This window comes from Butyrivibrio sp. WCD3002, assembly GCF_000424265.1.
In the GTDB taxonomy this organism is placed as follows: Bacteria; Bacillota; Clostridia; order Lachnospirales; family Lachnospiraceae; genus Butyrivibrio.
This window is the reverse complement of the sequence record NZ_AUJO01000005.1, coordinates 57,672-115,342: the sequence shown is the minus strand read 5'-3', so window position 1 is coordinate 115,342 and position 57,671 is coordinate 57,672. Positions and strand designations below refer to the sequence as shown.

The 57,671-nt window shown below is 41.8% G+C and carries 52 protein-coding genes (2 of these 52 cut by a window edge); 41 read left to right on the top strand and 11 right to left on the bottom strand.

The window, feature by feature from the left end; all coding sequences use genetic code 11:
* The 5 genes from G608_RS0108060 to G608_RS0108040 form a co-directional block, all read left to right on the top strand.
* Positions 1–294 carry the 3' portion of a pyridoxamine 5'-phosphate oxidase family protein gene (locus tag G608_RS0108060; RefSeq protein ID WP_026495604.1) on the top strand. It extends 99 nt beyond the left edge of the window, so the window shows 294 of its 393 coding nt (coding positions 100–393); the start codon falls outside the window, past its left edge; it ends in the stop codon at positions 292–294.
* Between the two features lie 201 nt (positions 295–495).
* Entirely contained in the window at positions 496–1,782 is a 1,287-nt protein-coding gene (locus G608_RS0108055; protein WP_026495603.1) for an ABC transporter substrate-binding protein, read from the top strand.
* Between the two features lie 88 nt (positions 1,783–1,870).
* On the top strand, positions 1,871–4,693 hold the full coding sequence (locus tag G608_RS20445) for an ATP-binding protein (RefSeq protein ID WP_051209020.1): 2,823 nt from the start codon (positions 1,871–1,873) through the stop codon (positions 4,691–4,693).
* Positions 4,694–5,464 carry a response regulator gene (locus tag G608_RS0108045; protein ID WP_026495602.1) on the top strand — a complete coding sequence of 257 codons (771 nt, stop codon included), beginning with the start codon at positions 4,694–4,696 and terminating at the stop codon, positions 5,462–5,464. It abuts the gene before it with no gap.
* Positions 5,465–5,501: 37 nt separating this feature from the next.
* Positions 5,502–6,512, top strand: coding sequence for an HD-GYP domain-containing protein (locus tag G608_RS0108040; RefSeq protein ID WP_026495601.1), 1,011 nt, complete (start codon positions 5,502–5,504; stop codon positions 6,510–6,512).
* A 40-nt stretch (positions 6,513–6,552) separates the two neighbouring features.
* On the opposite strand, the gene G608_RS0108035 is transcribed toward G608_RS0108040, so the two are convergent.
* Positions 6,553–7,869 (bottom strand): MATE family efflux transporter, encoded by a 1,317-nt coding sequence (locus G608_RS0108035; protein ID WP_026495600.1) that lies wholly within the window; start codon positions 7,867–7,869, stop codon positions 6,553–6,555.
* Positions 7,870–8,048: 179 nt separating this feature from the next.
* On the opposite strand from G608_RS0108035, the gene G608_RS20440 reads away from it, so the two are divergent.
* The 8 genes from G608_RS20440 (at position 8,049) to G608_RS0107995 (ending at position 15,988) form a co-directional block, all read left to right on the top strand.
* Positions 8,049–8,792 (top strand): DUF4886 domain-containing protein, encoded by a 744-nt coding sequence (locus G608_RS20440; protein ID WP_051209019.1) that lies wholly within the window; start codon positions 8,049–8,051, stop codon positions 8,790–8,792.
* A gap of 197 nt (positions 8,793–8,989) precedes the next feature.
* Entirely contained in the window at positions 8,990–10,633 is a 1,644-nt protein-coding gene (locus G608_RS0108025) for a fibronectin type III domain-containing protein (protein WP_026495599.1), read from the top strand.
* Positions 10,634–10,816: 183 nt separating this feature from the next.
* Positions 10,817–11,179, top strand: a complete 363-nt coding sequence (locus G608_RS0108020; RefSeq protein WP_026495598.1) for a GntR family transcriptional regulator — start codon at positions 10,817–10,819, stop codon at positions 11,177–11,179.
* A gap of 4 nt (positions 11,180–11,183) precedes the next feature.
* On the top strand, positions 11,184–11,882 hold the full coding sequence (locus G608_RS0108015; RefSeq protein WP_026495597.1) for an ABC transporter ATP-binding protein: 699 nt from the start codon (positions 11,184–11,186) through the stop codon (positions 11,880–11,882).
* A complete protein-coding gene (locus tag G608_RS0108010; RefSeq protein ID WP_026495596.1) occupies positions 11,876–12,700 on the top strand; it encodes a hypothetical protein in 825 nt (274 codons plus the stop codon). The genes G608_RS0108015 and G608_RS0108010 overlap by 7 nt, the downstream gene beginning before the upstream one ends.
* A 179-nt stretch (positions 12,701–12,879) precedes the next feature.
* Positions 12,880–13,956 carry a mannonate dehydratase gene (gene uxuA / locus G608_RS0108005; protein WP_026495595.1) on the top strand — a complete coding sequence of 359 codons (1,077 nt, stop codon included), beginning with the start codon at positions 12,880–12,882 and terminating at the stop codon, positions 13,954–13,956.
* A 2-nt stretch (positions 13,957–13,958) separates the two neighbouring features.
* Positions 13,959–15,458: a mannitol dehydrogenase family protein gene (locus tag G608_RS0108000; RefSeq protein WP_026495594.1), complete on the top strand. Its 1,500-nt coding sequence runs from the start codon at positions 13,959–13,961 to the stop codon at positions 15,456–15,458.
* Positions 15,459–15,565: 107 nt separating this feature from the next.
* Complete coding sequence (locus G608_RS0107995; protein ID WP_026495593.1) at positions 15,566–15,988, top strand: hypothetical protein; 423 nt, start codon at positions 15,566–15,568, stop codon at positions 15,986–15,988.
* Positions 15,989–16,105: 117 nt separating this feature from the next.
* On the opposite strand, the gene G608_RS0107990 is transcribed toward G608_RS0107995, so the two are convergent.
* Together G608_RS0107990 and G608_RS0107985 are read right to left on the bottom strand one after the other, a co-directional pair.
* On the bottom strand, positions 16,106–17,821 hold the full coding sequence (locus G608_RS0107990) for a leucine-rich repeat protein (RefSeq protein WP_026495592.1): 1,716 nt from the start codon (positions 17,819–17,821) through the stop codon (positions 16,106–16,108).
* A gap of 237 nt (positions 17,822–18,058) precedes the next feature.
* Positions 18,059–19,489, bottom strand: coding sequence for an APC family permease (locus G608_RS0107985; protein WP_026495591.1), 1,431 nt, complete (start codon positions 19,487–19,489; stop codon positions 18,059–18,061).
* Positions 19,490–19,810: 321 nt separating this feature from the next.
* Between G608_RS0107985 and G608_RS0107980 the strand changes: the two genes are divergently transcribed.
* The 8 genes from G608_RS0107980 (at position 19,811) to G608_RS0107940 (ending at position 29,575) form a co-directional block, all read left to right on the top strand.
* Positions 19,811–20,767 carry a glycoside hydrolase family 43 protein gene (locus G608_RS0107980; protein ID WP_026495590.1) on the top strand — a complete coding sequence of 319 codons (957 nt, stop codon included), beginning with the start codon at positions 19,811–19,813 and terminating at the stop codon, positions 20,765–20,767.
* 12 nt (positions 20,768–20,779) lie between these two features.
* Complete coding sequence (locus G608_RS20435) at positions 20,780–22,507, top strand: glycoside hydrolase family 43 protein (protein WP_051209017.1); 1,728 nt, start codon at positions 20,780–20,782, stop codon at positions 22,505–22,507.
* Between the two features lie 253 nt (positions 22,508–22,760).
* Positions 22,761–24,290, top strand: a complete 1,530-nt coding sequence (locus G608_RS0107970) for an ABC transporter substrate-binding protein (protein WP_026495589.1) — start codon at positions 22,761–22,763, stop codon at positions 24,288–24,290.
* A 95-nt stretch (positions 24,291–24,385) separates the two neighbouring features.
* The gene (locus G608_RS0107965) at positions 24,386–25,303 is read left to right on the top strand and encodes a carbohydrate ABC transporter permease (RefSeq protein ID WP_026495588.1); all 918 of its coding nucleotides are present in this window, start codon (positions 24,386–24,388) and stop codon (positions 25,301–25,303) included.
* Between the two features lie 13 nt (positions 25,304–25,316).
* Entirely contained in the window at positions 25,317–26,231 is a 915-nt protein-coding gene (locus G608_RS0107960) for a carbohydrate ABC transporter permease (RefSeq protein ID WP_196810159.1), read from the top strand.
* Positions 26,232–26,488: 257 nt separating this feature from the next.
* On the top strand, positions 26,489–27,193 hold the full coding sequence (locus tag G608_RS0107955) for a hypothetical protein (RefSeq protein WP_026495586.1): 705 nt from the start codon (positions 26,489–26,491) through the stop codon (positions 27,191–27,193).
* A gap of 359 nt (positions 27,194–27,552) precedes the next feature.
* Positions 27,553–27,756: a hypothetical protein gene (locus G608_RS0107945; protein WP_026495585.1), complete on the top strand. Its 204-nt coding sequence runs from the start codon at positions 27,553–27,555 to the stop codon at positions 27,754–27,756.
* Between the two features lie 82 nt (positions 27,757–27,838).
* On the top strand, positions 27,839–29,575 hold the full coding sequence (locus tag G608_RS0107940; RefSeq protein WP_026495584.1) for a sensor domain-containing diguanylate cyclase: 1,737 nt from the start codon (positions 27,839–27,841) through the stop codon (positions 29,573–29,575).
* A gap of 29 nt (positions 29,576–29,604) precedes the next feature.
* On the opposite strand, the gene G608_RS0107935 is transcribed toward G608_RS0107940, so the two are convergent.
* Positions 29,605–30,528, bottom strand: a complete 924-nt coding sequence (locus tag G608_RS0107935; RefSeq protein WP_026495583.1) for an ArsR/SmtB family transcription factor — start codon at positions 30,526–30,528, stop codon at positions 29,605–29,607.
* Between the two features lie 189 nt (positions 30,529–30,717).
* Between G608_RS0107935 and G608_RS0107930 the strand changes: the two genes are divergently transcribed.
* From G608_RS0107930 to G608_RS0107915, 4 genes are all read left to right on the top strand, one after another.
* Positions 30,718–32,130: a sensor domain-containing diguanylate cyclase gene (locus G608_RS0107930; RefSeq protein ID WP_026495582.1), complete on the top strand. Its 1,413-nt coding sequence runs from the start codon at positions 30,718–30,720 to the stop codon at positions 32,128–32,130.
* A 223-nt stretch (positions 32,131–32,353) separates the two neighbouring features.
* Positions 32,354–32,521: a hypothetical protein gene (locus G608_RS23200; protein WP_155833245.1), complete on the top strand. Its 168-nt coding sequence runs from the start codon at positions 32,354–32,356 to the stop codon at positions 32,519–32,521.
* Between the two features lie 20 nt (positions 32,522–32,541).
* A complete protein-coding gene (locus G608_RS0107920) occupies positions 32,542–34,440 on the top strand; it encodes a family 43 glycosylhydrolase (protein WP_026495581.1) in 1,899 nt (632 codons plus the stop codon).
* 141 nt (positions 34,441–34,581) lie between these two features.
* Positions 34,582–35,766, top strand: coding sequence for a hypothetical protein (locus G608_RS0107915; protein ID WP_155833244.1), 1,185 nt, complete (start codon positions 34,582–34,584; stop codon positions 35,764–35,766).
* Between the two features lie 5 nt (positions 35,767–35,771).
* On the opposite strand, the gene G608_RS23870 is transcribed toward G608_RS0107915, so the two are convergent.
* Positions 35,772–36,158, bottom strand: coding sequence for a hypothetical protein (locus G608_RS23870; RefSeq protein ID WP_242829361.1), 387 nt, complete (start codon positions 36,156–36,158; stop codon positions 35,772–35,774).
* On the opposite strand from G608_RS23870, the gene G608_RS24420 reads away from it, so the two are divergent.
* From G608_RS24420 to G608_RS0107880, 5 genes are all read left to right on the top strand, one after another.
* On the top strand, positions 36,068–36,289 hold the full coding sequence (locus tag G608_RS24420) for a helix-turn-helix domain-containing protein (RefSeq protein WP_334291403.1): 222 nt from the start codon (positions 36,068–36,070) through the stop codon (positions 36,287–36,289). The genes G608_RS23870 and G608_RS24420 overlap by 91 nt on opposite strands.
* A 283-nt stretch (positions 36,290–36,572) precedes the next feature.
* A complete protein-coding gene (locus G608_RS0107905) occupies positions 36,573–37,019 on the top strand; it encodes an Hsp20/alpha crystallin family protein (RefSeq protein ID WP_026495578.1) in 447 nt (148 codons plus the stop codon).
* A gap of 247 nt (positions 37,020–37,266) precedes the next feature.
* The gene (locus G608_RS0107900) at positions 37,267–38,691 is read left to right on the top strand and encodes an ATP-binding protein (RefSeq protein ID WP_026495577.1); all 1,425 of its coding nucleotides are present in this window, start codon (positions 37,267–37,269) and stop codon (positions 38,689–38,691) included.
* A 28-nt stretch (positions 38,692–38,719) separates the two neighbouring features.
* The gene (locus G608_RS22840; protein ID WP_242829357.1) at positions 38,720–38,875 is read left to right on the top strand and encodes a hypothetical protein; all 156 of its coding nucleotides are present in this window, start codon (positions 38,720–38,722) and stop codon (positions 38,873–38,875) included.
* Between the two features lie 773 nt (positions 38,876–39,648).
* Entirely contained in the window at positions 39,649–40,773 is a 1,125-nt protein-coding gene (locus G608_RS0107880) for an SLC13 family permease (protein WP_026495576.1), read from the top strand.
* A gap of 81 nt (positions 40,774–40,854) precedes the next feature.
* On the opposite strand, the gene G608_RS0107875 is transcribed toward G608_RS0107880, so the two are convergent.
* Complete coding sequence (locus G608_RS0107875; RefSeq protein WP_026495575.1) at positions 40,855–41,211, bottom strand: hypothetical protein; 357 nt, start codon at positions 41,209–41,211, stop codon at positions 40,855–40,857.
* Between the two features lie 30 nt (positions 41,212–41,241).
* Positions 41,242–45,015, bottom strand: a complete 3,774-nt coding sequence (locus G608_RS22375; RefSeq protein WP_081677353.1) for a chemotaxis protein CheB — start codon at positions 45,013–45,015, stop codon at positions 41,242–41,244.
* A 94-nt stretch (positions 45,016–45,109) separates the two neighbouring features.
* Here G608_RS22375 and G608_RS0107865 point away from each other — a divergent pair, with 94 nt between their 5' ends.
* From G608_RS0107865 to G608_RS0107840, 6 genes are all read left to right on the top strand, one after another.
* Complete coding sequence (locus G608_RS0107865; RefSeq protein ID WP_026495574.1) at positions 45,110–46,294, top strand: response regulator; 1,185 nt, start codon at positions 45,110–45,112, stop codon at positions 46,292–46,294.
* A 291-nt stretch (positions 46,295–46,585) separates the two neighbouring features.
* A complete protein-coding gene (locus G608_RS20420; RefSeq protein WP_051209010.1) occupies positions 46,586–47,362 on the top strand; it encodes an ABC transporter ATP-binding protein in 777 nt (258 codons plus the stop codon).
* 56 nt (positions 47,363–47,418) lie between these two features.
* Positions 47,419–47,823, top strand: a complete 405-nt coding sequence (locus G608_RS0107855; protein WP_026495573.1) for a helix-turn-helix domain-containing protein — start codon at positions 47,419–47,421, stop codon at positions 47,821–47,823.
* Between the two features lie 3 nt (positions 47,824–47,826).
* Positions 47,827–49,014 (top strand): hypothetical protein, encoded by a 1,188-nt coding sequence (locus G608_RS0107850; protein WP_026495572.1) that lies wholly within the window; start codon positions 47,827–47,829, stop codon positions 49,012–49,014.
* The gene (locus tag G608_RS0107845; protein ID WP_026495571.1) at positions 49,005–49,565 is read left to right on the top strand and encodes a hypothetical protein; all 561 of its coding nucleotides are present in this window, start codon (positions 49,005–49,007) and stop codon (positions 49,563–49,565) included. The genes G608_RS0107850 and G608_RS0107845 overlap by 10 nt, the downstream gene beginning before the upstream one ends.
* Positions 49,566–49,599: 34 nt before the next feature.
* Positions 49,600–49,869: a hypothetical protein gene (locus G608_RS0107840; RefSeq protein ID WP_026495570.1), complete on the top strand. Its 270-nt coding sequence runs from the start codon at positions 49,600–49,602 to the stop codon at positions 49,867–49,869.
* Between the two features lie 104 nt (positions 49,870–49,973).
* Here G608_RS0107840 and G608_RS0107835 read toward each other — a convergent pair whose 3' ends face one another.
* From G608_RS0107835 to G608_RS0107820, 4 genes are all read right to left on the bottom strand, one after another.
* On the bottom strand, positions 49,974–50,204 hold the full coding sequence (locus G608_RS0107835; protein WP_026495569.1) for a hypothetical protein: 231 nt from the start codon (positions 50,202–50,204) through the stop codon (positions 49,974–49,976).
* A gap of 204 nt (positions 50,205–50,408) precedes the next feature.
* The gene (locus tag G608_RS0107830) at positions 50,409–52,037 is read right to left on the bottom strand and encodes an IS1182 family transposase (protein WP_026495568.1); all 1,629 of its coding nucleotides are present in this window, start codon (positions 52,035–52,037) and stop codon (positions 50,409–50,411) included.
* Positions 52,038–52,152: 115 nt separating this feature from the next.
* The gene (locus G608_RS22370) at positions 52,153–53,067 is read right to left on the bottom strand and encodes an Ig-like domain-containing protein (RefSeq protein ID WP_026495567.1); all 915 of its coding nucleotides are present in this window, start codon (positions 53,065–53,067) and stop codon (positions 52,153–52,155) included.
* A 461-nt stretch (positions 53,068–53,528) separates the two neighbouring features.
* The gene (locus tag G608_RS0107820; protein WP_026495566.1) at positions 53,529–54,401 is read right to left on the bottom strand and encodes an aldose 1-epimerase family protein; all 873 of its coding nucleotides are present in this window, start codon (positions 54,399–54,401) and stop codon (positions 53,529–53,531) included.
* Positions 54,402–54,589: 188 nt separating this feature from the next.
* On the opposite strand from G608_RS0107820, the gene G608_RS0107815 reads away from it, so the two are divergent.
* The 5 genes from G608_RS0107815 to G608_RS20410 all read left to right on the top strand — a co-directional run.
* Positions 54,590–54,850, top strand: coding sequence for a hypothetical protein (locus G608_RS0107815; RefSeq protein WP_026495565.1), 261 nt, complete (start codon positions 54,590–54,592; stop codon positions 54,848–54,850).
* Between the two features lie 6 nt (positions 54,851–54,856).
* Complete coding sequence (locus tag G608_RS0107810) at positions 54,857–55,402, top strand: prolyl-tRNA synthetase associated domain-containing protein (protein WP_026495564.1); 546 nt, start codon at positions 54,857–54,859, stop codon at positions 55,400–55,402.
* A gap of 135 nt (positions 55,403–55,537) precedes the next feature.
* Entirely contained in the window at positions 55,538–56,095 is a 558-nt protein-coding gene (locus G608_RS0107805; RefSeq protein WP_026495563.1) for a hypothetical protein, read from the top strand.
* The gene (locus tag G608_RS0107800) at positions 56,095–56,778 is read left to right on the top strand and encodes a response regulator transcription factor (RefSeq protein WP_026495562.1); all 684 of its coding nucleotides are present in this window, start codon (positions 56,095–56,097) and stop codon (positions 56,776–56,778) included. The genes G608_RS0107805 and G608_RS0107800 overlap by 1 nt, the downstream gene beginning before the upstream one ends.
* Positions 56,775–57,671, top strand: the 5' portion of a protein-coding gene (locus tag G608_RS20410) for a sensor histidine kinase (RefSeq protein ID WP_035795022.1). 339 nt of this gene lie beyond the right edge of the window; the window shows 897 of its 1,236 coding nt (coding positions 1–897); it begins with the start codon at positions 56,775–56,777; the stop codon falls past the right edge of the window. The genes G608_RS0107800 and G608_RS20410 overlap by 4 nt, the downstream gene beginning before the upstream one ends.

Genomic DNA, 57,671 nt, shown 5'->3' with positions numbered 1-57,671 from the left:
ATTTTCGAGGATAAGCTTTATATCCAGACCGGTAAGGTTAAGGATGTTTCCAAGCAGATTCAGAAGAATCCCAAGGTTGAGATTTGCGGATTTGCTGAAGGTAAGTGGGTCAGAGTTGCAGGCGAGCTTGTTCGCGATGACAGAGTAGAAGCTAAAAAGCACATGCTTGACGCTTATCCGTCACTTCAGGGCATGTATTCAGCAGAGGATGACAATACAGAGGTTCTGTATTTCAAGAATGCTGTTGCAACCTTCGCATCATTTGGCGGAGAGCCCAAAGTAGTTAAATTTTAATAAAGTTTCTAAAGATTCGGCGCGGTTTATAGACAAACCGCGCCGTTTTTTTAGGTATTTACTGCTTTTGCGCGTCCCTTGCAGGCAAAGTGCCCATTGTTGATGAACAAGCGTTATTTTCATATAATTAATGAATAAAATATCGGGAATTACTACGTTGAGACATAAAAGAGATATGCAGAAATGAGGGGGCTATAAAGCATGAGAAAAATTGTCTGCAGTTTTTTAGTTTTAAGCGTTGTTCTATCGTTGTCAGCCTGCAGCAAAGAAGCAGAAGAAGCGAAGGGGGAATTCAGTCCGTCGCTTGATACAAATACTGAGTGCAGTCTAACTGTGGCCGGAAGTTATGATAATTTCGAGGCCTTAGAGGCCGAATTTGACAGATTTAACGAGATATATCCAAATGTTCAGCTTAGCTATGTGAAGCTTGATGACTATAACAATGTATTGGACACAGCGCTGGAAGGCGATGATAAGCCCAATATTTTCTTTACCTTTGCCTCGATGGTGGACGACGAAAAATACAGTCACATTTTTACTCATACTGAGGATTTGTCGGACTCCGCTCTTGGCCTTAATCTTGGCTGCATTCGCGAAGGCCTTATTTACCATGATGATGAAAACCATGTAATGATGGTGCCGGTTTTTTCAAGAAGCTATGGCATGCTGGTGAACAACGACCTTTTTGAAAAAGAAGGACTGAGCGTTCCAACCACATGGAATGAGCTCTTAGATGTGTGTGAAAAATTCAAAAGCAAGGGCTATTCAAACCCTATGATGGGTTACAGCGCAGGTTCTTCCAGCTGTTTCATGTACACGGTTGCATATCCTATGTTTGTAGCTAATCTCGTTGAAAAAAAAGACGCGCTTACACTTGCCAATAATCTCGATCCCGCAGCAGGAGAATACATGCGCCCTGCCTTGGAAGCGGTTGAAAAGCTGGTTCAAAGCGGATGTATCGATCTTGATGAATGCGAAAAAATCGAGGATAACTATACAGAGGTAATTCTGCGCTTTTTTGAAGGCGATGTACCGATGATGATCTGCAGTGGGGATACCGTGTCCGGAACCAGGAAACGTGAAACCCAGTCTGAAGCTTTTTCCAAAAACCCCTTTAATTACACATTTTCACCGATCCCTTTGACTGATAAGGGCGGATATTTTATCGATAGTCCTTCTGTGGAATTTTCCGTTAACAAGGATAGCGACAATCTGGATATGACAAACGAGTTTATGCGTTTCCTTATCACAAATAAGGAGCTGGATCAGATGGCATCGGTGAAGCGTCTTGTGACTCCCACATCGGATCTGTCCTTTGATGCTGTTTATGCACCTTTTGCACAGGTGAGCGCAGATCGTATTATTTCGCCTGAAGTTATAGGTATCACAGATCCGCTTACGATACAGATAAAAGTGGCAGCTTATCAGGTTGGAAAAGGTGAGATCAGCATTGATGATGCTGTTGCAATGTATGGTACCTTTGAGTGACAGGGGTGTAAATGCATGGAATAACAGGTGATTTTGATACAATTGTTTTGCAGGGTTCTGATAAATGAGAGACCTCGGAGGATATCGCGTGAAGAAAGCGATGGTCATTATTCCCAATCTTCTCATAATTGGATTCATATTGGTTTTTATCGTTCGATATGCGAATTCCAAGGTAGAAGAGAGCAATCAAAACGTCATAGATGAATATGAGAAGATGACTGTCACAGTTAATCAGATCATAACGAACTATCTTGAAGATGAGCAGCATCTGTGCGACATTTGGTCAAATTATGTCAACCGGTCGGCAGAGGCAGGTACTCCCATGACTCCTGAGGAAATCGTGTCTTATATCAAAAAGGCCAAGGTACTTCCGGAGATATCAGGACATCTGATTTTCATGGATGATCCGGAGCGGTCCGGTATTTCAACTGCGGAAAATCCGTCAGGGTCCGGTGATTATGCGGTTTCTTACAAGAATATATCTATATTCGACAATCTTGACAGTGTGAGCGACGTTAACGGTGTGGTCAATATCACAAGGTCTTATACCAATCCTCAGAACGGAATACAGTCGATTGCCTTTATGAATTATGTGCAGATTCTTGATCCGGATACAAAGGAAATAAAAACCGGTCTTTTAATGAGGGTGGTCCCTTTAAACCATCTTGAGCAAAAGCTGGTTTTTCTAAAGGGAGAATATGATAGTGTTGAGATAAGCCTTGTAGATAAAGAAGGTAACTATATTTTTCATGGAAAATCCCTCAAAAACACCAATTTCTTTGAATATTTCAAGTCCTACAACAATGTGCCCATCGAGGAATTCCAGCGAATAAAACAGGAGGTAATCGGAGGTGTCGGCTCAATAACAATGAAAAACTCAAAGGGTGAGGATTGTATGATATCCCACACCCCTCTTGAAGCTATGGAGGTGTGGTATCTGCTTGCATACATTCCCAAAAAGGACCTGGCGGTAAGCCGCGTGGTTGACTGGATTTTGCTTGGTACCGTATCTGTTAGCCTTATAATTTTGCTGGTATATAATTTCCTGATTCTTATGAATTTTAACCATAAACTGGCGGACGCTGCAGAGCAGGCCAATCAGGCCAATGCGGCCAAGTCCTACTTCCTTTCCACCATGTCACACGACATACGTACTCCTATGAACGCCATTCTGGGACTCAACGAAATGGTACTAAGAGACTGTAAGGATGAAAATATCATCAGTTATTCCGAGAGTATAAGGACCGCAGGAAATACTCTTTTGGGAATCATAAACGACATTCTGGACTTCTCGAAGATAGAAGCCGGCAGAATGGACATAATAAATGTGGATTACAGCTTTGTATCCCTTTTGAACGACCTTGTAAACATGGTTCAGAAGAAAGCAGCTGACAAGGGGCTTGCTTTTAAGCTTGATATTGACAGAGAAATTCCCACCATCCTTAACGGTGATGAGATAAGGATAAAGCAGGTCATTACAAACATCCTTTCAAATGCGGTCAAATACACTAAAGAAGGCTCTATAACCCTTACTGTGGGCTTTGAAAAGCCGCTGTACAAAAACGATTCTATCATTTTGAAGATAAAGGTTGCAGATACAGGAATAGGCATAAAGCCAGAGGATATGGATCGCCTGTTTAAGGCCTTTGAACGAATCGAGGAAAAAAGAAACCGCAATATCGAGGGTACAGGCCTTGGTATGACCATAGCCCAGAGCTTCCTTGCCATGATGGGCAGTCAGCTTCAGGTTGAAAGTAAATACGGAGAGGGCTCAGTTTTTTCCTTTAATCTGGAACAGAAGGTGGTTAAGTGGGATCCAATCGGTAATTTCGAAGAAGCCTTCAAGCGCTCTATCAACGAAAGACGCGGCTACCATCAGAAGTTCACAGCTCCGGATGCAGCAGTGCTGGTGGTTGACGATACGTTGGTTAACCTTAAGGTATTTGCTAACCTGTTAAGCCGCACGAAAATGCATATCGATACCGCAGAGAGTGGAGATGAGGCCATTTCGCTGTACAAGGAAAGACATTATGATGTTATTTTCCTTGATCATATGATGCCCAAAAAGGACGGAATCGAGACCCTTACAGAAATGCATGGTATTGCGGACTCACCAAATGGCGATACGCCCATCATCTGTCTTACAGCAAATGCCATATCGGGCATGCGTGAGATGTACATTAAGGCAGGCTTTGATGACTATATGACTAAGCCGATAAATCCGGAGAGCCTTGAAAACCTGTTACTTGAGTACATTCCAAAAGAAAAGATTGAAGCTCCGGATGAGGCCAATGATGAAGATAATACCGAAATTCCGAAGTTTATCTATAATATCCCGGAGCTGAATGTCAATTCCGGCATAAGCCATTGCGGCTCCAAGCATTCATATATGTCGACGCTTAAGCTGTATATTGATGCTGCAGCCAAGAATGCGGAGGAGCTGGAGAAGCTATGGAATGAGGAAGATTTAAAGAACCTGACCATTCGTGTCCATTCACTAAAGAGCACATCACGAATGATCGGCGCACTTTCTCTTGGAGATCATGCCGCAGCGCTGGAAAAAGCCGGAGACGCGAAGGATACAGAGAAGCTGGCGAAGGAATTACCGGATCTTATTAAAGAATACAGAAAGCTGGCATCCGCTCTTAAATCACTTAATGAAAAGGACGAGGACAGTTCTAAGGAAGATACCAGACCGCTTATAACTGATGAATCGCTAAAAGAAGCATACACTACACTTTCAGAATTCTGTGCGTCCTACGATTTTGACTCTGTGGCGCAGGTGATAAAGAAGCTTGGTACCTACAGAATGCCTGAAAGTGAAGCTGAAAGATATGATAAGCTGGTGAAAGCAGTGGATAACTATGATTATGATCTTATTCCGGGAATACTAGATGGGGGGAAGCAGTAAATGGCAACCAGGATAATGATAATTAGCCGTGGCGCAGGTTTTATGATTTATGCACTTGAATCCAATCTTATGGAAAATGGCTTTGAAACCGTCCACGCAGAGCCTATAGTTAAGAGTATAGAGATGGTAAAAGAGGATATTGATATCGTCTTGTTACTGGCGGATGAATATATATATGAGTCCGCGGATGCTCTTGTTTATCTAAAGGACCTGTGTGAGGACAAGGAGCTTCCTGTCTGTCTTATAGGCTATGAAATTGAGATGGAAGAGGTCAAGCGCTACATTCCGGAAAAATGCATAATTAAGGAGTTTACCCGTCCCTTCGATGCTAAAAATGTTTCAGAAGAGCTCAAGGATGTTTCCCAGATTGCTGAAGAGAAAAAACGTGGAAAACACATTCTTCTGGTGGATGACGATCCTACATCTCTTAGAATGTTTCAGGGGTGGCTTTCTGAAAAATACAGGGTAACCGCGGTAAAATCAGGAATGCAGGCCATTACATACATTGCCCATCACCTGCCGGATCTGATACTGCTTGATTATGATATGCCCATTACTCCCGGGCCCCAGGTTATGGAGATGATACGAAGCGAGGTCAGCGCCGCTCAGATTCCCATAATCTTCCTTACGGGAAAATCCGACAGGGAGAGCATAATGAATGTTATGAGGTTAAAGCCCCAGGGTTACCTTCTTAAGACCATGTCCAGAAAAGACATAATCGCATCTATTGATGAATTTTTCGAAAACAGAAAATGGAACAACAGGTTGTAATACTGATCTAAACTGATTTGAGGGTGGAGGATCATGGATGAACGAACGCGTAGTGGTTGTTGACGATGACACCGTGATTTTAAAAAATTCAGAGGCTATCTTGTCCAAATGCGGGTACAGAGTTACCTGCTTAAAGAGCGGAAAGCTACTTCTCGGATACCTTGAAGCCAATGCTGCAGACATCATTTTGATGGATATTCGTATGCCTGAAATGGACGGATATGAAACCATGAAGCTCCTTAGGGAATGGGAAAAAAAGACAGGGGCTGAGGAAATACCCGTAGTTTTCATGACGGCCAATGATGATGATGTTTCCGAGACAATGGGCTTATCCCTTGGAGCTATGGATTACATCAGAAAGCCTTTTCATGCTGAGGTTCTAAGGCTAAGGGTTACCCATCTGCTTGAGCTTATAGCTTTTCAGAAGGATCTTCACGGCCAGGTTGTGCTTAAGACAAGGCAGCTTGAGAGCATGTCTCTCCATATCGTTGAGACGCTGGCTGATGCCATAGATGCCAAGGATAATTACACAAACGGCCATTCAAGAAGAGTTGCAGCTTATTCCAAGGAAATCGCGAAGAGATACGGCTTTTCACTTGATCGTCAGGAAGAGATATACATGATCGGACTGCTCCATGATGTAGGTAAGATCGGAGTGCCGGATTCTGTAATAAATAAGCCCGGAAGACTCAATGATGAGGAATTTGACAAGATAAAAAATCACCCTGTTATGGGTGCCAAGATACTGAGTAATATTGCAGAAATGCCTAACCTAATAAAAGGCGCCAGATGGCATCATGAGAGGTACGATGGCACAGGTTACCCGGACGGCCTAAAGGGCGAGGATATTCCCGAGGAAGCAAGAATTATAGCCGTTGCGGATGCCTATGATGCTATGACAAGCCGCAGAAGCTATCGAAACATAATTCCTCAGGATCATGTGATAAGTGAGATAAAAAACGGAATGGGTACTCAGTTTGATGAAAGATTCGCCCGGATTATGCTCGATATGATCGCGGAGGACACTGAATATACCATGCATGAGTAAATATTGACAGTATATCGGCCCGGAAAATCCGGGCCGTTTTTTAGACTGTTTTAATCCATTTTCCCTTGAAGTAATAAATTACAAAAATCACTGTGCTGACAGACCAGGTCAGAGGATAAGCCCAGAAAATCACGTTAACTACCGGGATTAGCCTTACGATTATTGTTATGTAGGTTATTCTAAGAAGACACCAGCTGGACAGCATAACAATCATAGGTACGGTGGTCTTTCCGGCGCCTCTGTATATTCCGGCAAGACAATGGCTTAGTGCCAACAGGAAGAAGAAAAGACTCTCAGTTCTGGCCTGAGTAGTACCGATTGCAAGAACGGCAGGCTCGCTTGAAAAGATCCTCAGGAAAAGCGGTGCAAAGGCAAAAATAGCCACGCCTATAAGCTCTGCGCATCCAACTCCGATAGCACAACCAATAACCGAACCCTTTTTGACTCTTTTAATCTCACCTGCGCCGAGGTTCTGACTGACGAAGGTTGTCAAAGCCATGCAGATACAGGTAATCGGCAGAAAAACAAAGCCTTCAAGCTTGGAATAACTACCGCAGCCCGCCATAGCTGCTGAGCCGAAGGCGTTTATATTTGACTGAACAACGACATTTCCTATTGCGATTACGCTATTCTGTATTCCTGTCGGAATTCCAATTTTCAGCTCTTTCCACAGAAGATTCATATCCATCTTAAGCTTATTTATGAAAATTCTATGGGGACCATCCACTTTTAGTAGCTTTACGAAAGCCAGAACAGCACTGATAAATTGTGCGATTATGGTGGCAAGCGCTGCCCCTGCGATTCCAAAGCCAAAGTATTTAACAAATGCAATATCAAGAATAGTGTTTACCACGGTGCTGACAACAAGGTAATACAGCGGCCTTTTGGAATCTCCCACGGCCTGAAATACTCCGCAGCAGGCACTATACAGAATATTGCCAAGGCCTCCGAGGAAATATATCTTGAAGTACAACACGGAGTTATCCATTACATCAGATGGTGTTCCCATCCACCTAAGAAGCACCGGTGTGAAAAAATAGCCCCACACAGTCATTACAATTCCCATGAGAATTGCAAATGCAATACCCGTATGGGTTGCCTTAGAAACCTCTTTGTAGTCCTTAGCGCCGTAGCTTTTTCCTATAATAACACTGTTCCCCATGAACAGGCCGTTGATAAAGCCCACCATCAAAAAGATAAGACTTCCCGTGGTGCTGACAGCGGCCAGAGCTTCCTTACCCAGAACATTTCCCACGACAACTGAGTCGACAATGCTGTATAACTGCTGAAGAAGCTGTCCGAGAAAAAGCGGAACAGCGAACATTATTAAATTTTTTGTAATAGAACCTTTAGTCATGAAAAATTAACCATCCTTAACTGCACCCGATTTAGGGGCACAGTATTTCTTTCTATCACTTTTTTCTATTTTGTGCAATCTTTTTGCGAAAAATGGCGGATATTTATTGACACGAAGCTGTCAGCCAATTATGCTTACAAAAAAACAATTTTCAGAAAGCGATATGGGAGAGAATAAATATGACTAATATTTTGGCGATCGGTAACAGTTTTTCCAGAGATGCCACAGCATACCTGCATGATATTTGTGAAAACATGGGGCTTTCTGTGCATGTGGTGAATCTTTATATCGGAGGATGCTCTTTAGAGCGCCATTGGAGCAACATTGAGAGGGATGAAAGGGCATATCAGTATCAGGAAAACGGAGTCATTACAGACAGATATGTGAGCATTTCAGAGGTCCTGCATAGCAGATCCTGGGACTACATTGTAACCCAGCAGTCCAGCCATGACAGCGGATGGTTTGATACCTATGAGCCGTTTACGGGACTTATGTTTGATTATCTTAAAAAGGAAGTTCCCGGCGCAAAGCTCTGCATGCAGCAGACATGGGCATACGAGATAGACAGCGACCACGGATGTTTCATCAGATATAACCGCGACCAGCAGGAAATGTACAATCGTTCCAGGGCTAATTATCATGCGATCGCCGATAAATATAATATTCAGCTGATCCCATGCGGTGACGTGATACAGAATATCAGAAAACACCCTGAATTTGACGTAGCAAAGGGCGGAAAATCCATATGCAGGGACGGCTTCCACATGCATTATCTCTATGGACGATATGCTCTCGCATGCACCTGGGCGAAAAATCTTCTGAATGCACAGATTAGCGATTGCACCTATATACCGCAGTGCTTCGATACTGATGAAGTTGTGGACCAGGAACGTCTTTCAATAGTAAAGAGTGAGATAATCTAAACAATTCTTTAGCAAAAACAGAATCTAAATTATCAGAAATGTCAAGTACGAATTATGAATGAGTATGTTCATAATTCGTACTTTTGTCTTGTTATGCGCATTTTATAATAATAGTGGAGTAAAAGGCTCCTTATGGGGGTTAAAGTAAATTATTCAGTAAATGGTTAATGAAAGAAACGAGAGAGGAGGGAGTTACTTTGAAGGAGAATGCAAAAAATTTAGTAAGGTATTTTTTAATGATGGCCATGGTGCTTGTGATGTTTGTAGGGGTTAAGACGACGGCACTGGCACATTATGAAACACTCGAAATTGATGATGAGACAGTAACTGAAGATGTAGAGAGAAATACTTGGTCTTATGATGCTTCCACAAGAACGCTTACCCTTAATGGATTTAATATCAAAACCTCTCGTTTTGGAATTAAATTCAGATCTGATGATACGAATGCGGTATTTAATATTATTCTGAAAGGAGATAATGTTATTGAAGCGGATAATTATGGAATAACTATCGACAGTGATACAAATGGAGCTTGTAGCTTGAACATCAGAGGAACAGGAAAGCTAACCGTGTCTTCTAAAAAAATAAACGGGATTTATTGCAATGGGAATATAAACATAGATGGTTGTACTATTGTTTCAACTACAAGTACCTCTTATGGTTATGCTGCTATTGAAGCGGAGAAAAGTATTACGATCAAAAACAAGGCAGATGTTACCGCAAGAGCTACGAATAGCGCCGGTTCTACTACATATGGAATATATGCGATGATGAAAGATTATAAAGAAGAAAATTATGGTATTTCCATCATTGATTCTAAAGTAGTTGCATCTACAGCAACTCGCAATGGTGCGATTCAATCCGATCAAGGAGATATAGAAATAGGCAGAAATGCAGATGTTACCGCTGAGGGTGGGAAAGCTGGCTTTTATATTTTTAATTATAAAAAAACTATCACCATTGCCGCAGATGTAAAATCATTAGTGGCAATAGGTGGTGAAAACGCCATTTATGCAAATAGAGTAATAAATGCCCTTGATGGTACGGGATGGGAAATTGAAGATGATGAAGTCATGTCTGTGGATCTAATTTACGATGGTTCTGAAGCCAAAAGCATGTTTAATTATCAGAAGCTTGTTTTCCCTAAAGCCATACCATCTTTAGACGTAGTTCCTATGGCAAAGGATCTTACATATACGGGAGAATTACAGGAGCTTGTAACAGCAGGAAAATCAGTTGAAGGACGTGTAGAATATGCACTTGGAGCAAGTGATAAGGCGGTTCCACGTAGTGATTCTTTTGATTATGATATACCCAGAAAAATAAACGTCGGTACATATTATGTCTGGTACAGAACTGTCGGTAGTCCTGCTTATGACGTTTCAGAAGCTAAATGTATCACGGTTAAAATAAAGTCAGCAGATGATGACACTGGTAAAAAAGAAAATGAAGTAAAACCCAATAAACCTGCAACTGAAGTTAGAACCACACAAGTAAGCGAAAGCGTTCAGGCACCTGCTGATACAGAGAATATCGATAACACTCAGAAAAACACCACGCTTTCAAAGCCCAAGGCAGACAAGAAATCCATCACCCTGACCTGGAAGAAAGTAACCGCAAAGGGCATCAAGGGCTACGAGATCCAGTACAGCACAGATAAGGCCTTCAGCAAGGATAAGACCAAGAAGGTTACCATCAAGAATGTGAAGACCACGAAAACAAAAATAAAGAAGCTTAAGTCCAAGACAAAGTATTACATCAGAATCCGTACATTTTCTAATAAGAACGGAGAGAAAGTATACTCCAACTGGAGCAAGGCAAAGAACGTGAAGGTTAAATAAATCGAATATTCTGTATTATTACCCGGGAAGCTGTAATTAAACGGCTTCCCGGTTTTTTTGTGGCTGGATTTAGCATAATAAAGCTCTTTCGTAAAAATTTACGAAATATAGTTGACAATGAAATAAGCCTGTATTATTGTATTAAATAGTTAATACAATAATACATCGAAAGGAGCAAATGCCATGTCGTGGAATCTTGACTCAGATCGCCCGATCTTTATACAGATTGTGGAGCATCTGCAATACGATATTGTTTCAGGCTACTATCAGCCGGGGCAGAGATTGCCCAGTGTTCGCGATCTTGCCGCAGAAGCGGCGGTTAATCCCAATACGATGCAGCGGGCACTCAGTGAACTTGAGAGAAGCGGATATATGCATTCAGAACGTACCAGTGGTCGATTTATTACGGAGGATAAAGGCATGATAGATGAACTGAAGAGACAGCTGGCGACAGCGCAGATTGAAGTTTTTTTACAGACTATGAAGAGACTTGGACTCAGTAATGAGGAGATTCAGGTACTTGTGAAAGAAAGCATGAAGGAGTGAGCGTATGAGCAAATTAGTTGATATCAAGGGGTTGACGAAGAACTATGAATCCATAACTGCTCTGTACAATGTAAATCTGGAGCTTGAGAGCGGACATATCGTGGGACTTCTCGGACCTAACGGAAGTGGTAAGACCACACTTATCAAGATTCTGTGCGGACTTTTACATCCCACATCAGGATCTGTACAGGTAGATGGACATGACATCGGTGTTGAGACCAAAAGCGTAATTTCCTATCTGCCGGACCAGACTTATCTTGACGGCAATATGACAATTCGCGATATTTTCGCGCTGTTCGTTGATTTTTACAGAGATTTTGATATAAACCGTGCATTTAATATGCTGAATATCCTTAAAATCAATCCCGATGCAAAATTGAAGACACTTTCTAAGGGTAATAAGGAAAAGGTTCAGCTGATTCTGGTAATGAGTCGCCGCGCTAAGCTTTATATCCTGGATGAGCCCATTGCAGGCGTAGATCCCGCTGCCAGAGACTTTATCCTTAACACAATTATTTCCAATTATGATCCCAGTGCTACGATCCTGATTTCCACTCATCTTATTTCAGATGTTGAGAGCGTGCTTGATGATGTTATTTTCCTGCAGTATGGACAGATTGCACTGCACGCTTCTGTAGATGAGATTCGAAGCAGAGAAGGCAAGTCGGTAGATGCATTGTTTAGGGAGGTATACAGATGTTAGGAAAACTTTTAAAACACGAATTTAAGGCTACATGGAAGTACTTTTTAGCCATAGATGCCATCACCATAGTGCTAGGTATAATTGCAGGCATTGTGGGATACGCAGTTGCAGGTAAAATTGACGATTTTCCGCCTACCTTGATAATTCTTCTTACACTTGGACTTGTGGGTTATATATTTGCATTGGTGTCTGCCTCAGTCCTTACTACGGTTTTCAATGTGGTGCACTATTATCGCAGCCTTTACACGGCAGAGGGCTATCTGACCTTTACCCTTCCTGCCACCACCACAGAGATCCTGTCAGCAAAAATGCTTGTAGCGGTAATCTGGCAGGTTATTATGGCACTTAGCCTTGCTACAAGTGTATTCTTCCTGGCCGGAAGCTTCTTTTTATACGGTACCGTTCATGGAGCTATTGATATTCAGGAGTTCTTCGGTGATTTCTGGTATGGCATTATGGAAATGCTGGGAATAGCAGGTGTTTTTGGTACACTTCGATATATTGTAAGTGTAATTATGTCTATTGTATTCAATATGCTGATATTCTTCTTTTCAATCAGCATCGGACAGCTGTGGCAGAAACACAAGATTCTTGGCTCCATTATCGCATTTTTCGTTACCCGCTTCGTAATGGGAATATTCTCATTCGTAGTTAATATGATGTCCGGAGCTTTTGGTATGCTATTACAAAATGACACAGATCCGGGCAGATATTTCTCACATACGACTGTAGTAAGTCTGCTTATCAGTGTTGTGGCATCAGTGGTAATGTACGTTGCCAGCATCTGGATTACAGATAAGAAGCTGAATCTTGACTAATTACATTTATTGCAGACATCCATACCGGCTCCGGATGTCATAAATAACAAGATTTGCAAGGTTGATAACAAGGCTTTCAATTGGAAAAAAAGTACCAAAGACGTAGTATATTTGCAGAAGACAAACTCATCACGAGATTTGATATTTTTCAGATATACGAAGTTGGAGGTACTTTTTTTATGGAAATGACACTTAGATGGTACGGAAAAGAGTTCGACACCGTAACTCTCGAGCAGATTCGCCAGATTCCCGGCGTAAAGGGCGTTATCACTACTTTATATGACACCAAGCCCGGTGAAGTATGGTCAAGAGAGCGAATCAAGGCCATGAAGGACGAGGTAGAGGCTGCAGGACTTAAGGTTGCAGGTATTGAGAGCGTTAATGTTCACGAGGACATCAAGCTTGGTAAGCCCTCAAGAGATCAGCTGATCGATAACTACATCGAGACTCTTAAGAACCTTGGTGAAGAAGACATTCACATGGTTTGCTACAACTTCATGCCTGTATTTGACTGGACAAGAACAGAGCTTGCAAGAAAAAGAGCAGATGGTTCAACAGTTCTTGCATACACACAGGAAGCTGTTGATGCTCTGGTTCCCGAGGAGATGTTTAACTCAATTTCATCTGATACAAACGGAAGTATCATGCCCGGCTGGGAACCCGACAGACTTGCTCATGTAAAGGAGCTTTTCGAGGAATACAAGGACATTACAGACGAGGATCTTTTCGAGAATCTTAAGTACTTCCTTGAGAGAATCATGCCTGTTTGCGATAAATACGACATCAACATGGCAATTCACCCGGATGATCCCGCATGGCCTGTATTCGGACTTCCAAGAATCATCATCAACAAGGAAAACATCCACCGTATGATGAAGATGGTTGATAACCCGCACAACGGCGTAACCTTCTGCTCAGGCTCATACGGCACAAACCTTGAAAATGACCTTCCTGACATGATAAGAAGCCTTAAGGGACGCATTCATTTTGCACACGTAAGAAACCTTAAGTTCAACTCACCTACAGATTTTGAGGAAGCTGCACATCTTTCATCAGACGGAAGCTTTGATATGTACGAGATTGTTAAGGCTCTCTACGATATCGGCTTTACAGGACCCATCAGACCTGACCACGGCCGCATGATCTGGGGCGAAAAGGCAATGCCCGGCTACGGCTTATATGACAGAGCCCTTGGTGCTGCATATATTAACGGTCTCTGGGAAGCAATCGAGAAAAGTCACGAGAGAGGTGTATGAAGATGTTAAAGCTCACAAATGAAGGAATAAAGGATACAAAAGCGTGGGAAGAGAAGGGCTACAAGCTTCCTTCCTACGACAGAGAGAAGATGATAGAGAACACCAGGAAAAATCCCACATGGATTCACTTCGGTGCCGGCAATATTTTCAGAGCTTTTCAGGCAAATGTATGTGAAAAGCTGCTGGATGAGGGCGTTATAGATACAGGCCTTATAGTTGCTGAAGGTTACGACTACGAGATTATTGAAAAATATAACAGACCTTCAGATGATCTCAGCATTCTTGCTACACTTAAGGCAGACGGCACGGTTGAGAAGAAGGTAATCGGCTCTATCGCAGAATCCTGCATTTTAGATGAGGAAAATGAGAAGGAAATCGAGAGACTTCGTGAGATTTTCAGAGCTCCTTCTTTGCAGATAGTAAGCTTTACAATCACAGAGAAGGGCTATAAGACAAGAGCTTACATGGATAAGGTGGTAGGCCTTCTCCTTGAGAGATATAAGGCAGGAAAGCTACCCATTTCCGTTGTCAGCATGGATAACTGCTCACACAACGGCGATAAGCTTAAGGAGGCTGTTCTTGAGATAGCAGGAGAGTGGGCTGCTGCAGGAAAATGCGATGCTGATTTTTCAGCATATCTTCAGGATGCTGCCCTGGTGGCATTTCCGCTTACTATGATCGATAAGATCACACCTCGTCCGGATGATACGGTTAAGGAGATGCTTAAGGCAGACGGGCTGGAGAACGCAGAGCCCATCGTAACCTCAAAGCACACCTACGTAGCTCCCTTTGTAAATGCCGAGGAGACCGAGTACCTTGTAATTGAGGACAAATTCCCCAACGGCAGAGCTGCTTACGAGAAGGGCGGATTTATTTTCACAGAAAGAGAAACCGTAGACAAGACAGAGAGAATGAAGGTTTGCACATGCCTTAATCCTCTTCATACAGCCCTTGCTATCTTTGGCTGCATGCTTGGTTATAAGACGATCCACGACGAAATGGATGATGCGGACCTTAAGAAGCTTGTTACCACCCTTGGAAAAGACGAAGGAATGAAGGTTGTGGTTGATCCCAAGGTGCTTTCACCTCAGGAATTCCTTGATGCAGTCCTTACAAAGAGACTTCCGAATCCCTTCATGCCCGATACACCGCAAAGAATCGCCTGTGACACTTCACAGAAGCTTCCGATCCGTTTTGGCGAGACCATCAAGGCCTACAGAAAGGATCCTTCACTTAACACAGCAGATCTCAAGGTAGTTCCTGTTGTTATCGCAGGATATCTCAGATATCTTGAGGGTATCGATGATGAGGGCAATGCCTTCGAGCAGAGTCCCGATCCGCTTCTTGATGAGCTCAAGACCCTCTCTCCCGAGGAAGTCCTTAAGAGAGAAGACGTATTCGGCGTAAACCTCTACGAAGACGGCCTTGCAGAAAGAGCTTTGGAGCTTTACAAGCAGATGCAGGGTGTAGGAAATATTAGGAAAGTGATCAGTAATCTGTAATGATAGAATTGCGTGTATGACAATAGTCATGAAGCAGTTCAAATGATGAATAATAGTTAATAATGACCAGCCTTTAGGGTGTTAAAAATACCAGGGGCTGGTTTTTTATGGGTATAAATGTGTTAGAATTAAATAACACAGATAAAGCAACACCTGAAGATATAGACAACAACCTTGTGTACTGGGCTGAGCTCTTCAAAGCGGATACTTGGGAAAAATTCAGGGAGCTTGCCAAAGACAATCCGGATATAGAGGAGGTGGGAAACTTGATTATGGAAGTAAATGCTGATACTCAGGCGAAGGAGATACTCGAAGGGCAACGCAGATACAGAGAGATGATGGCTTCCCAATATACCGCAGGATACACGGATGCTGAGGATAAGTATGCTGGTATCATTGCGGACAAAGATGCAACTATCGCAGATAAAGATGCCACCATTGCGGATAAAGACGCGACTATCGCGGATATGAATGCAACTATCGAGAAGCTAAAAAAGGATATAGCTGATTTAAAAACAAAGAAAAACTAGTTATTCAGAAAGCGGCGCCATAGAAATGGCACATATACGATTCTTATTGTTGAAAATAGGCGAAGAATAAAGGGAGACTGTATCTTGTTATACAGCCTCCCTTTAATTATGTCATATTTATGCTGTTCTCATCTTGAATGCTGAATACTTTCCGCCGGCCTTCTGGATCTTTTTAACCAGCTTTTTGTACTTTGACTTGCTGGTAGATCTAAGCAGGAACATTGTTCCGTTATCGGCAGATTTGAATGCATTTTTGCCAAGCTTCGTGATCTTGTTGCCAAGAGTTTCAACGTATACAAGCTTGGTCTTGCCGGAGAAGGCATCAGCGCCGATCTCTTTTACATAGCAACCGATAGTTACGGATTCGAGCTTTTTGCACTTCTTGAATGCATTCTTTTCAATTTTAGTTACGTTGTAAACCTTGCCGTTAATAGTAACTGTTGAAGGAATAACAGCATTCTTTATGTTTGTTTTGTTGCACTTAACCAGTGTAGCTGTGTTTTCGCCTGTAACCTTATAGGTGAAGTTCTGGGTATCTGTCGGAACATCGTTGAGAGCAACGTTGTAAGTAACGGTTGTCTCATCAAGATCTGTACTCTTTTTATATACAATAGAGATGTTCAGGTTTCTGTTTGTTCCGGCGCCATTCTTGGTGATGGTAAAGTACGGAGTGCTCGGTGACCACTCGGTCCATGTGAATGCGCTGTTTGCATCGGGAGCTATGGTTGCTGACTTAAGTATACCGCTCAGATTCTTGAGCTCGTTGTTGTACCTAAGTACAGGAACAATATTAACTGCCTGCTCATTCTGAGTCAGAGTGGTACGTGTAACTGTGTTATCTGCGTTAAGGACTGCAACGCCGAGGTTTGCTGTGTTACCAAGCACACTGTGGTTATATTTCTTAAGCTTTGTGCGGGTATCCTTCGCTTTTCCGGAAGATGTGGGGAATTCTGTGCAGTAATCAACGCGGCTTAATCCGTCACTTTTCATCTCCTTTGTGGAGATATTGAATCTGGAACCTGCGAGGTTGATTTTGGTCTTATCGCAGTTAATTAGATCGGTTTCGTATCTTGTGCTGCCGATTTTTACCTGATTCCAGCATCTTGATGCGTTGAACAGGATGTTGTTGTCGATATCGGCCTCCTTCAAAAGAAGAGCGAATGCAGCAGCAAAGCCCTGTGAAGATGCTTTATGCCAAACGAGCGCACCGTAAGCGGTGTTTCTAAGGTCATAGTTGTCGATTTTGATAGCTGAATAAGTTACGTTGTTTAAGATATAGTTGGCAATCTTTACTTCAGCATCGAACTCGGAATCATCATCGTCAAAGGTCTTTTTGATTCTTTTAATGGTATCCTTCAATCTCTTGCGCTGATAAGAATACTCGTCCTCATCTGTTCTCTGAAGGTATGCAAAACAGCTATACTTGTCAGATTTATTCTTAACATAAAGGAATTTGATCTGAGCCATAGCGCCATCGAGCTCTAAAGGATTAGCGTAAACATAGGCACGTCTTGCATATCTAAGGTCTTCTGTAGAGTACTTCTTTTTCTCATCCAGACCTGAATACATGGTAAAGAAATTTGAAGTACCGTAATCTTTCATGTTAGAAGCGGTGATTTCTGAACCAAATCCCATGATCTTGGAATCAAGGTAAACATAGGCATCATAAATTTTCTGCTCGTTTTCATTGAGCTTGCTTCTGACATTGTCTTCTGCGGCATCCGCAGTGATGATATTTGTGCTGACTACTGCTGCAGGCAGAATCGTCACAAATAATGCGATCGCAAGAATAAATGAACTTATTCTGCGAAAGGTGTTACAAAACTTCTTCATGACTAACCTCCATATTTATAAAAAATGTAACTATATTTTACTATTAGCCGAGAATAATTTCTATCGGGATTTCGATAAAAAAGAGGATTTTCGAGATTTATGCAAATCCAGACGAAAAGGAGGGGTCGTAAGCTTTGGGCATAAAAAGACGGCATCTTTTCAGATGCCGTCTTTGATCATACGAGAAAAACTCTATATGAAATTATATGTGCATTAAAAGCACTCATTTATAAGGCTTTAGGCAGCCTTTGAGCCCTTTTCCTTCTTTGCAATGATAGGAAGAATAACGCCAAGTCCTGTAAGAACAAGAGGTGTTATTACGTTAAGTGCAAAGGTGAAGGGATCAGTGTCATACATACCAAGTATGCAGCTTGCTGCTGTTACAAGGAAGCACCAGCCACCGAAGAACAGAGCAAGACCCTGGCTCTTAACAAAACGGTACTCAGGCTGGAACTTCTCGCCTGCCTTACGAAGAGCCATGTAAGCAAAGAATACCCACAGGTAACGAAGAGGCATGCATACAGAGTTGAGCTTTGTGAGCTGCTTAAGAACTGCTGCAGCACCGGGTACGAATGACTGGATAAGGATGATTGAACCGGATAATATAGCAACCATCTTGATACCATTTATATAAGCGCCGGATTCGTTCTTCTTAAGAAGACCTGAAGGGATGAAAGCTCTAGCGTCCTCGTTGTCGAGAAGCATACGAAGAGGTGCATCGATACTGATGACCAGTGTTGAAAGCTGACCGATCATGTTACATACGGCGTAGATGATCAGAAGGCTGTCACCGATGTGATAGTAGTTACCAAGCTTCTGGAATGCCCAGTAGCTTCCGTTTGAATTGTAAGAGTTGAAGCTCTCTGTTGAAGCATTGATCTCAGCGGGATCAAACATCATACCCATAGCGATTGTGCCAAGGAAAGCGCAGACTACAACCATGATAGCAAGTGTTATCATTGACTTGGGGAAGCCTTTACTTGGGTTCTCAACCTTATTTACATAAGGAGAGATCTTCTCGCATCCACCAACTGCGAAAACAAGGATGGACAGAGATGTGAAGTACTTAACATCAAACTGAGGGATGAGGTTCTTCATGCTAAAGTCCATTGATACGAAGCCGCCCTGAGGATTGATCGCAGGTGCAGCGAACATCATGATGATGTAGAGAATGGACATTACGAACATACTTGTTCCTGCAAGAGTAGCCAGCTTTTTAAGGGGATTAAGACCCTTTGAAGCAACCCAGCAGAAGAAAAGCAGGATAGCAAGAGTAACGAGCTGTACTGCAAGAGTAGGGAATGTGTCGTAGGTCTCACCGTTTCTGAAAACAGCCCAGCTAAGAGCCTTGAGACCGCCTGATGACTTAGATGCAATGTAAGTGATGTGGCAAGCCCAGTATGTCCAACCTGCGTAATAAGCAAGCTTGGGGCCCGTTGTGCTGCGAATCCATGAGCTTACACCGCCGCCTGATGTCTTGAAGGCTGAACCAAGTTCACCAACCATCAGTGCATAGGGCACAAAATAAAGTGCGAACATGAGTATCCAGCTGAAAATAACCTGAATACCATTGAAATAGACGAAACCATTGAGTACATTACCGAATCCCCAAACTGTTGAGAATGCCATGAATGCCAAAGTGGTCCATTTCATGCGTTTTGAATCCATTTTTTAATACCTCCTAAATACTAATTCTTCAATTCCTTCCAAAAATAGATTCGTTTTTGGGACAACTTATCTATATTACACCCATAAATTCCAAATATCAAATGGTTGAAAATAGCAACCATTGTGTATATAATTTAGATTAATATAAAATAGTTCAGCATTATTTAAAATTAAATAGTGAAGATTGATTAACGTAACTTTGAAAAACCGTGATTAACTTATGGAACTGTAAATTGTGATTAACTTACGAAACCATGAAATGTGATTAGCTTATGTGCTGGACTATCGAGTGAATATGAAAATTAAATATGGAGCAGATTTATGGATAAAGAAAAAGAACTTAGATATAACGAGCCGTGGATTTTACAGCGTGCAGATCCCTATGTGGTAAAGGCGCCGGACGGTTCTTATTATTTTACGGCTTCTGTACCTGAATATGACAGGATTGTTCTTAGACATGCTGATACCGTGGCAGGTCTTGCTGATGCGCAGGAGCATGTGATCTGGAGAAAGCACGACACAGGAATCATGGGAGACCATATCTGGGCTCCGGAGCTGCACTATGTGATGGGCAAGTGGTACATCTATTTTGCAGGGGGCGAAGCAGAGAATAAGTGGGAGATTCGTCCTTATGTTATTGAATGCCAGGGTGAAGATCCTATAAGTGACAGCTGGGTAGAAAAGGGCAAGATGAAATGCGCAGAGGATGATGAATTCTCCTTCAGAGCCTTTTCCCTTGATGCGACAGTTTTTGAAAACAATGGAAAATGGTACTACATCTGGGCTGAGAAGGTTGGCGTAGGTAAGCAGATTTCCAATCTTTATATCGCTGAGATGAAGAGTCCCTACGAGCTGAAAACAGTACAGGTACTTCTCACAACTCCCGATTATGACTGGGAGAGAGTTGGTTTTTGGGTAAATGAAGGTCCCGCAGTATTACAGAGAAATGGCAAGATTTTCGTGACTTATTCAGCAAGTGAGACAGGAATCGCTTATTGCGTGGGAATGCTCACCGCAGATGAAAATGCAGATCTTCTTGATCCCAGATCCTGGAGCAAGGAGAGATATCCCGTACTTGCAAGCGACGCTGAGGCTGTAGTTTACGGTCCCGGACACAACTCTTTTACTGTAGATGAGAATGGTCAGGATATCATGGTCTATCATGCGAGAACTGAGACCGAGATTGTGGGAGATCCGCTTTACAATCCCAATCGTCACGCAATGCTCATGAAGATTCAGTACGACGACAGAGGATATCCTGTTTTCAAGTGCAGATGAGGGTGATCACTAATGATTAGAAAAAATAGAATAAAGAGAGCTATCGTTACGGCTGCCTGCATAGGAGCAGCTTTTAGCGCATTTGGTGCGACTGCCGGTTGCTCAGCTACTGATTCCAAAGAGAAGATTTCAGGTGCAGACAAAGCAGAAGAATCAGTTAAAGAGGCTGATAATGTGGAAGGCTCCGACCAAGAGGGCGCGCAATCCAATGAAATCGCAGAACAGGAGGAATCCATGGGCGCTGACGAACTTAGCGAGGACGAGATAAAGAAGGACGTTTACAAAAATGCCGTGTGCTGCCATGATCCGCAGGTTATTCTGGCGGATGGTACCTACTACATGACAGGAAGTCATCAGGTATTGGCAAAATCCGAGAATCTCAAGGACTGGAGCTACATCGGGAACGGCAACAACGTATTCGATAACCTGTTTTCAGGAAGTCTTCCCGCCTTTGATTTTGTAGGAAAAAACGAGGAGGGTGGTTATTCTGTGTGGGCTGCCAATACTTTTTACAACGAGACCATGCAAAAGTATGTGATGTATTTTTGCACCACATCTTCTTATATTAAGTCGAATCTATGCATGGCTGTGGCAGATGAGCCCGGCGGAAAATACACATATACAGATACAATCCTGTATTCCGGCTTCACGGCTTCTCATGCGGAAGAGACAGATATTTACGATGTGCTGGGACAGGACGCAGATTTGTCTGCATATCTTAAATACGGTGGCTATGACAATGAAAAGTGGCCGAACTGCATTGATCCCGCTGTTTTCACCGATGAAGATAACAGAATGTGGATGGTATACGGATCCTGGTCCGGCGGAATTTTCCTGCTGGAGCTTGATCCTGCAACAGGAAAGCCAGTTCATCCTATAGAAGAGGCTAAGGCAGGCACTGAGGATGCGCCGGATCCATACTACGGCTACAGGCTTGTAGGTGGTGGGCATCATGCGATCGAGGGTCCATACCTGACCTATTCAAAAGAGACCGGCTATTACTATCTTTTCCTGTCATACGGCGGACTTACCAGTGACGGCGGCTATCAGATTAGGCAGTTTAGAAGTGAAAAGCCCACAGGCCCCTATGTCGATGCGGCAGGCAACAGACTTGGCGCTGAAGAAGATTACATGAATTACGGCTTAAAGATGATGGGAAATTATACGCTTCCCAGCCTTTCCGTAACGTACATGGCTCCCGGTGGACAGTCGATTTTCCGGGATGAAGCGGGAGATTACTACATCGTATATCATCAGAGATTCGATGACGGTCAGGAATTCCATGAGCCCAGAATACACAAGCTTTTCATGACAGAGGATGACTGGTTTATGGCAGCACCCTTTGAGTTTACAGGGGATGAGAGTATCGCTTCTATAAGCAGTGCGGCTTATGAAGCTAGTGGTTCTGAGGCATCAGGTGAGAGCGGGGCTGAAGGCGTGACTTCCCTTGAGGGCACATTTTATGTGCTAAATCACGGCCTTGCTGTGAACAATATCGTAAATAAGCCTGTTAAATGCACTTTTAGTGGCGGAAATATTGCATCAGCTGAGGGCGAAGAGAGTCTTAGCGGCAGCTATGAGTTAAAGGAAGGCACATCATTCGTTACGCTCACAATTGATGGCCAGAATTATGATGGCTGCGCATTTTCCATGACGGACGAAGCCGGGAACAAAACCCTGTGTATTTCAGCCAAGGGCAGTAACAATGAGACTATCTGGGCGGTAAAGTACCTTAAATGACAGATAAAACGGCACTGTTTTATATTGCTTTAACGCGATGGAGAACACAGAAAAAGCAATTTGTAAACACTATATAGCAATAATTGATAACTTTTGTTTAATTACACAAAAAGTATTTTAAGTTTTTATTAAAATTGACAAAAATGTAAAATGCTTTACAAAAATCTAAAATATTTATTGACGCTGTAAAATACCTTAGTTAAAATTACTATATAAGTTAATCACTTTGACAACTTTTTTAGGAGGATTTGACATGAAAAAGAAATTTATGGGTATGGCAATGGCAACAGTCATGGGTATCAGTACCCTGACAGGTTGTGCTACAACAACTGTTGAAGAAGCCGGCGAAGCTGAAGCTCCTGCTGAAGAAGCAGCAACAGAAGATGCAGGTGAGGCTACAGAAGAAACAGCAGAAGCTACAGAAGAGACAGCTGACGCAGCAGAGACAACAGATGGTTCTTCAACTGATTCACTTACAGGTAACGGCGACAAAGAGCTTCATGTTTTCCTTTACATGCAGGAGCATGAGAAGAAGATCTACGAGGATCTCGTAAAAGAGTTCGTAGATGAGCACAAGGATGAGATCAAAGAGGTTGTTTTCGAAGTAACAACACAGGATGAGTACAACCAGAAGATGATCGCAAACATGACGGCAAACGATATGCCTGATGTATTCTATGTAGGACCTGCAGCAGTTCGCTCTTATGTAGATAACGGATATATTCTTCCTCTTGATGATTATGTAGATGCTGATACAATCGGCAGCATATGGGGAACAACTCAGGAGATTTACCGCTATGACGGAACAAATGTCGGAAGTGGTTCACTCTATGCTCTTCCTAAGGATCTTTCATGCTTCGCATTTGCTTACAACCAGGATCTTTTCGATGCAGCCGGACTTGAGTATCCTGATCCGGAAAAGCCTTATACATACGATGAGTTCGTAGAAGTTTGTAAGGCTCTTACAATCGATAAGGACGGCGACGGCGAGATCGATCAGTGGGGCGTTGCAAATGCTGATCAGTTTGGTATGACACCTTTCCTTTATTCCAATGGTGTTAAGTTCCTTAACGATGATATGACCAAGGTTAACGTAGCAAACAACGAGCAGCTCAAGGAAGCTCTTACATTCTACACAGACCTTACAAAGAATGGTCTTACACCTTCAGTTGAGCAGGATACAGCTCTTGGTGGATATCAGAGATGGCTCGATGGACAGGTTGGTTTCTACGCATGTGGTACATGGGACGTTGCAGCTTTCATGGATGATGCTACATTCCCTTACAAGTGGAACCTCTGCGGTTGGCCTGTAGGACCTTCCGGTGATGGCAGATCACACACATGGATGGGTTCAGTAGGTTATTGCGTATCTGCTACATCTGAGAATCCTGATCTTGCAGCACAGCTTGTAGCTAAGCTTTCTACAGATGAGGAAGGACAGAAAGCAGTATCCGGTATTTCCACAGGTGCTTCTATTCAGCTTCCCAACATCACAGATCTTGCATATGGCGAGTTCAAGGATGCTGTAAATAGCGGCAAAGTTCCTTATGCTTCAAATGTAGATGTTATCTTCGGATACTTTGATGGAAACGATCATTATGCAGCAGCTCTTCAGGAAACAGATTACACCTATAATGGTGAGTGGTTCACACCTTTCTGGTCAGGTGTATTCAACATCAAGAACGGCGACATCTCTGTAGAAGATTTCTTACAGCAGGTAGAGCCTGAGATGCAGGAAGCTCTTGATGAGGCAATTGAGCTTCAGAACTCAGCTACTAACTAAGCTGCCAGGCGTTATAAAGTAATTATTAGCGGAGTCCCTTCGCAACGCGGAGGGACTCCATTTCATAGCAGGACTTCAATAGGAAGGAATCGAGTATGTCATCTAAAAAAGTAAAGACACATATGTCTGCGATGGCAAAGAGAGAAGAGAGATGGGCATGGCTTTTCATAGCCGCTCCTTTTGTGGGATTCATGCTTTTCATGGCTTATCCCATTGTCTTTGCTCTAATTGCCAGCTCAAGCAAATGGACAGGTATTAACTCATTATGGGGCAATATTGTTGGTCTTAGGAACTACATCAAAATCATCAATGATGTTAAGTTCTGGAAAGCTATGGGTACAACCATAATCTACATGATAGGTATCCCGATCGGTATGATCCTGGGAATGCTTGTTGCCATGGGACTTAACAGGAAAATCCCCGGAAAAAGATTACTTACAACCATGTACTATGTACCGGTTGTTTCATCCCTTGTTGCAGTTTCAATTCTGTGGGCATGGGTTTTCAACTATGACTACGGTCTTCTTAATGGAATCTACAAGGCATTGACCGGATTGCACGGCCCTAACTGGCTCGGCGACGAAGTTATGGTTAAAATATCACTTATTATTTTTATGGTCTGGAAGGGCCTTGGAGGCACAATAATCCTGTATTTGGCAGGTTTACAGAACATTCCCCGCGACTACTACGAGGCAGCCATGATCGATGGTGCCGGAAGCTGGCAGAAGTTCAGAAATATCACGCTTCCTCTGCTTTCACCTGTTACATTCTATATCCTGATCACATCACTCATCGGTGGTTTCCAGGTATTCGTAGAGGTTCAGGTTATGACACCTTCAGGCGGACCGAACTACAGCGCAGCTACCGTTGTATTCTACCTGTATGAGAAGGCATTCACCAATGGACAGCTGGGCTACGGCAGTGCAGTAGCAGTAATTCTTGCAGTTATCATATTCATTATCACGGCCATCAATTTCTGGGGTCAGGATAAATGGGTTAAGACTATAGATTAAGGAGGTATGGCACATGGAATTAGCGTTAAGCTCAAAAACAAGTCCAAATAAGAGTAAAAAAGCCAGTTCAAAAGATTACCAGACAGACCGTGTCATGTCCTCTAAGGAGAAAACTGTTAATATAATAATTTTTATACTGCTTTTCTTATTTGCGATAACAATGGTGTTCCCGCTTATTTATATGGTGGCAACATCTTTTATGACCAAGAATCAGATTCTTTCGGGCACATTAACACTTTTCCCGAACCCGATTCTTATTGGAAAATACAGCCAGGTATTGAGTAAGGGTCAGTTTATCAGCGGTATCATCAACACAGTTACCGTCGAGATCCCGGTTCTGCTCATCGGTGGATTCACTTCATCTCTTGCAGCCTTTGCTTTTGCAAAGATGAACTTTAGAGGTAAAAATGCGCTTTTCCTGGCGCTTCTTGCCACAATCATGATTCCTTTTGCGGTAGTTATGATTCCTCAGTACGTGCTTTTCACCAAGCTCGGCTGGACTGATTCACTGGCTCCGCTGATTATTCCGGGATGTTTTGGTAATGTAGGAATGATCTTTTTCCTTAGACAGAACCTGTACAGCATTCCTTCAGAGCTGATGGATGCAGCCAAAATCGACGGATGTAACTATTTTGGAATCTACTACAAGATTTTCCTGCCCCTTATGAAGGGCGCCCTTGGAACTCAGCTGATGCTGTGGTTCATGGGAATCTGGAATGACTATCTTGCTCCCACAATCTTCCTTAGAAGTGAGAAGCAGTGGACACTGCAGGTGGTTATCCGTTCCTTCAACCATTACTACGCAATTCAGAGTGACTACGCGCTGATCATGGCGGCTTCAGTTATAGCAATGCTGCCGACTCTGGTACTGTTCTTCCTGTTCCAGAGAGTTATCATCGAGTCTATTGCAATTAGTGGAATTAAATAAGACCCATACTTAATGAAAATTATGAAAAAAAGAGGATTCCGGGCATTTGTGCTCGGGATCCTCTTTTTCATGCCAGTGTGCCAGAGGGGACGGTTCTTTTTGGCACGGTCTATTGAGGACTGTGCCAAAGAGAACCGTCCCCTCTGGCACGTGGCCTTTGTAATTATAATTAAAAACTCATTCCATAAAAAATTAAAAAAGGTTATAATATTATGTGTGTGTTAACTATCAAAGGGAAAGTTTTTTAGGAGGGTGAAATGAGTAAAAAACTAAAGATTTTAGTAATTGCTTTTGTTGCAGCTGTACTTATGCTTGGTCATGGTACGGTAGAGGCTGCTGATCAGACGGAGCAGATAGTTAAACAGGGGGTTTCTCCCAGTGACAAGACATTATGCTATGTGGGGTATGACACTTCGTGGTATTATGCGGCTTTTAGAACCGAAGGGGTGAGTGTTTTATCAATTACTAGTTCTGATGAAAGTGTTTGTAAAGTAGAAGCGGAATATGATGAGGATTATAAAGAAACAACGGTTCATTATAAATATCTCAAAGCGGGAAAGGCGACAATTACTGCCGTGTATACATATAATGGCAAGAGTTACACTAGTAAAGCGAGAATTAAAATTGTGCCGTATACCAGTCCTTTTAAGTCCTTAAAGATCGGTTCAAAGAATGTCAACAAGATTTTTGATAAATCAAAAGCGCACATACAAGGTGGCTATAGCACTGGATACATGAAATTTTCCGGAAAGAAGGCCGTAAACTACAAATTAAAAAAGGGATATAAGATGTATCAGGATCCTACGATTTACACTGTGTCATCATTTAAGAAGAATATTAAATTTAAGAAAAATAAAAAGATAGATCTTTCAAAGGTATATGGTATACACTTTTTTGTAAAGGACAAGGAAGGCTACAAATTTGATTTTTCCTGGGAGAATAAAGAAAAGAGAGAGAGATAAGGAAAGTAAGATTTAAGAAAAAGCGCATGGATTGAAGCTACAATCCATGCGCTTTAATAAATTCTGTGCCAAAAAGAACCGTCCCCCGTGGCATGGTGTCAAATGATTTATGGAAGGTCGGTCAATCATTAGCTGCTTTTTAGTTTTTTACAGTTGCTGTTTTGAATTACGTGGGTATCGTGAAAAACAATATTTATCCACGTAAGAAAATCAGGAAATGGTGAAGTGGATTACGGGGATGAATGGGAAAATGTGATTTATCCACGTAAGAATGGCGGAAAAAAGACTAAAAATTACGGGGATGAAAAAAGAAAAACAATATTTTCCCCGTAATAAAACAGTGACAAGGAGATTTATATATGAAAAGAAATGAACTTAAAAGAATTTTACCGTTAGCAATAGTGACAGTAATGTGTGTGGCAGTAACCGCCTGCAGTCAGGGTACAGCAAATGCTACTGATAACGAGACCACCGTGATTTCTGAGGATTCTGTGTCAGAAGATACCGAAGCAAAAACTAAAGTGGAAAAGCGTATGGGTAAAGGGTTCATACGCTTTATTTAATAGTAATTTTATAAAATGCACAATCTGGGTTTGGTAAAATGGTAGTATAAATATTTGCTCTATATGCATAGGAGAAGACGTAATGAAACTATTGCAGACATCACTTACTGAAAATTTCACAGATACAATACAAAGTTGGAAAGATGAAGTCAAGGATAGTGGGGCTGCTATTTTTCACGTATATGTTCCATATAATCAGGAAAACATTCCACAAAAACTTAATGAAATAAGAACTATTCTACAGCAGTATACTCCTGAGATTCCTGTTATAGGGTGCAGTGCAACCGGTGAGATAGTTGATGGCAGAATGTTGGACGATGATCCGGTTGTGACACTTATGATTTTTGAGGAGCCTACAACCAGGGTTGAGGTGATGTCATTTACTGAGAAAACAAGGGAAATAGACTACGAGTGGCTTTTTAAATATGCATCCAAAATACCGGATCTCAAAGGCATAGAGGTACTAACTGCTGCTGATTATCAGGAACTTGATATTGCAGGAAGGGCTATTGATCAGCTTCCCGAAATTGTCGAGGTGTTTGGCGCAGTAGCTGTTGGCGATGATAATCATAAGCCATTTATTTTTACTAATGACTTTAGTTGCACCTTGGATAAATCTGCAATAGTTCTTTATAGTGGATCGGAATTACACTTTCAGACGGACAGAATTCTTGGCTGGAAGGCAATAGGATATTCGCTAAAAGTAACAAAAGTTGATGGCGCGGTTGTCTATGAGCTGGATGGAAAGCCGGCATATGATGTTTATAACCATTATCTGCAAATAAAAAAGGACTCGAATTTTTTCTATAATGCGCTGGAATTTCCATGGGAAGTCAGGGTAGATGAAGAGACAGCATATATCCGGCATGCAAAGTCCGTCAATCCTGATGGATCAATTGTAATGTCTTCAGATATTCCTCAGGGAAGTGATATCAGGCTTACTTATGGTGACCCACGGCGCATAATAGAGCATACTAAGCAAACCGGGATAAAAATACTGGATTTTGCTCCACAGGTTGTATACGTGATCAACTGCATGGGACGTAAGCTTTTTTGGGGTGGAGAAGACAAAGTTGAGATTGCTGAGATTTCCAGATATCTTCATACCACCGGTTTTAGTGCCCTGGGTGAGATTATGCGTTATAGGGGGACAACTTTTTTAAACAATCTGTCAATAGTGACAGTAGCAATGCGTGAAGGACCAGCGAAGGATACTTTGAGTCTGGATATTGAAAAAATGGAACAGGTAAGTGATTTGTCAATAATGGCCCGGCTTGCCATTTTCATAAATACTATAACAGATGAACTCATGGAGAAAAATGAACAGCTAAATGAGATGTTGTATAAGGCATCTCATGATGCATTGACAGGATTATATAACCGAGGAGCCATTGAACGCATAATCTATGAAGGTGCAGAAGCAGATGATGAGTGGTATCTGATAATGTTTGATATCGATGATTTCAAGCAGATAAATGATCGGCTTGGCCACGGTGAAGGCGACAAAGTACTGATAATGATAGCAGAAACATTATCCGACTACTTAGGAGCGCTCCGGGATGTATCAGCAGGGCGCTGGGGCGGAGAGGAATTCATGCTATTTGTGAAAGGGTATAAACCTTCGGAAGTGAAAGAAGTGGCGGAAAACATAGCATCCCATGTGAAGAATAATCAATCCACGAAAGGAGCTATCACTATCAGTGTTGGAATAACAGCACATCATAAAGGCGAGGATGTCATACAGACAATCACTCGCGTTGATGAACTTATGTATATGTCAAAGAATAATGGTAAAGATCAGGTGACTTCGGATCTGTGAGCCGGAAGCCCGGATCCTTTTTAACCTCATCATCCCTGCTCTATAGGGCTGTATGCTATCTTAACATTTATGTCCTGGCTGTAATTTCCGAAGGTCTTGCCAAAGATAGTAAGACCGCCCACGTGAGCTGCATCCTCGGGAACAGCGATTTTGAATTTGATGCTGCTCTTGCTGGTAAGCTGGAACTGGTCGATTGTGGTATCAGAGATCTGAAGGCCATCGATGAAGGTTCCGCGGTGGTTGATTACAAGCATTTTCAGAAGACCGTACTGATTCCAGTTGGGGAACCACCAGTCAGGGGTGAAAATGCCCTTTACATCGCCGAAATCGCCGGGTGAAACCCATGTGCCGAGAAATTCATTGTTTAGATAAAAGTGAATGTCTGAGGGCCATACATTGTTAACTCCGGGGGCCTCGCTTGAGAGCTCAGCGGAGATGCATATCTCGTCAATTTTCTGGTTGAAGGGAATGAAGTTGGGAACCACGTATTCCACGTAACCCTTGGTAAACCAGAGTATATCTGCATCGTAGCGATCGGGATGTGAAAAATAACGGGTGTCATCTACCTCTCCAATGAGTCTTGTTGAGGAGGCGAGACCGCAGGTAGGATAGACCTGATAGTCGGAAAACTGGCCAACCTTTATGTCTGCAGTATAGATGTTTTCATCCTTAGTCTCATCCTGAATATCTATAAGAATCTTATCAACGTGCACAGAGCAGATTTTCTGATTACCGTGGCCGTTTGTCTCGTTGCTGACAGTAATCATGCCGCATTCTTCAAGCTTGCGGATATGGCTTGTAAGCGCGCCGTTAGTGATATTGAGGCGGCTGGCAAGCTCGTTCATATTCATGCCGTTATCTTCAAGTAATATCTTAATAATCTCAATTCGTACATCAGATCCAAGAGCCTTAAAAAGCTCCAGGCCTTCTGACAGGGATTTAATGTGAAGCATGATAACTCCTTTACATAAATGTAAAATATTTAACATTAATATAATAACATATAGGGGCTTTTGCGTCCATTACATAATCATATAATGAACGTTTAAGAATTTGTTTATTAACGAAAGAATAGTCGGTTATGATAAACTTATAGTGGTACATGATGTAGATTCTATGTTTTCTTATCTTAGAGGTATTCTATGGGTTTTAGAAAAAAACCTTTGAAAAGAAGCATATTTCTCTTTATTCTCGGATTCATAACCTTACTATGCCTTGTCCTCAGCGTTATGACATATCGCACCTTTAATACTTCCATTTATGAGTCTTATGACAGGCGTATGACGGATATCCTCAATTATGTGTACAGTAATATTGATGTTGAGGATCTGTCTGCATGTGTGGAAACCAGTGTAGAGTCTGAAAAATTTAAAGAGATGATGACTTTCATGGATTCCATAATGGAAGACTTTGAAATCGATTTTCTTTATATTGTGCGCCCTATGATGGATAGGGATCCTATCACTGTTATGAATATTTTCTCTGCCGATACGGCTGAAGGCAGGGCAACAGATCCCGACGGGTATTATTTGGGTCTCATATTAGATGATGTATATGAGGAAAAGGATATCATCACATACAATGATGCGTTACAGAGGGATACAATCTCATATTTTAAGAACTTTTCCACCTGGGGATATGAATATACAGCCACAATGCCGCTTATAAACAGTAAGGGCGAGCATTATGCTCTTCTTTGTGTTGATATTGGTGTTGAGGACGTGGAGAGAGCAATTCAGACCTACACAATTATTAATATTATTCTGATTGTTACGCTAGGTATTCTTTTCATGATCATATTTATCGTGTGGATGAATCACAATGTTACAGAGCCTATCGGTCAGCTTGAAAAGAGCGTGGTTTCCTTTGCCATGAGGAGTCATGAGCAGAAGAATCCGGAGCTTCTTAGCTATGATGATCCGCATATTCACTCCCATAACGAGGTTGAATCTCTGGCTAACGCAGTTAATCAGATGTCAAATGACATGCAGCTCTATGCGAAGAATATTCTCGATGCCGAGGGTCAGGTTCAGGTAATGAGGACCAAGGTAAGCCACATGGATATAGTGGCCTATCAGGATGCACTTACTCACGTTAAAAACAAGGCGTGGTATGACAAGATTGAAGAGCGCATAGACAGCGATATAGCTAAGGGAACAGCCCGGTTTGGCATAGTTATGGTGGATCTTAACTGCCTTAAGCAGATCAATGATACCTACGGTCACGAGCATGGAAATGACTATATCTTCGGCTCCTGCCACCAGATTTGTATTATTTTTGACCATTCACCTGTTTTCAGAATCGGAGGAGACGAGTTTGTCATTCTTTTGGAAAACCGTGATTATGACGACAGGGAAAAGCTTATAAAGGCTCTTAAAGACGCTTTTGCCAAATCTGCAGATGATTCGAAGAGAGAGCCGTGGGATCGCTATTCCGCAGCTATCGGTGTTTCAATATTTGATGCTACAACCGATAAGACGATGAATGACGTATTTAAGCGGGCAGATGAGGCGATGTATAAAGACAAGGTAGCTTCGAAAAAGGTAAGGCAGTGATGTCACGATGGATGCAGGCGGCAGCATAAACGCCAACATAACGGACAAGAGTGCCGTAAAGCCCACATGGGAAACGTGTGCGCATGTATGGGATTTGTCACAGATGGCAACACAACTGAATTGAAATGAGTTTTAAGGAGCTTCACGATGCAGAGGTTCCTTTTTTATTCAATAGCTTCCGGGGGATGATCATGGAGCCTTCCACTCAGCGGAGCTGTGGTATATGTTCGGAACACTTGGCAGATGCTGGAGACCGATGGATAAGCATGACTATGAGCTATCTGATGAGATGATGGATGCCTGGACCACGTTCATGAAGCAAGGTCAATTTGGGGATGATGAATGGAAGAGGTGCATAAAGAGCGAACCTTATTACAGGGTATTTGAGTAGATTTCGGAAGGAGTATAGCAATGAAAAAGTATTTTTGTAACCCGATAAACATCGATTATCACTATCAGTTTATCAAAGACAGTTTTAGAGGTGGAGAGCTTCACATCTCAAGAGAGGCAGCTGACCCCACATTTTTATATTGGAAAGGAAAATATTATATTTTCGCATCCATGAATCTCTCTGTGTGGGTGTCTGAGGATCTTGCGAATTGGAAGAGTGTGAGACTTCCTGATAATCTGCCGCTTAATGACTATGCACCTGATGTGAGGGTGATTGGTGATTATGTTTACTTCAGCGCATCCAAAAGGGGCGAGATATGCAATTTCTACCGCACCAAGGACATAGAGAACGGACCCTATGAAGAAATCACGGGTACTTTTGATTTCTGGGATCCCGATCTTTTCTGGGATGATGATGGGAAGGTTTATCTATACTGGGGCTGCTCAAATATGACTCCCATATGGGGCGTAGAGCTGGATCCCGAGACGATGAAGCCTCTTTCGGACAGAGTGGAGCTTGTCCACGGAAGACCCAGGGAGAATGGCTATGAGAGAGTGGGAGAGGACCACAGTAAGTCTCTGATTGAAGGTGAAGAGCTGGACAGACTTTTTGAGGGCTTTATTAAAAACATGGGTCAAGAGATGCTGGCCAATGCTTCAGATACGGACAAGGCATTTTTCAAGAACATGCTCAGTAATAATCCTTTTATCGAAGGTGCCTACATGAACAAGCATGACGGAAAATACTATCTCCAATATGCAGCAACGGGCGCTGAGTACAATGTTTACTGTGACGGTGTATATGTGTCGGATTCACCCCTGGGACCCTTTGAGCTTGCTGAAAATAATCCTTATTCCTATCAGCCGGGCGGCTTCATGCCGGGGGCAGGCCACGGTTCGACAATGGAGGATGCAAACGGTAATTTCTGGCACACCTCAACAAGTCGCATAAGCCTCAATGATAACATGGAGAGAAGATGTGGCATCTGGCGTGCAGGCTTTGACAAGGACGGAGAGCTTTTCTGTAATACAGGTTACAGTGACTGGCCTCAGTACGTGGATGGAGGAAAGCTTGATCCCTGGCAGGAGCCGGAATGGTACCTGCTTAGCCGCGGCGCGAAGATGACAGCCTCTTCCTACTGCGTAGGCGAGGGAAGCGGCGCCGGCGAAGGAGATACGAAAGTAGCAGTATGGGACAGCATATCAACCGCACCGGACAATGCTCCTTCAAGAGCTGCTGAGGAGGATGACAGAACCTGGTGGAGAGCTGCCGGGAAGGACGCCGGTGAATGGCTTATGATGGACCTTGGCGATGTGAAGGATGTGCGTGGTATTCAGATCAATTTTGCTGATGACCGCGTTGATGCACAGCCGGAAAAAGAGATAACAGGACAGGGTATGGGCGCAAGACAGATAGACGGCAGGACACATCATACCAGATGGATACTGGAAGGTTCTGCTGATGGTGAGACCTATGCTGTTTTGATGGATAAGTCCGATGCGGATACAAACCTTCCTCATGACTTTATAGTTTTGAATGATGGTGAAGGTCAAAAGCTTCGCTATATCAGACTGACTATTCTTGAGACACCTTTTGATCAAAATGCTGCCATATCAGGCCTTCGTGTATTCGGTAAGGGCAATGGAAAAAAGCCCCAGGAAGTGAGCTTTGAAGCGTCGAGACTCGATGACCTTGATATGCGTGTATCCATGCAGGCTCAGGGTGCAGATGGCTACAATATCTGCTGGGGTCATGCTGCTGATAAGCTCTATCACAGCTGCATGTTTTACCCTGCGAAAGGCGCTGACAAGGCTGAGCGCATCATTGGCGCACTCATTTCCGGACAGGATGTATATGTAAGAGTTGATGCATTCAATGAGAACGGCATAACCTGCGGCAAGGTCAGGAAGCTCAAATAATGCGAAGAAGCGACCGAGAAATAACTGACGTTAAAATCTGAATTTGTGGAGGAGGAAATGGAACAGAAGCTGTTTACAGAATTACGGCCTTTATATACGACAAGCAAAGAAAGCCCCAATGAGATCAGGATTAGGATTCGTATGCGTGACCTGATCTATTCAGATGTTCTTCGTCATGCTGTGGATTCCACTATGGAAAGATATCCTTATTTCTGCGTTGAATTGCTGAAAAAGGGTGAGCAATACTTTTTTGCGGAAAACCATCGACCGGTGGTTATTACAAACTCTCTTCACGGGGTGGATCTGAATTCAGAGGATTCCAATTTCCATATGATCGCGTTTTGTTTTCTGGATAACTGGATCATTTTGGATGTATTTCATGGCATGACGGACGGAACAGGCGCGTATGAAGTGCTTCGGACATTGCTGTATTATTACTGTTCTGAGCGGTATCAGGTCAAGTTGAATGACGAGGGCATTCGTCTGGTTGGAGATGTGATCTCAGAAGAAGAGTGGATAGACCCTGTGGTAAACAGGACCGATCTTCCGATTCCTCCTCGCAATGAAATGCCCAACGCTCTGAATCTCATCGCTTCTGCGGGCCTTGAGTATGATCACCGGCACACCGTATACAGTATCTCCATCTCGGAATCCGAATTTATGAGATTCAATCTGGACAATGACGGCAGTCCCGGTACAATGGTTTCTCTGCTCCTAAGCCGAGCCATTGCAAAGCTGTATCCTGATTCCAAAGATCCTGTTCGCATCGCCCTTTGTGTGAACCAGAGAAACGCCCTTCACACGCCACTGGCGCATCAGAGCCTGGTTGGTGGAATAATGCTGGAGTACAAGGACAAAATGCGCGATTGGTCCTTGGAGAGGCAGAGTACCGCATACCGCGGGATGGTTTTTGTCCAGAGCCAGGAGGAGAATGTGCTGATGGGAGTGGCTTCGCAGGCAGGAATTACGCGTATGATCCTATCCAAAGAAAGTGATCCGGAACGACAGGGGGCAGCGGGATATATCAATTCGTTGGCGAGCAGAGTTATTACGGCGACGGTCAGCTATGTGGGTAAGGCAAACTACAAGGAAGCCGAGCAGTACATTCGTGATTTCCGGGTGTGGACTTCTTCTGCGGCAAATGGTCTGACAGTTGAAATATCTGCTGTAAACGGACGATTCACCCTCGACTTTCTACAGACTTTTTCGAGCCCAGTCTTTGTAAATGCATTTCTGAAGGAGGTGGAAGACAACGGAATTGTATACGACCTTCAGGATGTTAATAAGCTGGAGCTTCCGAACATAAAGCTTCCATGGACAGAATAATAAATTCAATTTGTCGGGATAATGTTATAGCAAGTTCTTTCGGAAGTTAAAACTCCGATGTAAGGAGGATCCGCAGATGTAATGACAGACAGATTTCCGGCAAATGTTTTTACAAAACCGCTGCCTGCGAGGTAAGGCATTTCTTTTTCAAATAATTCACCGGCTTCGGGATTTGAAAGAAGCTCATTTAGAGTGGAATCCTCTGAATACTTCTTTTTTTCGAAGGATGCATCCGTAGCATATTCGAAGTGATAGGCTCCTGAGCCATATTCTTCCTCAGCTCTGTCCGGAAGGGAGATTAGTGCGGTGGAAGGAAGAGACAGGAGAGAGTTTTTCTTCTTTTGTGAGAAATATAAGGCTCCAACACGCTGAGTCACTTTTAGTAAATACAAATACTACCATAGCAGATATAAGCAGTATCATAGGGTATGAAAATCCGGAGTCTTTTATACGGTTATTCGAGAAAATATATAATATGTCGCCCTCGAAATATCGAAAAAAGCACAACTGCATAGAAGAATAAGACGGAGTATAATATTTGTTTTTGAAAGGGTTAAATAACTAAAAAAAAAATTAGCACTCTGCTTGACAGAGTGCTAATTTGGTGTTATACCATATATAGAACAAAGGAACAGAGAAGACCGTTAGGACTTATGAATTCCAATGATCCAAAGAGTGGAATCGCCCCCTCACAATGGTCGGCGGCATATCGGTCGCCACATGAGAAACAGCTTTGCTGAGGTGGCTCCCTCCCTCCGTCCCAATGCTCAAAAATAAATGTTTTTGATGCAAAGGAGGAAAAAACTATGTTAGCACCAAGTATTTATGAAGAAAATCTATTTGACAATCTGTTTAATTTCCCTGATTTCAGAGAACTGAATAACATGGAGCGTAAGCTCTATGGAAGACATGCCGACAGGCTGATGAAGACTGATGTTAAGGAAGAGGACAATCAGTATGAAGTAAGCATTGACCTTCCTGGTTTTGCCAAAGAGGATATAAGCCTTGAATTAAATGATGGATATCTTACCATCAGCGCTTCGAAGGACATGAACAATGATAAGAGTGATAAGAAGGGCAGACTAATAAGGCAGGAGCGGTACTCAGGATCCATGCAGCGTAGCTTCTATGTTGGAGAGCAGGTCACAGAAGATGATGTAAAGGCATCCTTCAAACACGGAGTTCTCACGCTGATGATTCCTAAAAAGGAACAGCCTAAGCTTCCTGAAAAGAAGCATATTCAGATAGCATGAAAAGATAAGGCATCTTCTCATAGATAAACTCCTAAATCCAGAACCACTTTCGTTTCAGGAAGTCGGTTCTGGATTTTTTTCATTGATATATATTATTTCTTAATGTCTTCCTTATAGTGGTGGTAAGATCCTTATGCAAAAAATATAAAAGCCTGATTGAAATATAAGTGTCGGCATGTTATATTAATTCAAAGAGATTTTATTAAAAATAATTTGAATAAAAATGATTTGAATTAAGGAGAGCCATATGTTCATTGGACGAGAAAGAGAATTAAAATCGCTAAATGAAGTATATTCCAAAGCGGGCTTCGGAATGACCATTATATATGGAAGACGAAGAGTAGGAAAATCGTACCTTATTACAGAGTTCATAAAAGATAAGAAGGCCATATTCTACACAGCAACAAAGGTGGGTTCAGAAAGGAACTTAGAGCTTTTTTCAAAACAAGTCCTGGACGTTCTTAATCCTGAATATAGTGATGCAACCTTTCCATCAATTGAGAGCGTACTTGATATTCTGACAAAAAAGCTTAGCGAATCTGATGAAAAGATCATACTTGTAATAGATGAGCTTCCATACTGGGCTGAGAAGGATGACGCACTTTTATCAATCCTTCAGAAGTACATTGATACAAAATGGCTTGATAAGAATCTGATGCTGATACTTTGCGGATCGGCGCTTAGCTTTATGGAGAAAAAGGTCCTTAGTGAAAAGAGTCCTGTTTTTGGAAGGCGAGATGAACAGATTAAGCTTGAAGCATTTAATTACAGAGATTCAGCGCTATTTGTTCCGGATTACTCACCGGAAGACAAGGCTATATGCTACGGCGTAACAGGAGGAGTTGCAAAGTATCTGTCACTCTTTGATCCTAAAAAGAGCCTTGATGATAATATCAAGCGTCTATTCTTTAATACAAACGGATATCTTTTTGAAGAAACAAAGAATCTTCTTACCCAGGAATTTGCTGATGTAACTCTTGTAAATAACGTTATAGAACAGGTAGCATCAGGAGAAAATGCCCTTAATATCATTGCATCCAAAGTAAAGGAAAAGGATCCGACAGTTCTCTATTCCCTTGAAAAGCTGATAGATGTAGGTCTTGTAGAGAAGAAAAAATGCATCACAGAGGAAAAGAACAAGAAAAAGACTCAGTATGTACTAAAGGATCATATGTTTAAGTTCTGGTATGAGTTTATCCCCAAGGCCATAAGCGTAATAGAGATGGGGCAGGGAGAACTCTACTATGAAAAGGCTGTAAAGCCAAAACTCCATGAATTCATGGGAAGCGTTTTTGAAGAAATGTGCAGATATTACACATTGGAGCAGGGAATCCAGGGAGCATTTGGATCATTCTTAACTGAGACCGGAACCTGGTGGGGCGTAGAACAGCTTCAGGATGCGGAAGATAAGTGGTATCAGCAGGCAACGGACATAGACGTTGTTGGCATTTCCACAATAGATAAGACTGCTGTTATCGGTGAATGCAAGTTTAAGAATGAAAAGATCGATAAGGGGATATATGAAACCCTGGTCGGAAGAGCAAGACTCATTTCCGGTAAATACAATATTACAAAATATTTGCTGTTTTCACTTAGCGGATTTACAGACTGGTTTAATGATATAGATAAGACAAATCTTGTTCTTATCACAGTTGATGATATGTATAAGTAACATTTGCACCTGCCATTTTTTAGGAGGGATGGGAGAGAAATACCTAAAGCGCTATAAGAAATACTTCCGTGCTCCTGACGTAATGGAGTTTGATATGCAGCATGAACAGTGGCTTTTTGGTGGTGAAGAGTATGCCGTGCCTGTCCTTAAGGCTATTGATGAGTTTATGGAGTCCAAAGTATGAATATATCGGTATTTATCCCGAGGATTCAGTTCCTCGGGATTTTTTTGGCGGAGTGCAGCTAGGGCATAAATAAGAGTAAGAACTCTTCCTACGGGGATGGAGTGGGAAAACACTATTCATCCCCGTAGGAGAGGCAGGAAATGCGGTTCGGATTACGGGGATGAGGTAGGAAAGCTCTATTCATCCCCGTAGGAAAGGCAGGAAATGCGGCTCAGATTACGGGGATAGAGTATGAAAGCTCTATTCATCCCCGTAGGAAAGGCAGGAAATGCGGCTCAGATTACGGGGATAAGGCAGGAAAGCTCTATTTATCCCCGTAAAGAAGACAGCGAGCAAGTAGCGCAAATGAATTAAATGTTTATAAAACCCGACCCAAAATCATCACTTTGCATTTATGAGAATTTATAGAAATTTAAGATTTTGTCAAACCTCTGAAAAGATTAGATATTATAATGGGGACAACGAATATGTGTTACATTACAGATTTTAATATTAGTAACAGATAAGACAGAAATAACAGATTTGGCAGATTATGTAAAACAGGAAGCAGTCAATTCGAGTGTAATTAGCGTTGCCAGACAAAGAGGCGTGTAAATGGTTTCATTTGAGCAGCGTAATAGAACTTTGCGGAAAAGTTATGTTTGTGATACTACTTATTCCCAGTTTCGGGTATAATGCTGTAATATGGTGTGAGCCATCTATTTGGATTTTCATGGCCATAGAGCTTATCTGGGCCTGGAATTCCAATGATTATATCAAAGGGGATAGTAGTAATGAAAAAAATAATAAGCAAGTTAAAATCTGATCCTGTCCTTGCGGCAGCATGGCTTCTCGCCGTGATTTCAGCTTTTTTCGTGCACCCGGGAAAAGATTATCTCGGTTATATAGATTTCAGGTCGCTGGGCATACTATGGGGACTGATGATCGTGGTCCAGGGTTTCAGGGAGAACTCCATTTTTGAAAAAATAGGAGAAATTCTTCTCAAAAAGGTTTCAAAAGGATGGCAGGTAGCGGTAATCCTCATCCTCATGTGTTTCTTCGGAAGCATGCTTATCACAAATGATGTGGCGCTGATCACCTTGGTGCCCTTCGCACTTATGACACTTCACAACTGCAAAAGAGAAGATATGATGATCCCTGTGGTAGTGTTGCAGACCGTGGCAGCCAACCTTGGAAGTATGCTTACACCCATCGGAAACCCTCAGAATCTCTATCTGTACGGAGTTACAGGCATGAGCATGGCGCAGTTCATCGGATGTATGCTGCCGTATTCGATACTGGCGCTGGTTCTTCTTATGATATCCGTGCTGTTCATTCCAGGAAAAAAGGAAGGTCTTGGTGACAGGACAGACACTTACCACATAGTAAAAAGCTTCGGAAGCACCGGGCAGGTGGTCATATACTCCATCCTGTTTGTAGTTGCACTTCTTACGGTACTTAGAATAATTCCATGGCAGATCATGGCGGGTATCATCCTGATTACCGTGGCAATCCTTGATGGAAAAATTCTGCTGAGAGCAGACTACATCCTGCTTCTTACCTTTATAGGATTCTTCATTTTTACAGGAAACATAGGAAAAATCCCTCAGATCCGCGATATTCTGCAGAATCTTGTTCAGGGAAAAGAATTCATAACATCTGTTATAACAAGCCAGTTTATCAGTAATGTGCCTGCGACATTGCTTCTTACGGATTTTGCAGGAGACTACAAAGAGCTTCTTGCAGGTGTAAATGTAGGAGGTCTTGGAACTCTTATCGCATCAATGGCCAGCCTGATTTCTTTTAAGGCATATACCAATGATTACAAAGAAAAAACAGGCAAATATCTGCTGACCTTCACTCTTGTGAACATCGCATATCTGGCTGTTTTCATAGTGGTTCATATATTTGTACGTTAAAATCGGAAAAAATGCCTGTCACTTATACATATCACAAGTTCTGTAAAGGTGACAGGCTTTTTATAACTAACAGAAAATAAATCATTCTAAATGTAAGGCTTTGACTAAAGAGTCTCTGAGCTTTTGTGCTGCCTCAAGGTCGCTTTCCAGCGTTGGACGTATTTCTTCGTAGCGCAGATCATCTGTAAGTTCGCACATAGCTTTGAAAAGCGGCGTCAACGAGAGATCGACACAGGAGCCTTTCATTCTGTGAGATATGACAAAGGCATCCCTGTATTGTTTTTTCTCAATTAATTTACACATATCATTCCAATCATTATTTGATACAAAAGCATCAACAAGACTGAGGTAGAAGACTTCGTCGCCAAGCATCCTTTTTATTGCTGATTCTGAATCTGCTCCCCATAAGTTAAGTGCTTCAATTTGCTTATTGTCCATACAATATCTCCGAGAAAAATGCGTAAAGTGTCAGGCCTTATCGAGCTGCTTCTGGATAGCCTTGGCAAGGCTTGCAAACAGTCTGTTTTGGTCAATTGGCTTTTCCAGTATCAGATCGATACCTGCATTATGGCAGCGGCTTTCTACATCGTTAGCCATATCTGCAGTAAGCGCAAAGATTGGAATAACAGCTGCATCAGGCGTAGAAAGGCTTCGAATCTCTTTTGCCGCATCAAGCCCCGTCTTGACAGGCATCATAAGATCCATTAAAAGGGCCTGATAATGGTAAGGATCACGTCCTTTGAACATATCAATGGCTTCCTGTCCATCTCTGGCTACTTCTGTATGAATTCCCTTTGTTTTTAACAGTTTAATAATGACTTCCGCATTTATTGTGTTATCTTCAGCAAGAAGAATGGTTTTTCCATAGAGAATCTGATCCTCGTATTCTTCAGATTGATGCGTATGCAGTGATATCTGCTCATCTGTTGCGAGAGGATATGTAAGAACTATGGTAAACTCGGTTCCCACGCCTACGTGACTAGTGCAGGAGATGGTTCCACCCATGAGTTCTACGAGATTTTTGCATATGTAAAGACCGAGTCCTGTCCCTTCCTGGTATGGATCATCTGTACCACGATACTGTTCGAAGGGCATAAACATACGCTGTTGGAAATCATCACTTATTCCGATACCTGTGTCTCTGATAGTGTATGTATGAACAGAAGATGTATCAGTATAGGTTACATTTGTTGTAAAGATTATCCTGCCGCCTTTTGGAGTAAATTTAATACTATTTGAAAGAAGGTTCAGGATGGATCTCTCCACATGCTTGGTGTCCATAAGGACATAACGATCCTTTGAACCGTTTATCTTATATTCAAAATTAAGGCCTGCTTCACGAGCTTGCTCGGCTGTCATAGTTGAAATTGAAGTTATAAGATTTTCCTCGCGGACAGCCGAACTTATGGAAACTATTTTTCCTGCGTTAATCTTGCTTGTCTCCAGAATTTCCTCGATAAGTGTCAAAAGATATTGGCTTGAAGTCATAATCTTATCAAGATTATCCTTAAGTGCAGGTGTTATGGAATCCTCCTGAAGTGAAAGCTGTGTAAGTCCAAAGATAGCAGTGAGAGGAGTTCTCATATCGTGAGACATCTGTGAAAGGAAGGTCTCTTTTTCGCGACTTGATTTTACCGCAGCGCGAAGGGCTTTACCCATTTCATCAATCTGCTCCTGATCATCGATTTGCTTGGTAGTATCAACAAAAGTAAGAACCAGTCCTTTGAGTGCCCGTTTTTTATCGTTGGGTGAGATACCGGATTCTTCAGTTCCATTGATTTCGTGGTAAGGTGCAATGCGGATAAGATAGGTTTTTCCTGCAACGGATGCACATCGTTGTTCTACTGGTTCCATGGTATTAAGAACTACACGACATAGTTCAAGAAGATCTATTGTGGTAAAGTTAAAGCCAATGTAGCGAAGTGATCTACCTACATCCTGATCTGCAATACTGAATTCGGATGAGATGTATTCCGTATATTTTCTTATGTTCAGATCCTTGTCCACCATAAGTATTCCAACAAGGGTGGAGGACAAAAAGTTCGAGATATCGTTGTTTGCAACGGCTAGCTCTGTAACCTTGGTTTGATATTCGGAATTTACAGTATATAATTCTTCATTAACTGACTGAAGCTCTTCGTTACTTGACTGAAGTTCTTCGTTAGCGGTAAGAAGCTCCTCGTTGGCGGCCTGGAGCTCGGCGTTAGTTGATTCCAGCTCTGTTACGGTCTGGCGCAGCGAGTTTTTAGTTGCCTTTAGTTCCTGTTCGAGATCTGATATACGCTGGGATGCCGCAAAATCAACCTTATATTTCTGCATATCGATATTTGCAAGTTCGCGTCTGCGTATAAATGAAACTGCAGTAAAATCTGTTTTATCACCATGATTATCCGAGATAGGATATGCAACAATTGAAACAAATTCTGCTTTACCATCAATTTCAACAGGAATATCTGAGTATGCTTTGCGTTCGCCAGTAATTCTGGCTTCTTTAAGTGCAGTTGAGAGCGCAATTTTAATATCAGCCCTGATGAGCTGGAAAATATCCAAAGTAACTTGGCCTGTAGGAAGTGAGATGAGCCTTGAACAGTCACCATAACTTCTTACAAGCTCGTTCTTTTCATTAACAAGAACAGTCGCGGGCATAAGCGCTTCAAGAACAGAGGTGTCGAGCTCGTGCGCCTTGTAACTGGTGGTATCTTCATCGTCAATTCCAGAAACATTGATGGGCTCAATAGGGGTTTCGATATTGCTCATTGAATAGGCAAATTGCTCGTGAACGGGTGCATTCCCCTCTGCATAGTGTATGAAAATCTTTTCATCAGCGCACACAACACGGAATACATCCGCATAGTCTATAACTGATTCTGAACGACCAAGGAACAGATATCCCCTGTCGGAAAGAGCCATGTGAAAAATAGCAAAAAGATTCCGTTGCAGAACAGCCTGGAAATATATAAGTACGTTTCTGCAGCAGATTAAATCCAGTTTTCCGAAAGGAGGATCCTGGAATACGTTGTGTTGGGCAAAGATGATCATCTTTCTTATGTCATGATGAATTACATATTTGTTCCCTTTTCGTGTAAAAAATTTGGAGAGTCTTGCGACAGACACATCCTCAATTATGTTGTTTCCGTAAATTCCGCGGACAGCAGTGCTTATTGAGTCAGGATCAAGGTCTGTTGCAAATATCTTTACGCTTCTGTGTGTTGAAAGCTCTTCCATGGCTTCGGCAAACAGAATAGCAATAGAGTAGGCTTCTTCACCTGTTGAGCAGCCGGCAACCCAGACGCGCAGTTCATCGTCGGAATGAGAGCTTGTGATCAACTTTTTGATGACATTCTCTTTTAATACTTCGAAGTAGTCAGGGTCACGAAAAAATGATGTGACACCAATCAGAACCTCCTTCGCAAGGATTTTTGCTTCCTCCGGGTTTGTAGTCATGTAGTTGACGTATTCCCGAAGGTTACGATTATGTGTTACTACAAGTCTTCTTTCTATTCTTCGAAGGATGGTTGTCTGCTTATAGTAAGCGTAGTTTATATTGGTGACATTTTTTAATATTGAAAAAACCTTGGAGAGAAGGTCATCATCGGTGACGCCTAGCTGTGTTTCCGCGTCTACCACAGATTTGGCAATATGCGCAAGTTCTCTGGCAATGGAATCCGGTTTTAACATAAGGTCCACAAAACCTGTACTTATTGCATTTCTTGGCATGCCATCGAACTTGGCAGACTCAGGGCTTTGAACAATAATCATACCATTTTGTTCTTTGATGGCCCTGATACCATTTGTTCCGTCAGAACCTGTTCCTGAAAGAATGACAGCAACGGAACGGTTTTCATAGGCATTGGCAAGAGAGCGGAAGAAGATGTCGATAGGGTGGCTTATCTCCTGGGGGTTTTGCTCCTTGAGACTCAAGACATTGTTATGGATTACTACGTTGTATTTGGGCGGAATCATATATATGTGGTTTCTTTCGACCTGCATTCCGTCCTCTATTTCCTTTATAGGCATTGAATTATATTTTCCAAGTATGTCAACAAGCATACTTTTGTGATTGGGAGCCAGATGCTGGATTATAACAAAAGCCATGCCGGTATTGGATGGAAGAAAAGTCAGAAATTGCTGAAGAGCTTCAAGTCCACCGGCTGAAGCTCCAATTCCTACTACACAGTGCGGTTGAATATTGACAGAAATCTCCTGAGTGTTATACATATAGTGCCTTTCTATGCTCAGCATAATAATTTTATATTTAATTCACTCATTTTTATTAGAATATATGATATTATTATCTCAAGTTTTCAGAAATTTTTCCATAGAAAAGAGAAAAACGATGGACGATATTGATGATAAGAAGCTAATTGACAAACTTATTGATACAGAACATAAGTTAAAAACTAGCAATTCCTTAATTGAGCAGATGAGCAGAAGTGTCAGAGGACCACTGTATTCTATCATTGAGTTTTCAAATTTGGCAAAAGAGAGTGGTTATGATGAAGTAGCCACAAAACATTACCTGGATCAGATAAACCGTGCAAGCCATTTGATGAATGCATCTATTGATGATGTTATGGCAATGCGTCAAATTACGTTGAACCATGTAAGATTGCATCCGGAATTTGTTGATATGGATGCATTACTGGATTCATTGAAAAAGGATGTTGCTAATTTTTTAAGTCCGGTGGGAATAGAGCTTGTCATAGAGAAAAAGAAGCTTAAGAACTGTTACATCAGTACAGATTATTTAATTCTTTTTCGTATTCTCCGTAAGATGATAAGAGTGGTTACAGAGATGATGTCCAATAAGGGTGTTGTTAATCTGGAAGTAGAAAATGTAGGCAACGTCAACAATTATATTGATATAAGTTTTAAAGCCTATGGGGAAGATACAACAATTACAAGCAGTAAGCTGCAGGCTTTAAGGGATGAGTTTGAAGCTGTTGAATATGATACGTATTCCTTTTTGGAAACTATGGATCCAACTATTACTATCATTAGATATTATGCGCATGAATTGGGAGCGGACACTATTAAAGCCACCTCTGATCCTGAAGAGGGAGCAAGTATACAGTTAACGATCCGTTTCTCTATGGTATCGGCTGGAGAGTATGCTGCTTTGATTAATCGCAACTTCGACTTTTCACATAAAAGAATTCTTGTTGCAGATGATGATGAGATCAATCTTGAGATTGTAGACAGGCTTCTTAGACAGAAAGGCGCGGAAGTAGTTACGGTACGTGATGGCAGGGAGGCGCTACATACATACAGGACGGAACATGGTAAATTTGATATTATACTGCTTGATATTGTAATGCCTGATATAGACGGATTATCCGTAGCAAGACAGATAAGAGAGAATACAACAATTCCTTCATCCAGGAGTATTCCAATCATAGCTATGACAGTTAATGCTTTCCACGAAGATTACGAACAGAGCATCAGGGCCGGGATGAATGCTCACCTTGTAAAGCCGATTGAATCCAGAAGGCTGTATAACACAATTGTCGAGTATATTTAAGGTTGAGAGCTCAACCTGAGCTTTTAGCCCAATTACATGATATTACAAAGACCTGACACAAGTTTTGTGATATGAATCCCCTAAAGTAGAGAATGGAAATAACCATGGAAAATTGAGGCAAAAAATTGCATTTCACCCTATGAAAAGTGTAACTCACCGCAGTTACGCTTTTTTTATGTCTCAAATGCGATAATATCAATTTCGTAAGAAAGAACTACAGTAGCAACAAACACTTTTTGGAAGAAAAAGGATACCTGATTAGGATAATAAATCAGAGGAAAGAGGTACAGTATGAACAAAGCAATTGAAGTAAGAAATCTGCAGAAAAGTTACGGTGATCTTACTGCCGTAAACAATATTTCATTTTCTGTAAATCAGGGTGAGTTATTTGCTTTTCTGGGTGAAAACGGTGCAGGTAAATCAACGACAATAAACATGCTTAGCACAATCCTTCCCAAAACATCGGGAGAAGCCTTCGTGATGGGGCATGAGCTCGGAAAAAATGATGATGAAATAAGAAAAGAGATTGGAATCGTTTTTCAGAATTCCGTTTTGGACAGCAAGCTTACAGTAAAACAGAATCTGCTCACAAGAGGCGCATATTACGGATACAGTAAGGATGAAATAATGAATAGGCTAAGGGACTTCTGGGAGGAGTTTAACTTGGAAGAAATCTGGAATCAAAAGTACGAGAAGCTTTCAGGAGGACAGAGAAGGCGAATAGATATTGCAAGAGCACTGATACATAAGCCGGGAATCCTGTTTTTGGATGAGCCCACCACAGGCCTTGACCCGATGTCACGAAAAATGGTTTGGGATTATATAAATCATCTGCTGAAAAAGAAAGTTCTGATGAAACGGAAACATCTGAAATCGAGCCTGCTGTGGCTGATTTGGGAGCGCCTGCTCTTTTGCTTAACAGGGACAGCAGAATTGAATGGGATGAAGAGAACAGGCCATTCATCTATCATTACTACAGCTATCTTACCCTTGAAAAGGAATATGCGGCTTGACAATAGTACCCTAATTGGGTACTATTTTTATATAGATATCCAATATGGTTACTAATATAATAATACTATCCAATGTGGATACAAGTTTAAACGAACTGATGAGGCAATAATATGGCTGTAACAATAAAAGAATTAAGAGAAAATACCGGTCTTACACAAAAGGCTTTTGCTGCTAAGTTTGGCATTCCTGTGAGTACACTGAGAAAATGGGAACAGGGTGAATCCAGACCTGCTCCATATATCATGAATATGATATCAATGCTCTTACCAATGCCGGAAAAGTATTCAGAAATCATTCAGACAGCAAGTGGCGATAGATATTTCTATGATAAGAGTGCTAACAGTATTAGCGATTCTCTTGGTAACACGATACAAATAGGAGTTTCTCTCGAAGGGGTCAAGAGAGAGAATCTCCGCTTGTATGTTAAAGACATGTTTGATTCTTTTTATGATGTACGTGGGAGATTCGAGCAGGATTGCGAATATGACAAGAACGAAGATATTATATGGAGTTAATAAGTGAAAAAAATTGGTAACGAATACTATCTTATGCACAAAAACATACCGGTATGTCTGATGGAGATTTCTGAGGATGGCAAACTTGGGAATTATAAGAAAAATGAAGCACAAATAGATCATTTTCCATTGGGCGGCAGGCTGAATGACATGCGATTCCATGAATGGTGGAAAGACCGTGCTATTCCCAAGACCAGAAATGGTGCTAAATCTGCGCTTCAAAAGCTGGGATATGAATCTACTAATAGTGCATTAGTGGATAATCTTGCGCTCAGCCTGTCAGATTGTTACTGGATAAAGCCACGTGGTGAAGATCTGTCGTGGGAAGAGGTAAACCTGTTCACAAATGACTTTGTGGATACCTTTGGAGAACTAACGATAAACAAGGATCATGTTATAGATCTTCGCAGGAAAACACGGTTCAAATGTGCAGCGTCTCAAGGAGAATTGCAAAAGAAATGGTGCATTGATGATGCCGGACGCAGATATATGGTCAAAGGAAACTATGGTAGTTCTTATCAGCAGAGTTTAAATGAGATTTTTGCAACTGACCTTCATCGCAAGCAAGGCTTTAGCAATTATACAGAATATATTCTTTCTACCGTTGATGTGGAGGGAGGGATAGAAGGTATCGGATGCATGTCTTATGATTTTTGCAGCGAAAATCTGGAGTGCATAAGCGCCTGGGAGCTACTGCAAACAATAAAAATCAAGCAGAATGAATCCCTATACTATCCACTCAAAAAGGTATGTATAAGTATTGGAATCAGTGATGAAGAGTTCACCCGGTTTATGGACTATGAGATTATGACAGATTATCTTATATCCAATACGGACAGGCACATGAACAATATTTCAGTCGTTCGTAACCCGGACACCTTGGAATTCATGGGATTTGCCCCGATTTACGATTCCGGAAATTCCATGTTTTACAATATTCCATATACTGAGCTTGAGCATGTAAAGTTGTCTTCAATAAAAACGCACTCCTTTATAGCAATGGAAAGCAAATTACTGTCATATGTTCAGGACAGGCAGGCTGTTGATTTGGAGAAAGCCTGCATGAATTTTGATATATATGAAAAAGATATGTTTGAACGGCAAATAAGAATACCTCAGCTAAAAAGACTATATGAGCACAAACTCATGAAACTGGAGGCTTTCCAAAGGGGCAAAGACATATGGAAATGATGAGAATATTAAGATTTTTAAAGTTTTTACCGGTCATCGTATACAGCTATGTATGGTACTACTGTCAGAGCAGGATATCATATGAGGTATCCTCTTACCCGGATTGGTTCACATCGGTGATTCTTTTATCGCTCATACTATCTGTCATAGTAGTCATTTGGCATCTTATATTGTGTATCATAGGAAAACATACAGGCAGCGAAACTACTATTTATTCAATAGTAATGAAGCTTGTTCCAATCTATGCCTGTGTAGAAATGTGCGTGTTAATGGCGATTGGACTCATCATACCGATATATGGGTGGATGGCGAGTGCTATCGTATACGCATATCTTTTTTCAATAATGCTGATGACAGGTACAATTCAGATAGGCACCATAATATGTCTCCTTAGAGAGAAAAGAATATCTATAGTTGGAGCTGTGATCATGGGCATTCTAAGTTATTTTATCGTTTTGGATATTCCGGTCTCAATCTACTTATGTGTAGCGGCAAGAAGACATAGGACAAGGAATGTGGAAAACACGGCTGGAATTGTAGGGGAGATATAACGTAAGGCCAAGAAAGGCGAATACCTGCTAGACAATGGCTTTTGTAAAAAGAGCGGACTGCCTCAGCTTATTTCAGCACTTGAACTTGATGAAAAAGGCAGCGAAGGCCTTTAAGAAAATCCTGGAAAAAGAGTCCGATGCAAGTGAAGTTATTGCTATGCTCAGTGCGCTTAGCGAGATTCCTCTTTTTATGGATAAAAAGATGTATGATCTAGGTGCTACAAGTAGTATGGTCATGACTATTCTCTTAAAAGCACAGTTTGTATACCTGTTACTGGATCTTTTGATTTTGAAAATATCTTGAGCGGATTCGTTTATCTTAGGGAAAAGAACATGATCTTCGCAGGCGGCTATGCAATTGATCTTGAAAAGAAAAAGATACGCGCAATCGGAGAATTACCGGATAAACTAAAGAAAAAGATATATTCCTGCATCCTTTGTAGAAATAGTATAGGAAAGATAATGATAGCTGTTATCAGATACCTGAACTGTAGCACCTGATCCGGTCTTAGCTTCCTGTCCGACAGGAAGAACATTCTGAGTATTTGTATTACTTGCTGCAGGAGTATTATTTACGTTTTCCTGCTTCTTATCTGCATCCTTATTAGCAGTACTCTCATTTTCCTTATAATTATACATATAGTACCTTTGATGAATTCGGAGGCCTAAACAAATGGGGCTGTCGCATTAGATGATTAAATCATCTGGGAGATGGCCCTTTTTAGGCCTAAAAATCGGTACTTATATCTGCTTTCTGCTCATATCTCATATTTTTAGAGTAACTTAATAGTCCGAAGATATCTTCGGATCAGATACAGGAGTTTGATTTTTAAGGATCAAAAATTATGCCGTTTTCTTTAGCTCAAAAAGATGAGTTCCTGTTCGGCCGGCCATGATCTTGTGATGCAGTTTATTGATATCGAATCCGATTGCAAGCAACACGCTTTGTGCAAGAACATTCTTCGTCCCCTTATACAAATATCTTCTGAAGTTCATGTCTTCTTTTACATTTGCAAATGAACCCTCCGCCTGAATGCTTCGGTTCATTCTGAGCTGCGTGCCGAATTCGCTGGTTGTCCTCTTAAGGCATTCACTGCGCTTTTCTTCAAGCTTTCTCGAAACGTAAAGCCTTTTGTTCCTGTCTTCAAATGGTGTCTTGCAGTTGTTTCCTTTAATGCAATCTTTCTTGTACGGGCATTCCTTGCAGCTATCACATTCATACGTAGTGACACTTCTTGAATAGCCACTTGCTGTTTTTTCGTTGCGGGTAAAGATTGCCTTTAATTCTTTGCCATTCCTGCAAACATAAGCATCATCCTCACTGTCATAATCCATGTTTTCACGTCTGCTGATGTCATTTTTAAATTTCCTTGTTTTTGAAAGTTCATAATTCTGAGGTTTTATGTATGCTGTCCGGTCATTTTCCTCGACAAAAACATAATTCTCTTCACTTTCGTAACCGGCATCAGCCACGATGTTCTTGTACTTAAACGGCAGATGTTTTTCCATGTCATTGAGAAACGGAATGAGTGTCAGAGTATCTGTGGGATTTGGATATATATCAAGCCAGGTAACATACTCGGCATCGACACCATGCTGGAGATTATAAGCAGGTTTAAGCTGTCCGTTCAGCATGGCATCTTCTTTCATGCGCATAAAGGTTGCATCCGGATCTGTTTTTGAATAACTGTTACGATTTCCACACTTGTACAGCTTATATGTGTAATCCTTGAGTTTCTTTATGTATTCTTCAAGTGTTTCGACAGACCTTTGAAGAACAGTTTTTCTCTTTCCGGAGCCATAGACAAACTCTATTCCTTCATCATTCTTAATCTTGTAAAGTTTCTTTTTGAGTCTTTTTAATGTATGAAGTGATATCTGGTCATCATAGACAATCTTCAGGCCATAAAGTTCCTCGCACTCTGCGCAGAAGAGGCATATCTTCTCAGCCAGTTTTGCCATGTTTTTTGAAACTGCTTTTTTCCAGACAAAAGTATATTTATTCGCCACGGATTCAATCTTTGTGCCATCGATGAAGATGTTCTCCCCAGAGATTTCACCAAGATCAAGAAGGATTGTTCCAACCTGAGCCATCATCTGTTTTGAACACTGTGACAGATGCAGGGAAATAAACCTTGCAATGGTTGAATGGTCCGGTGCGGGCAAGCCTTCAAGAAGGTACATGAAATTGATATCACGCTTGCATGAGGTTTCTATGTCTCGAGATGAGAAGATTCTGTTCATTGCTGCATAGACTGCTATCTTCATCATATGACGGGGCGTTGCCTGGCCTTTTCTGATTCTTTCATATGTTGCATAAAGATCAGAAAGGTCCATCTCCTCCACGAATGCGCTTACCAGGCGTACCGGATCGTCATCTGCTACTGATAGGTCTATGTCGAGCGGAAGTTTTATTTGATGATTTAAGGAAGAAAGGCTATAATTTCCTTGTAAGATTTTATTTAGTAGCATAAATATATTTTACAGCAAAGACCAGGCTTTTCGAAGCCTGGTCTTTGTGTTAATCAAGACTTTTAGCACTAAAGAGGGGCCTCGCACTAATTCTTAGTGCGACAGTCCCGTTATGTTAAGGGGTTACCTGATCATCTTCGTTCTGATACCAAAGCGAGTATATTTCCAGTAAATAATTCTGCGGGCAGTTCTCCTCGCTTTGTTCCATTGGTTCTATAAATGTAGTAGGGGAGGTTATCTTTAGCCTGCATCCCCAGTCAAAGAAGCCATAGCGGGCAGTTACGCAATTGATATAATTACCGTCTTTTGAAATAACTGTATATGCATATCTATATTTGGTATCGCCATCGGAATAAGTATCGTATATGATATCACCGACCCTGACATCATAAAGGTTATGCAAATGTTTGCATGTTCCTACGGTTCCGAAGACAGCTTCCTGCAATAGTAATCCCAGTCGCGAGCATGTAAAACGTCCAAGATCCTCCAGATACCCGGATACAATATCTCCGTTACCGGGTTGTTTCTGACCCTGAGGATATACAGACTTTTGTGCCATCAAGTCTGCATAAGCCTCTTCTTCAGTAGGTACATAGAATAAATAATTAAAGTCTTTCTCATAGCCGCATCTCTTACAGACAATTGATCTGCGCCCAAATTCATTCTTTTTTGCAGGAGGTGTAATCTCTGTTACATAGGAATGCTTTTTGCATAGTACAGTGACATTGCATTTATAGGTTTTCTTTCCGACCTTGGCTTTAATGATTGCCTTGCCACCTGTCTTTCCTTTGACAACACCGTTCTTATCTACAGTAGCAATCTTTTTATTGGAAGAACTCCATTTTACAGGTTTTTTGCTCCCTTTAATTTTTAATTTGGTAGTTTTTCCCTGCTTAACGCTTACTTCCGTCTTATTTAGTCTCACAGAAGCGGATGCTGTAAGTGGTGTCAGGAAAGCAATTATCAGTGCAAGCATGATAACTGATAAAATACACTTAAAAAATTTGATTTCTTTTCTTATTTGAGTCACGTTTTCCTCCTCGATATCATTCTGTGAATACGGATCATACAGATGAACGATACCCCTAAAAATTAAGCTTTATTGTAATTATATACTATCTAAGATTGTTCGTCATTCTTTAGATATAGGTAGATAGCGACATATACCATTAATTATCATCTACTTACACGCATTTTTCAATAGAAAAACTATTATGCGTGTCAATTATCGATATTACGTAGATTTTGACGCAAACTCAGTTTTAGCATGAAGGCTGGAGCTTTTCTTTATTTAGCCGAATCTTTCTCATCCAACATGTCAGGTCGCAAAAAGGCTGCCCATTAGTGCGACAGCCCCTCAACCAACCAAACGTTCATACCATTAATGTTGTGGTTGATATGGTTGCCCCCCAACGCAGGATTGCCAAGATAATAGGCGGCGAGGTGGATGTAAAAGCATAAACCGTCTCATAGGCTTGATTGTAAAAAGAATCAATAATAGATCGCCTTATATTCAGTAGTAAATGCTTCGCCGGGTTCAAGGTGTTGCTCGAATTCACGCTCGCTGATGTCTCCGGTGAAGCCCTCGGCATCAGCTCTGCCATACCAGGGTTCTAAGCATATGAAAGGAGCATTTTTGCCGGAGGGTGACCATACTCCAAGGAGAGGAGCATCAAATACAAGCTTTATGAACAGTTTTCCGGAAGCATCCTTAATTCCTACGCCTGTAGCCTGGCTGCTTTCAAGAATGATTGCGCCGTTATCGAAGGTGTGCTCATCCACAGCGATTGACTTATCTGCAGGAAGCGGAAGCTCGTAGGTGTCCTTGGCTGCAAGAGGATCGTGAAATTTCCTTACTGTGAGGACGTTCTTATCTGTATCAAATACCACAGAATTGCCCTTAAGAGTACCATTTTCATCGAGCTCACAATTAAATGCAGGATGGGCTCCGATAGCGTAGTGCAGAGTCTCATTTCCTGTATTTGTGACTTTCCAGCCAATGGTGATCTCGTTGCCAACAAGCTTATAGGTTATCTCAAGGCAGAAATCAAAGGGGTATTTTGCCCTTGTCTCTTCATTTGAAACCAGCCTGTAATGTACAAAATCAGAAGAGCTCTCCACAAGCTCATGCTCCATATCCCTTGCAAAACCGTGCTGACCCATGGGAAATTCCTGACCCTTAGCTCTGTATTTACCCTCAGCAACTGAGCCTACAAAGGGGAAAAGAACAGGAGATGTTCTGCCCCAGAACTTCGGATCGCCGTGCCACATGCACTCTTTGCCGTCCTTAATAACGCTCTTAATCTCAGCGCCTTTTGATTCTATTGATACTTCTAAAATCTCGTTTTTTAATACTGTTCTCATTTACTCACCTCATAACCTGGATAAAATTTTGGTTCATTTTCCAAATGAAAAATTACTGTTCTTATTATAACAAAAATGAGTAGTGTACTGCTTTTTTTAACTGTATAATTATCTCTATATGAAAGTTTTGGTGTTCTGCCGGATTCCGGATCTGTGAAAGGCAGAGCATGGGGAGGAAGAGGGAAAACATGCAGGAAAAATCTAAAACGCAGATACGAGTTCTTTTCGCAGCCAGAGTATGCTTATGGATCGTTGCTTTGGTATCTACAGTCTATTGGATATATTATTCCGCACAGCTTCACAGTCAGGGAATTTTTGCGCCTGAAGAATATGCGCCGCTGTTTAGGCCTGTTTTTTATACATGTCTTGCAATATCGATTGTTGCAGTGTGCATCAGCTTTGTTCTTCATGCCATTAGTAAAAAGATAAAAGAAAGCATTAAGGAGTAAGGACAGATGGAATTATTTGATGGAAGACCGAAAAATGCTGAAGGGCGCTTACCAAGGGAAGTCAGAGTCTACGACCTTTTGGATAAGCTTGGAATAGAGTTTAAAAGAGTGGACCACGAGCCCGCAACCACCATGGAAGCCTGCGAGGAAGTGGACAAGGCCCTTGGAACGCTGATGTGCAAGAACCTCTTTCTCTGCAACAGGCAAAAGACCAGGTTTTATCTGCTGCTCATGCCGGGAGATAAGAAGTTCAAGACAAAAGAGCTTTCAAGTCAGATCAATTCGGCAAGACTTTCTTTTGCCGAGGCCGAGGATATGCTTAAATACCTGGATATCGAACCCGGAGCAGTAAGCGTAATGGGACTCATGAATGATGAAAACCATGAAGTACAGCTCCTTGTTGATGAGGATGTAAGGGAATCTGAGTATCTTGGCTGCCATCCATGTGTATGCACATCAAGTATGAAGATAAAGACTTCTGATATTTTCGAGAAGTTTTTGCCTGCTGTAGGGCACGAACTCCAGACAGTGCACCTTGTAGGAGAGGATTGACATAAAAAGCTAAATATAAATCTAATTTTAATCTGATTTTAATCTTTCAAAAATCTTATATTAATCTTGGGCGTGTATATTTCAGGTATCAAATGAACAAGCAATTCATAAATATCTGAAAGGAAGGTAATAGTTATGGAAAATTTTGAAAAGGTTGAAAAGCTCAGAGAGAAGACAGGCGTATCCTACGAGGAGGCCAAGAAGGTTCTTGAACAGACCAATTACGATATGCTGGATGCAATCATCGAATTGGAGAAGCAGGGCAAGGTTGTAGAGCCTAAGGAAGGCAGCTACACAACCGGAGCAAGCCAGGATATGGAAAATGTTAAGAAGTTTGAGCTGGCTCAGAGACAGTACGAAAAGGATTGCAACAAGAATAATGTTAAAGAAGGCTTCAGAAATATCGCGGAGTTCTTCAGACTGATATTCAGAAAGAGTCTTGAGATTTACTTTAACATAAACAGGGATGGCAAGAAGATCGCAAGTGTTCCTGTTCTTGTACTGGCACTTATGGTACTTGGATTCTTCTGGGTAACAGTTCCGCTTATCATTATCGGACTTTTCTTTGGAGTATCTTACAACTTTACAGGTGCTGACAAGGTGGTCGCAGATATGAACAATGTTTGCGATAAAGCTGCTCAGACCGCTGAGAGCATCAAAAACGAATTCAAAAAGGATGATGAACAAAACTAATGAGTAAAATATTGATCGTAGAAGACGAAACACAGCTTGCACGTTTTGTGGAACTTGAACTTATTCACGAGGGAAATACCGTGGATAAGGCAGAGGATGGAAGAGGCGGTCTTGATATGGCCCTTTCAAACGACTATGATCTGATTCTTTTAGACGTCATGCTGCCGGGCATCAATGGCTTCGAGGTTCTTAGAAGAATAAGAGCAAAAAAGGAGACACCTATAATCCTTGTGACTGCAAGGGATGCGGTCATGGATAAGGTGTCGGGCCTTGATGCCGGAGCGGATGACTATATCACCAAACCCTTTGCTATTGAGGAGCTGCTCGCACGTATAAGAGTAGCTCTGAAAAGAAAAGGTGGTTCAGCTCCTGTCTCCAGACAGCTTACGATAAACGACGTGACGATGGATCTGGACAGACATGAAGTTGTGGCAGCCGGCAATCCGGTAGAGCTTACAAACTACGAGTTTGAGCTCCTTAGAATTCTTATGGAAAACTGTAACATAGTCCTGGATAGAGAGCGCTTAATAAGCGAAATCTGGGGCTATGATTTCGATGGTGAAACTAATGTTGTAGATGTTTATGTAAGACATCTGCGCACTAAAATAGATGACAAATATGGCATCAAGCTTATCCAGACTGTCAGAGGTGTCGGATATGTAATAAAAGAAGGCCAGCTATGAATAATGCAAAAAACCGCGCCACATCAATTGCAAGAGGTATAAATACAGCTTTCTGGTTTAATAAACTGAGGGCTTTTTTTACTTTAGATATACTTATCCTTACCGTTTCCTTCGGGCTTTTCTGCTACAACAGCTATCTGTCGGTGCCGGAGGATGAAGTTATCAGGAGATTTTTAATAAGCGGTGATAAGATAAGCAATGTTGTCCTGAACTATTATACGGACAGCTCAGAGTATAACTTCACGATGCGTGATTACATATTGTTTATCGGGATAATCCTTGCCGCAGTAATCGCTTACCAGCTCCTCAATCTTCTTGCATCCTTTACCCATACTTCAAGGATCAGAAGGAGACTCCGCCCTTTAAATGAGCTGGCTCTGAAGGCCGAGGCCATAAGCGAGGTGCCTTTAGATACAACAAAATTTGAAGAGCTTGAAGAAGCTATTTTGAAGGTTCCTGCCGATAGTAACGGAGCAAGGATATCTACGGGAGATGAAGATCTTGCCAGCATAGAAGCTGCTCTCAACAGCCTTTTGTACAGAATGCAGCAGGCCAGAATGCAGCAGGCAAGGTTTGTCGACGATGCTTCCCACGAGCTTAGAACACCTATTGCTGTTATTCAGGGCTATGCCAATATGCTGGATCGTTGGGGAAAGGATGATCCGGCAGTACTTGATGAGTCAATCAAGGCTATCAAGCATGAATCCGAGAACATGAAGGAGCTCATTGACCAGCTTCTTTTCCTTGCAAGGGGTGACAACGGCCGTCAGAAGCTGTCTATGGTGAGACTTGATCTGACAGAAATAATGCGCGAAGTGTGGGAAGAGTCCTCGATGATCGATCCCGAGCACAAGTATGTTATCGAGGATGGTGACAACTGTTTTATTTTAGGC

What these genes read in the sequence shown, in the direction of transcription:
- G608_RS0107800 (WP_026495562.1), top strand. Translation starts at nt 56,095, where the DNA reads ATGAGTAAAATATTGATCGTAGAAGACGAAACACAGCTTGCACGTTTT.
- G608_RS0107865 (WP_026495574.1), top strand. Translation starts at nt 45,110, where the DNA reads ATGGACGATATTGATGATAAGAAGCTAATTGACAAACTTATTGATACA.
- G608_RS0107960 (WP_196810159.1), top strand. Translation starts at nt 25,317, where the DNA reads ATGGAATTAGCGTTAAGCTCAAAAACAAGTCCAAATAAGAGTAAAAAA.
- G608_RS0107810 (WP_026495564.1), top strand. Translation starts at nt 54,857, where the DNA reads ATGGAATTATTTGATGGAAGACCGAAAAATGCTGAAGGGCGCTTACCA.
- G608_RS0107905 (WP_026495578.1), top strand. Translation starts at nt 36,573, where the DNA reads ATGTTAGCACCAAGTATTTATGAAGAAAATCTATTTGACAATCTGTTT.
- uxuA (WP_026495595.1), top strand. Translation starts at nt 12,880, where the DNA reads ATGGAAATGACACTTAGATGGTACGGAAAAGAGTTCGACACCGTAACT.
- G608_RS0107835 (WP_026495569.1), bottom strand. Translation starts at nt 50,204, where the DNA reads ATGTATAATTATAAGGAAAATGAGAGTACTGCTAATAAGGATGCAGAT.
- G608_RS0107900 (WP_026495577.1), top strand. Translation starts at nt 37,267, where the DNA reads ATGTTCATTGGACGAGAAAGAGAATTAAAATCGCTAAATGAAGTATAT.
- G608_RS0107970 (WP_026495589.1), top strand. Translation starts at nt 22,761, where the DNA reads ATGAAAAAGAAATTTATGGGTATGGCAATGGCAACAGTCATGGGTATC.
- G608_RS0107815 (WP_026495565.1), top strand. Translation starts at nt 54,590, where the DNA reads ATGCAGGAAAAATCTAAAACGCAGATACGAGTTCTTTTCGCAGCCAGA.
- G608_RS20420 (WP_051209010.1), top strand. Translation starts at nt 46,586, where the DNA reads ATGAACAAAGCAATTGAAGTAAGAAATCTGCAGAAAAGTTACGGTGAT.
- G608_RS0107855 (WP_026495573.1), top strand. Translation starts at nt 47,419, where the DNA reads ATGGCTGTAACAATAAAAGAATTAAGAGAAAATACCGGTCTTACACAA.
- G608_RS22840 (WP_242829357.1), top strand. Translation starts at nt 38,720, where the DNA reads ATGGGAGAGAAATACCTAAAGCGCTATAAGAAATACTTCCGTGCTCCT.
- G608_RS0107935 (WP_026495583.1), bottom strand. Translation starts at nt 30,528, where the DNA reads ATGCTTCACATTAAATCCCTGTCAGAAGGCCTGGAGCTTTTTAAGGCT.
- G608_RS0107955 (WP_026495586.1), top strand. Translation starts at nt 26,489, where the DNA reads ATGAGTAAAAAACTAAAGATTTTAGTAATTGCTTTTGTTGCAGCTGTA.
- G608_RS0107945 (WP_026495585.1), top strand. Translation starts at nt 27,553, where the DNA reads ATGAAAAGAAATGAACTTAAAAGAATTTTACCGTTAGCAATAGTGACA.
- G608_RS0108040 (WP_026495601.1), top strand. Translation starts at nt 5,502, where the DNA reads ATGAACGAACGCGTAGTGGTTGTTGACGATGACACCGTGATTTTAAAA.
- G608_RS0108055 (WP_026495603.1), top strand. Translation starts at nt 496, where the DNA reads ATGAGAAAAATTGTCTGCAGTTTTTTAGTTTTAAGCGTTGTTCTATCG.
- G608_RS0107875 (WP_026495575.1), bottom strand. Translation starts at nt 41,211, where the DNA reads ATGGACAATAAGCAAATTGAAGCACTTAACTTATGGGGAGCAGATTCA.
- G608_RS0107990 (WP_026495592.1), bottom strand. Translation starts at nt 17,821, where the DNA reads ATGAAGAAGTTTTGTAACACCTTTCGCAGAATAAGTTCATTTATTCTT.
- G608_RS0107920 (WP_026495581.1), top strand. Translation starts at nt 32,542, where the DNA reads ATGAAAAAGTATTTTTGTAACCCGATAAACATCGATTATCACTATCAG.
- G608_RS22375 (WP_081677353.1), bottom strand. Translation starts at nt 45,015, where the DNA reads ATGCTGAGCATAGAAAGGCACTATATGTATAACACTCAGGAGATTTCT.
- G608_RS0107930 (WP_026495582.1), top strand. Translation starts at nt 30,718, where the DNA reads ATGGGTTTTAGAAAAAAACCTTTGAAAAGAAGCATATTTCTCTTTATT.
- G608_RS0108020 (WP_026495598.1), top strand. Translation starts at nt 10,817, where the DNA reads ATGTCGTGGAATCTTGACTCAGATCGCCCGATCTTTATACAGATTGTG.
- G608_RS0107830 (WP_026495568.1), bottom strand. Translation starts at nt 52,037, where the DNA reads ATGCTACTAAATAAAATCTTACAAGGAAATTATAGCCTTTCTTCCTTA.
- G608_RS0108035 (WP_026495600.1), bottom strand. Translation starts at nt 7,869, where the DNA reads ATGACTAAAGGTTCTATTACAAAAAATTTAATAATGTTCGCTGTTCCG.
- G608_RS0107840 (WP_026495570.1), top strand. Translation starts at nt 49,600, where the DNA reads ATGGCTTTTGTAAAAAGAGCGGACTGCCTCAGCTTATTTCAGCACTTG.
- G608_RS0108000 (WP_026495594.1), top strand. Translation starts at nt 13,959, where the DNA reads ATGTTAAAGCTCACAAATGAAGGAATAAAGGATACAAAAGCGTGGGAA.
- G608_RS0107880 (WP_026495576.1), top strand. Translation starts at nt 39,649, where the DNA reads ATGAAAAAAATAATAAGCAAGTTAAAATCTGATCCTGTCCTTGCGGCA.
- G608_RS0108015 (WP_026495597.1), top strand. Translation starts at nt 11,184, where the DNA reads ATGAGCAAATTAGTTGATATCAAGGGGTTGACGAAGAACTATGAATCC.
- G608_RS0107985 (WP_026495591.1), bottom strand. Translation starts at nt 19,489, where the DNA reads ATGGATTCAAAACGCATGAAATGGACCACTTTGGCATTCATGGCATTC.
- G608_RS20435 (WP_051209017.1), top strand. Translation starts at nt 20,780, where the DNA reads ATGATTAGAAAAAATAGAATAAAGAGAGCTATCGTTACGGCTGCCTGC.
- G608_RS0108010 (WP_026495596.1), top strand. Translation starts at nt 11,876, where the DNA reads ATGTTAGGAAAACTTTTAAAACACGAATTTAAGGCTACATGGAAGTAC.
- G608_RS0107915 (WP_155833244.1), top strand. Translation starts at nt 34,582, where the DNA reads ATGCGTGACCTGATCTATTCAGATGTTCTTCGTCATGCTGTGGATTCC.
- G608_RS0107805 (WP_026495563.1), top strand. Translation starts at nt 55,538, where the DNA reads ATGGAAAATTTTGAAAAGGTTGAAAAGCTCAGAGAGAAGACAGGCGTA.
- G608_RS23200 (WP_155833245.1), top strand. Translation starts at nt 32,354, where the DNA reads ATGTTCGGAACACTTGGCAGATGCTGGAGACCGATGGATAAGCATGAC.
- G608_RS0107820 (WP_026495566.1), bottom strand. Translation starts at nt 54,401, where the DNA reads ATGAGAACAGTATTAAAAAACGAGATTTTAGAAGTATCAATAGAATCA.
- G608_RS0107965 (WP_026495588.1), top strand. Translation starts at nt 24,386, where the DNA reads ATGTCATCTAAAAAAGTAAAGACACATATGTCTGCGATGGCAAAGAGA.
- G608_RS0107995 (WP_026495593.1), top strand. Translation starts at nt 15,566, where the DNA reads ATGGGTATAAATGTGTTAGAATTAAATAACACAGATAAAGCAACACCT.
- G608_RS0108045 (WP_026495602.1), top strand. Translation starts at nt 4,694, where the DNA reads ATGGCAACCAGGATAATGATAATTAGCCGTGGCGCAGGTTTTATGATT.
- G608_RS20440 (WP_051209019.1), top strand. Translation starts at nt 8,049, where the DNA reads ATGACTAATATTTTGGCGATCGGTAACAGTTTTTCCAGAGATGCCACA.
- G608_RS0107980 (WP_026495590.1), top strand. Translation starts at nt 19,811, where the DNA reads ATGGATAAAGAAAAAGAACTTAGATATAACGAGCCGTGGATTTTACAG.
- G608_RS0107940 (WP_026495584.1), top strand. Translation starts at nt 27,839, where the DNA reads ATGAAACTATTGCAGACATCACTTACTGAAAATTTCACAGATACAATA.
- G608_RS0107845 (WP_026495571.1), top strand. Translation starts at nt 49,005, where the DNA reads ATGGAAATGATGAGAATATTAAGATTTTTAAAGTTTTTACCGGTCATC.